This window comes from Rhodococcus sp. C26F (assembly GCF_053345925.1).
On the sequence record NZ_JBKFBA010000011.1, the window covers coordinates 6,744 to 52,593 of the forward strand.

Sequence of the window (45,850 nt, forward strand, 5' to 3'; positions counted from 1 at the left end):
CGCCGGCACCGGGCGCTCGGATCAGACGGTCGGTCTGATGATGTTCGGGTTCAGGTATTTCGTCGCGACGCGGTCGGGTCCGAGTTCGGTGCCCCACGTGCTCGGATCGGTTGCGACGCGGTAGCGGTCGTCGCACTTGAAGGTGCCGGCCTCCGCGGGGAACGCCTGGGTGTATTCGGCGCCGGTGAGCCTCACGACGAGCCCGCAGGTTGCCGGCATGTTGTTCCCGGGATCGGTGACGGCGTGCAGTCCGCCTCCGTCCCACTCGTTGATTCGGGACAGTTCGTCGATGACGCACTGACGGGACAGGTCCGATCCGCAGGCGTCCGCAGCGGTCGCCCACAGCAGGAACGAAGAGGTGGCCTGCATGCCGAGCAGCGCGGTCTTGCCGTCCTGCTCGGTGACTAGCTCGACGTACTTCTTCACGGCCGGTACGGCATCAGCGTTCTCGATCATCTGGAAGGTCATGCCGGCGTGGAGGTTGTCGAGCAGACCACTCTCCCCGTTCCACGCCTGGGCGGCGTTGCCGTACCAGGTGGCCTCACCGAGCAGGATCGGGTCGATGCCGGCCTGGTCGAGTGCCTTCACGAAGTTGAATTCGGCCGGCACCGGAGAACGGGACGTCCACAGGCCCTTGACGCCGCACTGCTTGAACTTCTCGGCGAAGGGCGCGTAACTCGACTCGCCCTCGTAGTTGAGCGTGACACCGCAGTTCTTCAGCGTGAAGCCGGCGGCCTCGGCGACGGACCGGATCTTGGTGCTCGCCGAGATGATCGTGGGCATCGTGCTGTCGATGACGTCGAACTCGCCGACCAGGTCCGGGTACATCTCGGCGATCTGGAACCACTGCGAGCCGTTCGCGTAGTCGACCGGGAACGGGACGCCCTGGTAGGTCATCGGGCCGTTGGCCGCGTCGGGGGACACGGTGAAGGCGGGGACAGCGGCGAGATTGCACGCGACCCGAGTCTGCTCGGACGTCTGGTCCATGGCGAAGCCGTGACCGACCATCATGAACTCGCTCGCACACGCGTTCTGCATCACCGCGTTGGCCTGCGTCATCGCAGCGTCGTAGTGGGTACCGACGATCGTGCGACCGTTGATGCCACCCTGGGCGTTGCACCAGTCGATCATCGCGGAGACGGCGTCACCGATCTCCTTGTTGAGTCCGGGACTCTTCGAGTAGCCCCGGTCGTCGCCGTATCCGATGCGGATCTCGGTATCCGACACTCCCTGGTCGGTGCTTCCTGCCGCATCACCCGGCCCGCACGGAGACGCGAGGGTTCCGAACGATTCCTCGGCCGTGGGGGCCGCCGCTGCGGCGGCTGCCGCCGGAGCGAGGGCGCCCGCCGACGGGTCGGCGCCGCGGTCCGACGCACAAGCGGACGTCGCCACTACGACGGCGAACAGACCCGCCATCGATTTCGAGGCAGCACTGAGTTTCACGACGATGGACTCCTTGGTCTCGGTCTGGGCCGAAGCGCAATTCCGGGGCGCCGGACGGTAGGCCGGGTGTCGCGAAGGTAGCCACCCCGCAGAGTGAGACCTGGGCCACTCTCACTCACCGGGACAAATTTGTGACAGTGGACACAGCACCTAGGATTCGATGCACCACGTCACCCGAAACAGTTCTCCGATCCCCCTGTGTACGCCCTGCTGCGCGACGAAACCGTGCGGGACCGAGAAAGGCGAATCCTTGACAGCACAAGCAGATCTGCAGCAGATGTTGCAGCAGGTCGTTTCCCAGCTCACCGGCCCCGGTGGCCGATTCGAAATCGTCGAAGAGGACGTGCGCGGCAACCGGATGCAGGTCATGCGCAACCGCGACCGCCGCATCGGCGACCTCGTCGCCGCGTCCCGGAAATGGGGCGACCGCGACTACCTCGTGACAGCCGATCGCCGCCTTTCGTTCAGCGCGCACGCCGACGCCGTGGCAGCCCTGGCGACCGTCCTGCGCGACGAGCACGGCGTGAAGAAGGGCGACCGCGTCGCGCTTCTCGCGGCCAACTCCCCCGAATGGATCATCACCTTCTGGGCCGCTCAGTGCCTGGGTGCAATCGCAGTGGGCCTGAACTCGTGGTGGACCCCACCCGAGATCGCGTACGGCGTGAACCTGGTGCGGCCCAAGGTGATCGTCGCCGACGCCAAGCGCGCCGAGTTGCTGGCGAGAGCAGAGGTCTCCGATTTCGATCTGCTCACCACCGAACAGGACGTGCCTCGGATCGTGACCGCCGCGTCCGGCGCCGAACTGCCGTCGGCCGACGTGGAGGAGGACGATCCCGCGGTCATCCTGTTCACGAGCGGTACCAGTGGGCGTCCCAAGGGGGCACTGCACTCCCACCGCAACGTGCTCGCCGTCGTCGACTATCACCGATACTCCGACGCGCTGGTTGCCGCGATGCAGCAGCGCCCCTATGACGACTCGGTGCCCAACGACAACCGGTATCTCCTGACCTCACCGTTGTTCCACATCGCGAGCCTGCACAACCTTGCGGTGCCGCGACTCGCAACGGGAAGCGCCGCTGTCATGACGGAAGGCGGGTTCGACGTCGACAAGGTCTTCACGCTCATCGAGCGCGAGAGGGTGACCAACTGGGGTGCGGTGCCGACGATGGCTTCGCGCATGCTCGAGCACGAGAACACCGACAAGTACGACCTCGGCTCGCTCACTGCGTTCGCGCTGGCTTCTGCTCCGTCCTCCCCCGAGTTCAAGCAACGCCTGCAGGCGAAGTTCCCCTTCGCGCGACAGGCTCTGGTGGACAGCTACGGGCTGACCGAGTGCAGCACCGCGATCGCCATGGCGACGGCCCCGGAAATCGAGGCCTTCCCCGGAACCCTCGGCTCCCCCATCATCACGGTGAGCATGGAGATCCGCGATCCGTTCGGCGAACGGGTGCCCGACGGCACCGAGGGCGAGATCTGCGTCCGCAGTCCCTACGTAATGCTCGGCTACTGGGAGGATCCGGCCGCAACGGACGCGGCCATCACCCCGGAGGGATGGTTGCGTACCGGCGACTACGGCACGATCGAGAACGGACGTCTGCGGCTCACGGGCCGACGGTCCGATCTCATCCTGCGCGGCGGCGAGAACGTCTATCCCACGGAGATCGAACAGCGCCTCGACGAGCACCCCGACGTCGTCGAGAGCGCCGTGATCGGCGTGGACCACGAGGATCTGGGACAGGAGGTCGCCGCCGTCGTCGTGCTGCGACCCGGCAGCACGATCACCGAGGACGAGTTGCGAGCCTTCTGCGCCGAGCGACTGGCCTACTACAAGGTCCCCACCGTCTGGCGGATCACGCAGGATCTGCTTCCCCGCAACGCGACCGGCAAGATCATCCGACGCTCGATCACCGCCTGATCGGCGAGCACACCGGTCACTCGCCGAGCCCGAACAGCGACGTGGCGTTGTCGCGGCACACCGCGCGGATCCATTCGCTGTCGGGCGCGACGCGTTCGAGCACCTCGAGCTGGTGGAGATAGCCGTACGGGATGTTCGGAAAATCCGTGCCGAGCAGGATCTTCCGGCGCAGCGTGTCGAGGCGCGGCAACTGATCCTTCGGGAAGGGTGTGTCCTCCTCGACGAAATCGGTGAACGCCATAGTCGTGTCGAGATACACCCGCTCGTACTGCTCCGCGAGGTCGAGGAACTCGCGGTACTCGGGCAGACCCATGTGCGCGACGATCACCGTCAGCTGCGGGTACCGGCGCATGAGCTCCTGCATCGGGGCGGGACCGGTGTACGTGCCGGGCGCCGGGCCCGACCCGCAGTGCACGACGATGGGCACGCCCGAGTCCTCGAGCAGGCCCCACACGTCGTCGAGGAGCGGATCGAGCGGCGAGTAATCGCCGACCTGGATGTGGGATTTGAACACGCGCGCGCCCGCCTCGATCGCCGACGCGACGTACTCCTTCGCCTCGGCCTCCGGGTAGAAGGTGGCGGTGTGGAGACAGTCGGGGGTCCGGGACGCGAAGTCGGCGGCCCACGAATTGAGCCACGCCGCCATCTCCGGCTTGTGCGGGTACAGCATGGCGGTGAATCGGTGCACCCCGAAGTCGCGGAGACGCGCGACGCGTTCCTCCTCGTCGTGCCGGTAGGTGATCGGCCAGGGCCGTCCGACGAGCGGACCTGCGGAGTCGAAGTACGCCCAGACCTTGTCCATGACCTGGCGGGGCATGAAGTGCGTGTGGACGTCGATCAGGTGATCGAGGCCGTGGGTGCTCCGGAAGCGTGCGACCGACTCGACTTCGTTCATGCCGCGACCCTATCCGGCGACCCTCAGCAGGGGTGACGTGAGTAGTTGATATTCGCTCCGGGAGATCGTTGTCACATACCCCCAGTAGGACAAAGGTTTGCCTTACCAATACTATGTGAAACTTGAATTACCGATCCGCGAGCGTCTTGGCACATGTCAGCACGCCGTCCGACCCTTCCTCGGAGTCACCCGTGAAAATGAATCTCAAGCGCCTGCTCCTCGCACCGGCCCTCGCCGGGGCGCTCGTCCTGACCGCCTGCGGTGACAGCGGTACCGACAGCGCCGACGCCGAGAACGGCGCGACCGTCACCATCGAGACCAACAACGGTGAGATGGAAGTTCCGGCGGACCCCGAGCGGGTGGTGGCCCTCGACAACAAGTCGTTCGAGATGCTGCGCGATTGGGGCATCACGCCCGTCGCCCTGCCGAAGACCCTCCTCCCCAACACGGGCTTCGACGAGTGGCGTGAGGACGACTCCATCCTCGATGTCGGCACGCACCGCGAGCCGAAGCTCGAACTGGTCAGCGAGGCCGAGCCGGATCTGATCATCGGCGGTTCGCGCTTCACCGAGTTCACCGGAGAACTGTCGAAGATCGCGCCGGTCGTCGACGTCTCCGCGCTGGACGATTCCGAGGGCGGCTACATCCAGGGACTGAAGGATCAGACCCTCGCGCTCGGGCAGATCTTCGAGAAGGAAGCCGAGGCCGAGGAGATCGTCGCCGAGCTCGAGGCCGCCACCGAGGCTGCCCAGGACGCCACGAACGGTGAGAGCGTCTTCCTCGCGGTCGTCGCGGGCGGCAAGATCGACAACGGTGCAGGCCGTATCGGTCGCCTCCTCGAGGGCGTGAACCTGAAGGACGTCTTCGCCGGCGACGCCGGTGATGTCCACGGCGATTCCGGTCTCGCTCCCGAGACCATCGCGCAGGCGAACCCCGACTGGATGATCGTCCTGGACCGCGACTCCGCCACCGCCGTGCCGGGCGAGGAGGCCCCGCAGCCGGCCGCCGCGGTGATCGACGCGCAGGAGGCGTTCGCCAACACCACCTTCGCCACGAAGGACCAGATCATCTACCTGGACGGCGACTTCTACAAGCGTGAGGGCATCGAGTCCTACACCGAAGCGTTCCAGCAGATCGCCGACGCGTTCGAAGCTGCGAACCAGTCGGCACAGTAAGTCCCTGTTGTTCGACGCTCCACAGCAGCCTGCCCCGACCCGGATCACGGGCCGGGGCAGGCTGCGTGTGTGAGCGCACCTTCTCCGGATCCGAGCCCCCATGACGAAGAACAAAGTGCTGCTGCCGGTGATCTCGGTGGTCGTTCTGGCACTGACCGTGGCGTCCCTGATGGTCGGCGGCTACGACATCACCCTCGAGTCGCTGATCCACGACCCGGCGGCCCGCGAGATGTTCTTCATCTCCCGCGTGCCGCGAACCCTCGCCCTGATCTTCGCGGCCGTCGCGATGAGCATCTCGGGCGTGATCATGCAGTTGATCACCCAGAACAAGTTCGTCGAACCGACCACCGCGGGCACCGCGCAGTGGGCCGGTCTCGGCCTGCTGGCCACATTGATCGTCGTTCCCGACGCGTCGCCGATGGTCAAGATGGTGATCTCGGTGATCTTCGCGTTCGCGGGAACGATGGTGTTCATCGTCGTCCTGCGCCGGATCGCGCTGAAGTCGTCGATCATCGTGCCGCTCGTCGGCATCATGCTCGGTGCCGTGGTCGGCTCGATCACCACTTTCCTCGCCGGCAACTTCGACCTGCTGCAGTCGATGTCGGCGTGGCGTTCGGGTGGCTTCAGCAGCGTGGTGCGCGGCTTCTACGAACCGCTGTGGGCGGTGCTCGCCGTCGCCGTCCTCGCCTATCTCCTCGCCGACCGGTTCACCATCGCCGGTCTCGGTAAGGACCTCGCCACCAACGTGGGGTTGAAGTACGAGCAGGTCGTCTTCCTCGGCGTCATGCTCGTCGCGATCGCCACCGGCGTCACCACCGTGGTGGTGGGCTTCATCCCGTTCCTCGGCCTGATCGTCCCGAATCTCGTGTCGATGATGCTCGGCGACGACATGCACAAGAACCTGCCCTGGGTCGCCGTCATCGGCGCCGGACTACTTCTCGCGTGCGATCTCGTCGGCCGCACGATCGTCGCCCCCATGGAGATTCCCGCGTCCGTCGTCCTCGGCGTCGTCGGCGCCGTCGTCTTCATCACTCTCGTTCTGAGGCAGCGTCGTCATGTCAGTGCTTGATTCCGTACGCGCCCGGGCCGTCCCGTCCGGCAAGGGTGAGCGCCGTCGCCTGTCGCCGGGAGTGCGCCTGGCCATCGTCGCCGTGATCGCCGCCGTGGCGGTCGCCTGCTATCTGTTCCTGTTCATCCGCGGCTCGTTCGACTTCACCTTCCCGCGCCGGCTCACCGTCCTGGGAGCCATGCTGGTCGCGGCGTTCGCGCACGGCATGGGGACCGTCGTGTTCCACACGGTCACCGACAACCGCATCCTCACGCCGTCCATCATCGGGTTCGATTCCCTGTACACGCTGATGCAGACGCTGACGGTCTTCTTCTTCGGAGCCACCGCGATCGCGACGTCCGAAGGCATCCCGAAGCTCGTCCTCCAGACCGCGCTCATGGTGGCACTGGCGACGCTGCTCTATCGCTGGTTGTTCTCCGGCCGTTTCGGCAGCCTGTTCCTGATGCTGCTCGTCGGCGTCGTACTCGGAATGGCGTTCGACAGTCTCTCGACGTTCATCCAGCGGGTGCTCTCCCCCACCGAGTACGACATGCTCTCGGTCGAGCTGATGGGCCGCCTGTCGTCCGTACCCGGCGACTATCTGCCCCTCGCATTCGGCATCTGCATCGTCGTCGGGGTGATCCTGTGGCGCCGTCGCCACCGTCTCGATGCGCTGCTGCTCGGCCGCGACACCGCGACCAACATCGGTGTCGCCTACAAACGCGAGTTGACGCTGATGCTCGTCCTCATCGCGTTGCTCGTGGCGTTCGCGACCGCATTGGCCGGGCCCATGACCTTCTTCGGCTTCCTCGTCGCCACCCTCGCCTACCAGATCGCCGGTTCGTACAAGCACCAGTACGTCATGCCCATGGCGTTCCTGCTCGGCGTCATCACCCTCGCCTTCGGCCAGTTCTTCATGCAGCACATCTTCTACGCGGGCGGATTCCTGACGGTGATCATCGAGTTCGTCGGCGGCATCCTGTTCCTGTTCATGCTCCTGAGAAAGGGAACGCTGTGATCGAGTTCCACGACGTCTCGATGTCGTACCAGGGCAAGCGGGTCCTCGGACCCGTCTCCGGCACGATCCGCGAGGGCGGCATCACCTCCCTGATCGGACCGAACGGTGCCGGCAAGTCGACGCTCATGACGATCATCGGCCGACTGCTGCAACCCACCAGCGGTACCGTCACCGTCGGCGGACTCGACGTTCGGTCCACGAAGACACAGGAACTGGCCAAGCACTTGTCGATCCTGCGGCAGGAGAACCACATCACCGCACGCCTGACGGTCCGCGAACTGGTCGGTTTCGGTCGATTCCCGCACTGCCAGGGCAGACTCACCGCGGAAGACGTGCGGCACGTCGACGAGGCGATGGAATTCCTCAACCTCACCGACCTCGCAGACCGCTTCCTCGACCAGCTCTCCGGCGGTCAGCGGCAGCGCACCTTCGTGGCGATGGTGCTGGCACAGGACACCAAGTACGTGCTGCTCGACGAGCCGCTCAACAACCTCGACATGAAGCACGCCGTGCTGATGATGCGTCAGCTGCGGCGGGCAGCGGACGAACTGGGCAAGACGATCGTGCTCGTCATCCACGACGTGAACATCGCCGCCGCGTACTCCGATCACATCATCGCGTTGCGCGACGGCCTGATCGTCACCAGCGGAACGTCCGACGAGATCATGCGGGACGAGATCCTCACCGACGTGTTCGATACCCCCGTGACCGTCCACGCGATCAACGGGCAACCCACCGCGGTATACGCGCGCTGAGCGGAACTTCGCTCAGAACAAGGTCAATTCGGCGTCGTCGGCGCGCTTCGGCGGCTTGTGCGCGACCACGGGCGTACTGGGCACCTCGATCGGTCCGGGCTTCGCCGCGATCTCGCGGGCGGCCTGGCCGGCGAGCGTGTCGGCCATCTCGTTGAAGTGGTTGCCGACGTGGCCGCGCACCCAGCGGAACCGCACCGGACCGGTGCGGTCGGTGAGCTCGCGGTCGATGGCGCGCACGAGTTCGAGGTTCTTCACCGGCGCGCCGGTGGCCGTCTTCCAACCCTTGCGCTTCCATCCGGGCAGCCATTCGGAGGCGCACTTGATCGCGTACTGCGAATCGGATTCGATGATCATCGGCTCGGCGCCGGGATGCGCGCGCAGTGCCTCGAGCACCGCCCGGAGCTCGGCGATCTGATTCGTGCCCGAACGCTCACCGCCCGACGCGCTGGGCCCCTCGTGATTGACCCACGCCCACCCGATGGCGCCACCGGGATTGCGAAGGCAGGATCCGTCGGTGCTCACGATGATCATGCGCCCGACCATAGCCGCACCCTCCGACACCACGAAAGTCGGCTCGAGCGCACAGAGTCGCGAAAGTCGGCTCCAGCGCCCGGAGTACGGTAGGACGGTGACCGTGTCCGACGAGCGAGGCCGTCGCATCGCGAGCGTGGCGGACGGCGCATCCCTCGACACCCGCGTGCGCGTGCCGTGGCCCGTCGACGTGGTGCGCACCCTGCGCCCGCTGCAGCGTGGGCCGTGGGATCCGTGTCATCGCGTCGTCGCAGGCGCCGTCTGGCGCACCTCCCGGATGAACACCGGTGCCGTGACGTACCGACTCACCCAGGACGGTCCGCACGGCGCGCGGTGTCTGGCGTGGGGTCCGGGCGCATCCGAGCTGGTCGATCGGCTTCCGGCGCTGCTCGGCGCCGACGACGACCCGTCCGGCTTCGTACCCGAGCATCCCCTGCTCGTCGAGGCGCACCGACGCATGCCCGCCCTGCGTATCACCCGCACGGGCCGGGTGCTCGAATCCCTGGTGCCGACCATCCTGGAACAGCGGGTGCACGGGGTGGCGGCGTTCGCGTCCTGGCGTCGTCTCGTCACGTGGTTCGGCGATCCGGCGCCCGGTCCGGCCCCGGAGGGCATGCGCGTGCCGCCCTCCGCGGCGACCTGGCGGACCGTACCGTCCTGGGAGTTCCATCGGGCGAACGTCGACCCCGGCCGCGCACGCACCGTGGTGCGGTGCGCCCAGGTCGCCGACTCTCTCGAGCGCCTCGTCCACGAACCGGCCGCCGACGCCCGGCGGAAACTGCGGGTCGTGCCGGGGGTGGGCGTGTGGACGGCCGCGGAGGTCGCCCAGCGCGCGTTCGGCGACACCGATGCGCTCTCCGTCGGCGACTACCATCTCGCGAAGGTGGTCGGATGGGCGCTGCTCGGTAAGCCCCTCGACGATCCCGGCATGATCGAGTATCTCGAACCCCTACGCCCGCAGCGTTATCGGGCAGTGCGACTGATCGTGGAGTCCGGTGGGTACGCGCAGGTTCCGAAACGCGGGCCTCGCACCCCGATCACCGACCACCGTCGGCGGTGACGGGGTCTCGATCCGGCGCGCCCGTACTCGTAGACTCGGTCACATGTCCGCCACCCACGACGCGGCCGGCCCCGATCGGCTCGGACACCTCCCGAGCTATCTGATGACCCAGGCGGCGCGACACGTGCATCGCGTCGTGTTCGACCGCCTCGATTCCGCCGATGCCCGAGGTCACCACTACCGGATCCTGGCCGCCCTCGAGGAATACGGTCCGTCCAGTCAGATCGACCTCGCCCGTCGCTGCGGACTCGATCGCAGCGACGTCGCCGCCGCCGTCGACGCACTCGTCGACCGTCGTTTCGTCGTACGCGCCGCCGACCCCACCGATCGGCGACGCAACATCATCACCCTCCCCCAGCGCGGGCGCCGGCGACTGTTCGATCTCGACCGGATGCTCACCGCGGCGCAGGACGAGGCGTTCGCTCCCCTCGACGCGGCCGAACGAGCACAGCTCACCGCCATGCTGACGAGGATTGTCGAGTATCACACCAGGCCTGCGCCGATTTCCGCGCAGCAGCCGTAGGCTTGTAGAGGTGCATCCGGCGGAGATCCCGCCGCGAGCACGATCTACGAAAGGACCTTCGGCGTGCAGGCCAAACCTTGCCGAGAATCGCGAGTCATCAAGACCAGCAGGGTGTTTCCCAACGACGTCAACGACCACAACACGTTGTTCGGCGGGAAGCTGATGAGCGACATCGACATGACCGCGTCGATCTCGGCGACCCGTCACAGTCGCGCCTCCGTTGTGACGGCGTCCACCGACTCCGTGGCCTTCCTCGAACCCGTCCGCCCGTCCGATTCGGTGTGCCTCGAGTCGTTCGTGACCTGGACCGGACGCAGCTCGATGGAGGTCTTCGTCAAGGTCACCGCCGAAGATCTGCGCAGCGGTGAGCGACGCATCGCCGCCACCGCCTTCCTCACCTTCGTCGCGGTCGACGACGGCGGTCGCCCCATGCAGGTGCCGCCGGTGCTGCCCGAGTCCGACGAGGAGCGCAAGCTCAACGAGTCCGGCGACGAGCGAGCGGAGCACCGCCGCATACACCGCGCGCAGAGCCAGGAGATGGCGAAGTACCTCACCACCAGCCGCCCGTGGTGAGGTAGGGCCGAACGCACCCACCGTCGAGTCGTGGTCAACCGGCAGCGCTCGAAAAGTGCTCTGCCACGAAATCATTCAGGTTGGCTGCTGCCGAAGGACGGCGACTGCTGTACAGGTACGGCCGGGGTCTCCGCGGGAACTGTGACGACCGTGGATCCCTGCTCGACCGCGAAGGACGTGAGCGGGAACAGCGCGAGGATTTCTTCGATACCGGGATAGTCCGAGGCCCACATCGCGGTGGAATCAGCGTTCCCGCACGATGCCAACGCGACGTAGGAGCCGGCAGGTACATCCGCGATGACCTGCGTGCTGGTTCCCGGCGCCACCGGCCCCTGCTCGTAGAGGGACTGTCCGGCTCCGACGACCCCCCAGACCGGGGGCAGCACCCCGTCCGGTGCGTTGCCCAGAGAGGTCGAGCAGATCAACTCCTCGCCGGTGTTGTTGACGATCGTGTTGGTCACGCTCGTGCCGTCGACGGAGAACGAATAGCGGACGTCCTCGGCCTCCGCTGCTCCTGCTACTCCTGGGATCACTACAGCCGCAGGGACAACAAAGGTGGTGATCACTGCAGCACGGGCGCGATGTCGCATCGGATGTCCTTACTGTCGTCAGATAACGGAATTCATGTGATCTTGACGCACCCCCGGTTTCTGCGGGCGGATTTCACCGAAAGCGATCCCGCGTGCACATGGGCTTGCTCGGCACGAAATTCGGACGGCGAGGACCCGGAACCTACACCTTGTCGGCCGAAGACCAACCCGAGAAGCTCACCGCGGCGATCCGAGAGTTCCTGACCACCACGGCCGGTTGAGACATCCCACATCCGGAGACGACTCGGCGCCCGGTGCAGCCGAGTGTCGACTGGACCGGACGCCGGGTAGTTCCGAACCGAGTGCTTACAGCGCCCGCGCGATGATCTGCTTCATGACCTCGTTCGCACCGGCGTAGATCCGCTGGACGCGCGCGTCCTCGTACATCCGCGCGATGAGGTACTCGCGCATGTAGCCGTAGCCGCCGTGCAGCTGAACGCATCGGTCGATGACCTCGCACTGCTTGTCGGTCAGCCAGTACTTGACCATCGCGGCGTCCGACGGGTCGAGTTGGCCCTTCAGGTGCTGCTCGATGCAGTGGTCGAGGAAGATGCGGCAGGTGCGGGCGATGGTCTGGCACTCGGCGAGTTCGAAGGCCGTGTTCTGGAACTCGAACAGGCTGTGCCCGAAGGCCTGTCGCGCCTTGGTGTAGCGGACGGTCTCCTCGACGGCCCGGTCCATCGCGCCGGCGGCCTGCGCACCGATGATCAGTCGCTCCTGTACGAGTTGTGCCATGAGCTGACCGAAACCGAGTCCTTCGGTATCGCCGAGCAGGTTCGTCACGGGCACACGCACGTCGACGAACGACAGTTCGGAGGTGTCGGCGGCGTGCTGGCCGACCTTGTCGAGCACACGACCCACCGAGAAGCCCGGGGTGTCACGGAGATCCACGATGAGCAGCGACACGCCCTTGGCGCCGGCCTTCGGGTCGGTCTTGACGGCGAGGACGATGACGTCGGCCGAGGAACCGTTGGTGATGAAGGTCTTCGAGCCGTTGACGACGTAATGGTCGCCGTCGCGCACCGCGGTGGTCTTGATGGCCTTGAGGTCCGAGCCCGCGCCGGGTTCGGTCATGCCGATGGCGCCGAGGATCTCGCCGGTGGCCATGCCCGGCAGCCACGCCTTCTTCTGTTCTTCGTTGCCGTACTCGAGGATGTAGTGCGCGACGATGCCGCTGTGCACGGAATTGCCGAACGCGAGATCGCCGGAATAGCCCTGCGCGTCGAACATCGCGAGGTCGTGCGCGAAGGTGCCGCCACCCCCGCCGTACTCCTCGGGGATCGAGCAGCACAGCAGACCGAGCTTGCCGGCCTCGAGCCACACCTCACGATCGATACGACGCTGCGAATCCCACTTTTCGGCCTTGCCCATGACCTCGCGATCGAAGAACTCGCGCGCGAGATCGTAGACGGCAGAGACCTCGTCGTCGTACCAGGAGGCGACGTGCTTCTTCGGCATCGGGTTCAGTTTTCCTTTTCGCAGTGTTCGGAGAGTGTGGTCAGGATCCGCGTAGTTCGCGCTTGAGGAGCTTGCCGCTCTGGTTACGCGGCAGGACGTCGACGAAGCGAACGGCCTTGGGCACCTTGAACGGTGCGAGACGCTGCTTGACGTGGTCGATCAGGGTGGGCTCGTCGAGTTCGTGACCGTCCTTGAGGACGACCACCGCGGTCACCGCTTCGATCCACTTCTCGTCCGGAGTACCGATCACCGCGACCTCGGCGACAGCCGGGTGCGTGTAGATCGCGTCCTCGACCTCACGCGAGGCGACGAGGATGCCGCCGGTGTTGATGACGTCCTTGATGCGGTCGACGACGGTGATGAAGCCTTCGGCGTCGCGGGTGACGAGGTCGCCGGAGTGGAACCAGCCGTCGCGGAAGGCCTCCTCGGTCGCGGTGGGGTTCTCCCAGTAGCCGAGGCACAGTTGCGGCGAGCGGTACAGGATCTCGCCGGGTTCTCCGTCGGGGACGTCGTTGCCGTCGGCGTCGACGACGCGGGTCTCGACGAACAGGACCGCCCGGCCACACGAGGCGGGACGCGCGTCGTGCTCCTCGGGACGGAGGACGGTGGCGAGCGGACCGATCTCGGACTGCCCGAAGCAGTTGTAGAAGCCGAGCTCGGGGTAGCGGCCGCGGAGGCGCTCGAGGACGGTGACCGGCATGATCGACGCGCCGTACTGAGCCTTGCGCAGCGACGACAGGTCACGCTTGTCGAGGTCGGGATGGTTGGTCAGCGGCACCCACACGGTCGGGGCGAGGAACAGCGATCCGATGCGCTCCTCCTCCACCAGCCGGAGGATCTCGGCGACGTCGGGTGCCGGGAGCAGCCGCACGGTCGCGCCGACCGCGAAGTACGGGATGAGGAAGACGTGCATCGCGGCGGAGTGGTAGAGCGGCATGCACACGAGCGGGTCGTCGCCGGCCGACAGGTCGAGCGCCTCGATCGACGACATGTATTCGAAGGTGAGCGCCCGGTGGGTCATCATGGCGCCCTTGGGCTTCGACGTGGTGCCCGAGGTGTAGAGGAGCTGGACGAGGTCGGTGTCGGCCACCGCCACGTCGAGCGTCGGCACGTCGCCGCTCTGCGTGACCGTCACCAGGGAATCGTCGGCGTCGCGGAGCAGGACGACGGTCTCGGCCGGCACGTCGGCCAGGACGGCGTCGAGGTTGTCCCGCAGCGCCGGGTCGACGAGCACGGCCTTCGCCCCCGACTGGCCGAGCAGGTACGACAGTTCCTCGCCGCGCAGTGCGTAGTTGATCGGCACGTGCACCAGGCCGGCGCGGGCAGCGGCGAGATATCCGATCGCGTAGCCGTCGGAGTTGGTGCCGTAGGCGGCCACGCGGTCGCCCTTGGACAGGCCCAACGAGAGCAGATGTGCGGCGGCGCGGGTGACGGCGTCGTCGAGTTCCCGGTAGGTGAACTGCCGGTCGCCGAAGCGGAGCGCGACGCGGGCGGGATAGCGTGCGGCGGTGCGGTGGAGGATGCCGTCGACGGTGCTCTGACGCGGATCGGGGGTCATGCAGCGAACTTTATAGGACGTCCAACCAACTAGTCCAGACTTAGCGATCGCTCGGGATCAACGGCCCTTCCAGACCGGGGCCCGCTTCTCGAGGAAGGCCGTCATCCCCTCCTGCGCGTCGTCGATCATCGCGTTCGACGCCATCGTCTCCGCCATCGCGGCATAGGCCGTCTCCTGCGGCAGATCGATCTGCCGGTAGAACGCCTCCTTGCCGATCCGCATCGTCGCGGGGGACGACGTGGCGATCTTCAGGGCGAGCTCGGTGGTCGCGGTCTCCAGTGTCTCCGGTTCGACGACGTAGTTCACCAGCCCCCAGTCGGCGGCGGTCTCCGCATCGATGGTGTCGCCGGTCAGCAGCATCTGCAGCGCCCGCTTGCGTCCGATCGCGCGGCTGACCGCGACCATCGGCGTGGAGCAGAACAACCCGATCCGCACACCCGGGGTGCCGAAGCGGGCGTCGCCGGCAGCGACGGCGAGATCGCACGCAGCGACGAGCTGGCATCCCGCCGCGAGCGCCGTGCCCTGCACCGACGCGATCACCGGTTGAGGGATCGACTGCACCGTCCGCATCATCTCGTTGCACGTCTCGAAGATCGCACGTTCCTCGTCGAGCGTGCGTCCGATCATCTGCCGCAGGTCGTGCCCGGCCGAGAACACCGGGCCTTCCGCGCGGACCACGATCACCTTCGAGTCGGCCGCGAGCGCCGTCAGACCGGCGATGACCTCGCGCATCGTCTCCACCGACAGCGGGTTGCGCTGCTTCGGGCGGTCGAGGGTGAGCACCCCGATACCGCTGGCCTCGTCGACAGCGATGAGCACGGGCGGGGGCAGGGTGTCGACGGCGTCGGGGCCGTCCGCAGAGCGATCCGTCACGTTCCCTTTCCTACACCACCGACGGGTTACCGGCGCGGCATCGACGAGACGAGATCCGCGACGCGGGCAGGCTCCCGGCCGAGCAGCGCCGCCGTGACGGCGCTCCCTGCGACGAAGCCTTGATCGTCGTAGAAGCCGAACATCGCCGCGAGACGCTCGCGGGCATCTGCGGGCAGGTCGCGGCCGTGGCGCTCCATCCACACAGGGACGGACACCTGCTCGATCTCCACCGACCGCCCGGCGACCGCGCACAGCTGCCGCACACTCACCGCGTCCGGTCCCCCGAGCTCGTAGGTGGCGCCATGATGGACGTCCGCGCCCTCGATGAGGACACGGGCCGCCACCGCCGCGACGTCCGACAGGGCGACGAACGAGAACGGCGCGTCGGGGTCGTAGGGGACGTCGAGTGCGTCGACCGATCCGTCGAGCACGGACGCGAAGTTCTCCGTGTACGCGCAGGGCTGCAGCACGGTCCACCGCACACCCGAGGCGTGCAGGATGTCCTCACACCGGGCCTTGTCGAGGTGGTGCGGCATCGCCGGCGTGTACGGCCAGGCGACGGAGTGGTAGACGACGTGATCCACTCCGGCCTCGGCCACCGCCTCGAGGAACCGTTCGAACAGCGCCGGCTCGTCGGGGTGCATGTTCGGGGCGATGAAGTAGACGCCGCGGCAGCCCGACAGCGCGTCGACGAGCCCGGCACCCGTCTCGAGGTCGACAGCACGATCCCCCGCCCGTCGAGCGGTGTGCACCACTCGGCGGACGGGGGTCGTGTCTGCTGTCTCCAGCGCCGCGACGACAGCCGTTCCGGTCTTCCCCGCGGCACCGATCACTGCGAGATCGGTGCCGCGGGAGCGATGGGTCGTCGTCGACATCAGTTGCCGATGAAGTCGTACTCGGCGAACTCGGCACCACCCGACAGGCGGGCGTAACCGGGACCGCGGTCGAAGAAGGGCTCCTCCTCGCCGCGCTCGGCGCGCATCTGCGCACGCAGCGCCTCGGTGGCCTCGACGTCGGCGACGGGCTCGTCGGCCGAGGTGTCCTTCAGGATCACACCGTAGTCGTCGCGGGCGCCCTCGACGGACACCTTGCGCCACAGCACGTCCCGGACCACCTCGTCGATCGGACGATCGAGCGGGTCGCCCCAGCCACCGCCGCCGGTGGTGCGGATGCGCACGACCTCGCCGGCCTTGATCGGCTCGGCGTCCGTGAGAGCGTCGAACTCACGCTCGTTCGGGCCGCCGGGATCGAGGGTGACGGAGAACGGCTTGCCGGCCTTGCCGCCCTTGACGCCCCAGCACGCAAGGATCGAACGGTCCGCGATGGACATGAAGTTCGCGTCCTTGAGCATGCGGATGTGCTTCTCGTAGCCGAGACCACCGCGGTAGCGACCGGCTCCACCGGAATCGATTGCCAGACCCAGCTTCTCGACGATGAACGGGAAACGGCTCTCGGTGAACTCCGTGGGCAGGTTCCGCGAGTCGGGCACCACGTGGATGGTGTCCTCACCGTCGGCGTAGTGCCGGCCGCCGGAGCCGCCACCGAGCACCTCACGCATGAGGTACGAGTGGCCGTCGAAGTCCTCGCCGTACACACCGGTGTAGCGAATGGTCTCCTGGTCGGCGGGCATGTTGCCGTCGACCGCCTTGGCGACCACACCGGAGAGCACACCGAGCAGACGCAGGATCACGAACGTGCGAGCGTTGGTGGGGGCGGGGAAGATCGGCGTGATGAGCGTGCCCGGCTCCGGGAACTTCATCTCGATCAGCGGCACGACACCTTCGTTGACGTCCAGTTCCGCCATGCGGTCCGGGGTGTCGGCCAGGTTGCGGAGGATCGGCGCCAGCCACTTGATGAGGAAGTTGCCGTCGGCGTAGTCACCGCAGTGGTTGATCGGCCCCTTCGCCTGCGGACCGGTGCCGTTGAAGTCCAGGATCAGACGCTCGCCGCCCTCGTCCTCCGGGGAGGTCTTGGTGAGGGTGATGCGCTGCACGTGCAGCATGGGCTCGTCCACACCGTCGTGCTCGGCGTAGTCCTCCCAGGTGTACGTGCCCACCGGGATCTTGCTGAGGATCTCGCGGCGGTACGTCTCCGTGGTGGCGTCGAGGATCGCGTCGAAGCAGGCCTCGACGGTCTCGACACCGTAGCGCTCGAACAGCTCCGACAGCCGGCGCGCGCCCATGAGGCACGCCGAGCACTCGGCGTCGAGGTCCGCGGCGAGCGAGTCGGGCATGCGGGAGTTGCGGGTCATGATCCGCAGCGCCGCCTCGTTCGGAACGCCCTGGTCCCACAGCTTGATCGGCGGGACCATCAGTCCCTCCTCGTACACCGTGGTCGCACCCGACGGCATGGAGCCGGGGCAGCAACCGCCGATGTCGTCGTGGTGGCCGAAGGCCTGCACGAACGCGACCACCGAGGGCTCGGTGTCGCCGGGGCGGGTCGCGAAGACCGGCACGGTGACGCACAGGTCGGGGAGGTGGCCGATGCCGCCTTCGGAGAGGTAGACGTCGTTGTGGAAGAAGACGTCGCCGGGCTTCATCGTCTCGAGCGGGAAGTCCCGCGCCACCGGATGCACGAGCGCCGAGTACGAACGACCGGTGAGCTTGCGCAGGTTGCGATCGTGGATGCCGGCACGGAAGTCGTGGGCGTCGCGGATCATCGGCGAGCGCGAGGTTCGGGAGATGGAGGTCTCCACCTCCATCTCGACGCTGGCGAGGTAACCGGCGACGATCTCGACGAGCACCGGATCGGGAGCGGTGCCCGAAGCGTCGGTCAGCCGGAAGGGCTTGCGCGTCGTGGCCACGGCGGGTTCGAGAGTCGCAGTCATCGGGTGGCTCCGTTCGAGTCGGATGTCTTGGTGAGGCGGATGTTGCCGAAAGAGTCGATGCGAGCGCGGAATCCGGGGTGGACCGGGATGGTCGAGCTGAATTCCTCGATCACGGCGGGACCTTCGAGTTCGTCGCCGGCACCGAGGCGGGCGCGGTCGTACACGCGGGTGGTGACCCACTCGTCGAAGTACGCCTCGCGGGTGCCGGTGAGGGCGGCGTCCGCACCCGTGCCCGGGGCGATCTCGGCGAGTTCCGGTCGCTTGATGGGTCCGATGCCGCTGACGCGGAGGTTGACCCATTCCACGTGCTGGTGGGGATCGTTGCGGAAGTCGTAGCCGTAGAGCTCGCGATGGGCCTGGTGGAAGCGTTCGGCCGCCTCGTCCATCAGTTCCTGGGTGATGGGGCCGTCGCCGACCGGCACACGCACCTCGAAGGCCTGGCCGAAGTAGCGCAGGTCCGCCGAGCGGGCGTACTGCCGCTGGTCGGGTCCGAATCCCTCGTCCTCGAGGGCACGTTCGGCCTCGGCCGCGAGGGCGTCGAGTCCGGCCTGCAGCTCCTCGATCTCCAACCGGTCGTGGCGGCTGACGTGCGTCTGCACGTAGTCGTTGCGGACGTCGACGGTGAGCAGCCCGAAGGCCGAGACGTTGCCGGGCTCGAGCGGCACGAGGACGTCCTTGAGACCGAGGATGTCGACGAGGCGGCAGGCCAGCAGCGAACCGGATCCGCCGAAGGTCACCAGGGTGAAGTCGCGGACGTCGAGACCGCGCTTGACGGTGATCTGCCGCAGCGCGTTGGCCTGGTTCCAGGCCGACACCTCGAGGATGCCCGTGGCGCACGCCTCGAACTCGAGGCCGAGACGGTGCGCGAGCTCCTCGACGCCCTTGCGGGCGAGTTCGGTGTCGAGCGGGATCTCACCGCCGAGCAGGTGGGGAGGGATGCGGCCGAGCAGGACGTGGGCGTCGGTGATGGTCGGCTCGTTACCGCCCTTGCCGTAGCACAGGGGTCCGGGATCGGCGCCGGCCGACTGCGGGCCGACACGCAGGGTGCCCTCGGGGGTCATCCATGCGATGGAGCCGCCACCGGCACCGACGGTCACCACGTCGATCATCGGGATCTTGGACGGGTAGACACCCACGCGACCTTCCGTGGTGAGGGCCGGCTCGCCGCCGACGACCACGGTGACGTCCGTCGAGGTGCCGCCACCGTCGCAGGTCAGCACCTGGTCGACACCGGCGACACCGGCGATCAGGGCCGCGCCCAGGGCGCCGGCTGCGGGGCCGGAGAGCACGGTGGTGATCGGCTGGTGCACGACCTCCTTGGCCGAGAGCACGCCGCCGTTGGACTTCATCACGTAGAACGGGATGTCGCGCTGCTCGCCCTCGGCGGAGGAGAACTCGCGCAGACGGTTCGCGATGTTGTTGACGTAGTTCCGAATGTTGGGCTTGACCGCGGCGTCGACGAGGGTCGTGATGGACCGCTCGTACTCGCGGTACTCGCGCAGCACCTCGCTGGAGATGCTCACGGTCGCCTCCGGGTACTCCTCCATGAGGATGTCGCGGACGCGGCGCTCGTGCTCGGGGTTGGCGTAGGAGTGCATGAGGCACACGCCGACGGTGAGGATCTCGCGGTCCTTGAAGAAGCGGGCGGCGGCGCGGACATCGTCCTCGTTCAGGGGACGGATCTCGCTGCCGTCGTAGGCGAGACGGCCACGGATGGTGCGGACACGGTCGGCCGGCACGATGCGGTCGGGCTTGACCCAGAAGTAGGAGTTGCCGTAGCCGTCGGGGACCGACTGGCGGGCGATCTCGAGGACGTGTTCGTAGCCCTCGGTGGTGATGAATCCGAGGGTGCCGACCTTGCCCTCGAGGAGCTTGTTGGTCGCGACGGTGGTGCCGTGGCTGACGGCGTCGATCGCGTCGCCGGTCTCGCCGAGCTGCGCGAGGACCTTCTCGATGCCGGCGAGGAAGCCGATGGCCGGATCCTGCGGTGTCGACGGGGTCTTCGTGGTGACGATGGCGCCGGACTCGTCGTCCACCGCGACCACGTCCGTGAATGTTCCACCGGTATCGATGCCGACCCGAATCTTCCTGGATCCCATGTTTCCTCCTGGGTTCTTCTCGCCGGTGTCCCACCTGACGTCTGATGACATTCCACCCGCTCAGCGGCGGTGTTTCTTTGTCACATCTCGCCGAACTCGTCGCCTGGAGTTCGGGGTTCGTGCACCTGCCACCTGCAGACGACGGNNNCCCCGGGCCGTGGTGGCCCGGGGGTGCCGTAGGTGTTCGACGAGAAGGTCAGCGTCGGGCGAGGATCGCTCCCAGGGCGACGCCCGCCAGGGCGATGCCGGCGCCCACTCCCGCGGACAGCAGAACCGTTGCTGCCGAAGGCGATCCGGCCGGTGCCGGTGCAGTTGCCGCGGCAGCCACGGGCAGCGCGGTGGTCCTCACACCCGCACCCTCGGCGACCTCGGCCACCTCGGCTCCGTTCACGGCCGTGACGGCTGCGGCTTCGGGCGCACTCGGTGCCGTCGGCAGACCGTTGGCGATCACACCGTCGATGCCGTTGAAGAACACGCCGGCCATCTTCTTCGCGACACCGGTGATCATCCGCTGTCCGACGCCCCCGACCATGCCGCCGACGACCGCGTCCGCGTCGTAGGTGAGCACGGTGCCGCCGTCACGCTCTTCGAGACGCACCGCCACATCGGCCTTGACCGTTCCCGGAGCACCGGAACCCGATGCCGTCATGACGAACGATTCGGGGCGATTCTGCTGCGACAGAACCACTTCCCCGTCGTAGGTGCCCTTGATGGAGGCCACCCCGGCGGTGATGGAGAGCTTGTAGTGGTTGTCGCTGATCTGCTCGAGCGACTGCACGCCCGGGATCGTCGCCGCGAGAACACGGCCGTCCTGCAGGCTGTCGTACACCACGTCGGGGGGTGCCTGCAGTTGCGCGGTACCGGCGATTCTCATTCGTTCTCCTTGTTTCGGGATGCCGCGTGGGTCAGACGCAGCTCGAACAACTCCGAGGGGGAAATCGGCATGCTGGTGATCGGGATGCCCTCCGCGTCCTCGACGGCCGCGGCGATCACTGCCGAGGTCGGGATGACACCGGCCTCGCCGGCGCCCTTCATTCCGAGGGGATTGAGTGCGGACGGGGTGACGGTGTGGTCCATCTCGAGCGAGTCGGGCATCTCCGTCACGAAGGGCATGAGGAAGTCCATGTACGACGCGTTGAGCATCTGCCCGTGCTCGTCGTAGACGATCTTCTCGTAGAGCGCGCCGCCGATGCCCTGCGCGACCGCGCCCTGCACCTGGCCCTCGACGATGCGCGGGTTGATGACGTTGCCGCAGTCGTGCACCACCGCGTACCGGAGCACGCGGATCTCTGCGGTGACGGGATCGGTCTCGACGATCGCCGCGTGGATTCCCGACGCGAACGTCGACGTGGGCGGCGAGTAGTAGCCGGTCGCCTCCAGGCCGGGCTGCTCACCCTCGAGGACGGGCGGCACCGACATGTCGGTCTCGGCGTTCGCGAAACCCGTTGCGCGACGGGAGGCGTCGTCGAAGGCGTAGCGGAGCGGGTTCGACAGTACGGCCACGACACCGAGCGGGATCGAGGTGCCCTCCGCGCCGGGTTCGGTGCCCACCACGCACACGTGCCCCTCGCGCAGTTCGAGATCGGCGACGTTGGCGTGGAGGTGTTCCGCGGCGATTTTCTTCGCCTTCTCCGCCACCATCTGCGCGGCGACGTGGAAGGCGGATCCGGACATCACGGCACCGCGCGAGGCGAACGTGCCGACCGCATAACCGAATCGGCGGGTGTCGCCGGTGACGATCTCGACGTCGGAGACCGGCACACCGAGATCGTCCGCGACGATCTGCGCGAAGGAGGTCTGATGTCCCTGGCCCTGGGTGGTCAGGCCCGTGGCGGCCTTGACCTTGCCCGAGGTCTCGATGAGCACGTGCGCACCCTCGTACGGGCCCGGTCCCGTGCCCTCGACGTACGCTCCCACACCGATGCCGACGCGGCGACCCTCGGCGCGGGCACGTTCCTTGTACTCCGCGAACTCGTCCCAGCCGATGAGCTTCTTGAGCTTGTCCATTCCGGCCTGGTAGTCGCCGGTGTCGTAGATGAGCGGGCGACCGTCCTGGAAGATCAGGTGGAAGTCGTAGGGCATCTCCTCGGGGCGGATGAAGTTGGTCTCGCGGACCTCGAGGACATCCTTGCCGAGATGCTTGGCGATGGCGTCCATCGCCCGCTCCATCGCGAACACTCCCTGGGGTCGTCCAGCGCCGCGGTAGGGCGTGACGATGACCGTGTTGGTGTACAGCGAGTAGGCGTCCACCCGGAAGGCGCGCGGTTTGTAGGGGCCGAGCACCTGGGTGGAGGTGTTGAGCAGCACGATGATGCCGTACGGCAGGTACGCGCCGTTGTCGTGCCAGATCGAGAAGTCGAAGGCCAGCAGCCGGCCGTCGTCGTCGAACCCGACGGTGACCTCGTGGATCTGCCCGCGCTCGTGGGCGCTGGAGACGAAGTGCTCGCGCCGGTCCTCGACCCACTTGACCTCGTTGGAGATCCCCGCCTGCCCCAGCTTGCGCGCAGCCCAGGTGACCATGACCTCCTCGGGCCACGGGTGGACGATCTTCACACCGAAACCACCACCGACGTCGGGGGCGATGCAGTGAACCTTGTTGTGTGCCATGCCCAGTCGCGCTGCGATCGCGGCACGGGCGGACGTCGAGGTCTGGGTGGACGTCCAGAAGGTCAGCGCCTTCTCGTCGTCGTCCCAGCGCGCGTAGACGCCCTTGCCCTCCATCGGCATCGACGCCGAACGTTCGATCTCGAGGTCGAGGGTCAGCGTGTGCGGTGCCGCGGCGAGTTCGGCCTCGATGTCGCCGAAACCGTGCTGGAGATGCGCCGCGACGTTGTCGGGCACATCCGGGTGGACGACGTGCGCGGCGTTGCGTGCGGTGTCGACACCGACCACGGCCGGAAGGGCCTCGTAGGTGATGTCGATCAGCGCGCAGGCGTCCTCGGCGATGTACCGGTTGTCCGCCACGACCATCACGATCGCCTCGCCGACATGGTTCACCTCGTCCTTCGCGAGCGGATATCCGTTGCGCGGAGCGGTGATCGCGGGGTGCGGGATGAGCAGCGGGAGGTTCTCGGCCATCTCGGGCGAGTCGGCCTCGAGATCGTCGTAGGTGTAGATGGCGTGCACGCCCGGCAGTTCGAGAGCCGCGTCGACGGCGATGTCGAGGATGCGGGCGTGGGCGTGCGGCGACCGGACGAAGGCCGCGGCGAGCGCGCCGTGCCCGAGATCGTCGAGATAGCGACCGTTGCCGCTGACGAGCCGGTTGTCCTCCACGCGCGGGATGGGCTTGCCGAACGACTTGCCCGACTCGGTGGCACCGCCGATGTCGGCGGGAGCGAGGTCGGTCGTCGTGCTCGTCGAGACCGAGCTGGAGACCGGCGAATCGGAGACACTGGTCATGCTCGTCCTGCCTTTCCTCCGACCGGAGCGGTGGTGCCGCGAACCTTGGCATCGAGCGAGGCACGGGCCGCCTCGCTGTCGGGGCCGAGCGGTGAGCCTCCGGACCGTTCACGCTTGATCTCGGCGGCGCGCAACACGGCCGCCCGGATGTTCTGATAGCCCGTGCACCGGCACAGATTGCCCGCGATCGCCTCGGTCGCCTCCTCGTGGGTGGGCGATGGGTTCTCCTCGAGGAAGGCGGCGATCGTGGTGACGAATCCCGGTGTGCAGAAACCGCATTGCAGACCGTGACAGTCGACGAACGCCTCCTGCACGGGATGCAGGGTGCCGTCCGGTTCGACGAGCCCCTCGACCGTCGTCACCGAGCGGCCCTCGAGGCTCGCGGCGAGCACGAGGCACGACCGCACCGGCTTGCCGTCGAGCAGCACCGTGCACGCGCCGCACACACCGTGCTCGCATCCCACGTGGGTGCCGGTCTGGCGGAGGTGATGACGGATCGCGTCCGATGCCAGCGTGCGCGAGGGCAGCACCACCGTCTGCGTCACGCCGTTGAGGGTGAAGGTCACGGCGACGTGGTGCTCGCCGGTCTCCGCCTGCAGCTCGTCGACCTGTTCGGCGACGGTCCGCCGCGAGGCGTCGCGACCACCCTTGTGGATCGAACTCGTCATCGACTTCCTCCCGTGTGCATCGGTACCCGTGTGTCGTCGCGGATCGCGTCCTGCGCGGCCGCGAAGCCGACACGGCCGGTCAGTGCCGCCACCAGCTGTGACCGGTAACGGTCGGTGGCGTGGATGTCCGCCTCCGTCTCGACGGTCTCGCGTGCCTTCTCCGCGACCTGCTGCCAGAGCGGGTCGCGCTCGTCGTGCGCCGAGGCCCCGCGCAGGATGTCGGTGTAGTCGACGACCTGCCCGAGCTCTCCCGCGGAGACGTAGGTCATCCGGGCGGACGTCACCGCGCCGTCCTCGACCTCCACCTGCGCGACCACGCCGACGAGGGCGTAGTCGCCGTGGCGTCGTGCGATCTCGTCGATGGCGGTGCCGGTACCCGGACGCGCCGCCGGCACCGTCACGCTGGTCGCGATCTCGTCGGCTTCGAGGGTCGATTCGAGCGGCCCGGCGAACAGCTCCGAGGCGGGGATCTGCCGGACTCCGCGCACGGAGCGGACGGTGAGCGTTCCGCCGAGCAGCGACAGCACGGCCGGCATCTCCGCAGACGGATCGGCGTGGACGATCGAGCCGACGGTCGTTCCGCGATTGCGGATGGTCGGGTGCGCCACCAGGCGGAGCGCGCGGCCCAGCAGGGGTTGGACCCGCGCGACCGTCGGATCGGATTCGAGCGCTGCGTGGGTGGTGAGCGCGTCGAAGGTGACGCCGAGTTCCGACGAAGCGGAGATCGCGTCGAGGCGCGGGATCGAGCCGATGTCGACGAGGTGAGCCGGTGCCGCCAGGCGCATCGACAGCAGCGGAATCAGTGACTGGCCGCCGGCGAGCACTTTGCCCTCGTGCGCGACCCCTGCAAGGATCTCGCAGGCTTCATCGATCGACCGCGGTCGGTGATAGGTGAGTGGCGACGGTTTCATTGAACAGATCCTGCCCGCATAGTGCGATCGACGTTTCGTGGAGAAGTGACAAAGCTCACCGGTCGACAATGTCAGATGTAATAGAGGTCACGCGAACTCCTTCACCCTCCCCGCGCCGCTCTCGCCGTCGGGATCGGGCTCCGTCCGGACAGGTTCTCCCTGATCGGAGGGGGTATCGGGATCCTCGGGTGCGATGTCCTTGGGGGCGATGACCCGGCAGAGGTGGTAGAGACCGATCACGACGATGGTGCCCAGCGCGATGCCGCTCAGCGAGAACGTATCGGTGAACTGGAGGCTGGTATCGCCGATCGCGATGATCAGGCCGGCCGCGACGGGCATGAGGTTGCGCGGGTCGCCGAAGTCGACGCCGTTCTCCTTCCAGATCTTGGCGCCGAGCAGGCCGATGATGCCGTAGAGGACCACGGTGATGCCGCCGAGCACGCCACCCGGAGTCGCGGAGATGACCGCACCGAACTTCGGGGAGAAGCCGAGGAGCATGGCGATGACGCCGGCTGCCGCGTAGGCCGCCGTCGAGTACACGCGGGTCGCGGCCATGACGCCGATGTTCTCCGCGTAGGTCGTCGTCGGGGAACCGCCGACACCGGTGGCGAGGGCCGTGGCGAGACCGTCACCGGCCAGTGCGCGTCCCATCATGGGGTCGAGGTCGGTCTTGGTGATCTCGGCGACCGCCTTGACGTGTCCGGCGTTCTCGGCGATCAGGGCGATGACACCGGGCAGGACGAGCACGATGAAGGTGAGGCTGAACGACGGGGCGTGGATGCCGACGACACCGGCGGCTTCGTCCGTGAACGGCGGCAGACCGAACCACGGAGCGGACGCAACGCCTTCCCAGTTCACGCGGAAGTGTTCGGTGACGGCGTCGGCGCCGGCGTCGTAGGAGGTGATCGGTCCGCTGATGCGGTCGAGAACCCAGGACAGTGCGTAGCCGAACAGCAGTGCCAGGAAGATGGCGACGCGACCGAGGAATCCGCGCAGCACGACGCTGCCCACGATCAGCGCGATCATCACCGTCAGCGCGACCCACTGATCCTGCGGCCAGTAGGTGCCGGCCACCACCGGTGCCAGGTTGAAGCCGATGAGCATGACCACCGCACCGGTGACGACCGGCGGCAGGATCTTGAAGACCAGCGAGCCGCCGAGGAAGTGGATCACCACACCGATCGCGGCGAGCACGAGTCCGGAGACCATGATCGCGCCGGTGACCTCCGACGGCGAGCCGCCCTGGGCGTAGATCGCGGCGATGCCGCCGACGAAGGCCGCGGAGGTACCCAGGTAGCTGGGGATCCGGCCCTTGACGACGGCGAGGAAGAACAGGGTGCAGAAGCCCGAGAGCATCACTGCCAGTTGCGGGTTGAGACCCATGATGATCGGGAAGACGAAGGTGGCGCCGAACATCGACACCACGTGCTGGCCGCCCAGACCGATCGTGCGGCCCCAACTCAGGCGCTCCATCGGCGCCACGACCTGACCCGGTTCTATGTTCTTGCCGTCTCCGTGCACTGTCCAGATGGGCATATCGGACCTTTCAGCAGAGTGTGGGTGCCGATAGAGTTCACGCGGATTGTTACGTCTGTGTTGCCGATCACACGTGTACTTCGGTAGCCGCAAACGCTAACGGAGCAGCTGCGGCCCGGCGTGGGAGGAATCTGCCATGAGCGACCCTCCGAAATTGGCAAGATCGGTGGTTGATCGTCAGGAATCGATTCCGCGCATCGCGATGATCTTGAGCGCGAGCGAAAGGTCCAACCGCAGTTCGGGCTGTTCAGTGAAGGGACCGAGGATCTTTTCGAGTTTCGCCACACGATAGCGCAGGGTGTTGTAATGAAAATGTAACTGGCGCGCGGCTTCTGCGATGTTGATGTTGGTGGCGAGGAGCACCTCGAGGGTACGGCACATGTCCTGCGCCTCGGCCGTGCCGTCGGTCAGTTCCTTGAGCGTCTCGCGCGCGAACGATTCGAGTTCCTCGGTGTCCTCGACGAGGCTCAGCAACCGGTACACACCCAGATCGTCGAAATGGGTCACCGCCCACGGACCGGAGATCTTGCGTCCCACTTCGAGTGCCGTGCGCGCCTGGGCGTAGAGCGCCGGCAGATCGTCGGTGGACGACGACGCACGCGAGACCCCCACACCGAACGGGCGACGCCCTCCCCCGCCGGCTCCGCGCACCTGGGCGACGAGTTCGTGCACGAGAGTCATCGTGTCGCTGCCCTCACCCATGAGTACGACGGTCTCGGTCGCCAGAGCTGTGACGGACGCTCCGGAATCGCGGCCGGCCAGCGCACCCGCGAACGCGCGGGCCTGCCGTTCCACGACGGGCAGTCGCGCCGGTGCCGCCGAGGAATCGTCGTCCACGCGATCGGGTTCGACGGCGACCACCACCACCGGGCGGTCGAGATTCCAGCCGAACATCTGCGCGTGCACGATCACCTGTTCGGGTTCACCGGCGCGGCCGCGCAACAGGTCCCGGACGAAGTTGGCCCGGTGCTTCTCCTCGACCGCGGACACCGCGAGTTCGCGGCTGACGACGAGCGCACACACCGTCGCCGCCTGCTCCACGAGATACAGATCAGGGGCGGAGAGATCGCGTGCGGGACAGAAGAATACAAGCCGACCGTGGTCGATACCGTTGGCGGAGATCGCGGCGATCGCCACGTACTCGTCGCCGAAGCGGTGCAGACCGAGACCGCCCTCGATCGAATCGGTGCGCACCCGGCCAGTCGGGTCGACCGCCGCTGTCGAGGACAGCCAGGCGAAGTCGGATTCCCTCCCGGCCCTGTAGGTCTGGCGTCCGTCCGGGGTGGTGATGAGGACCGCCCCGCCGAGCCGGCGCGAAATGCCTTCGGCAAGCGCCCTGTGCCCACCGCCCGCCATGACGATCTCGAGCAGCCCGCGACGGAGGTGATCCGCCTCGAAGACCGCTTCCACCTGAGCGACGGCCATGTCGCGGAGACCCCGCGCGAGACGGTGATCCGCAACGACCTCCTCCGGCGTCGTCAGCACCGGGAGAGGAACGTCGTCCGTGAGACCCTGCGGCAGCGGATGTCCGGTGTCGAGCCGGACCACAAGTGCCGAGACCTCGCTCCGGTCCAGCCGCGCCAGGAAGTCGGCGACCGGCACGGCGAGTCGCGCGAGCACGGTGGTGGAGGTGACGAGCAGCAGCCCCGGACGCAACCAGGGACCGATCTCGGGGAGCATCATCACCGCGATCCCGGTGACGGGTCGCGCCGTGGAGACGTCACCGGCGAGCACCGTCGGTGCGACGAGGAGACCCGAGGAGACGACGTCTGCGAGCAGGCAGGGTTCGAATACGACCGCTGCGCTGTCCTCCGGATCGGCTGCGCTGCGTCCCGGTTCGGATGCGCTGGGCCCCGGTTTCTCAGCCTTGCGCACCGTCACAGCAATACCCGTCCACCTGCCAGTCGTTCACCCCCGCATGGGAGACACGTGACATTAGAGGGCTGCCGCAACACCGTCAATCGCAGGCGGACAATCCGCAGGTCGGGCAGCGCGTCCCGCCGGCACCCGGTGGATGGGTCCGCGCAGTGTCGCGAGGCTGCGCCCGGTGGCACCGCGCGTGCTCACGAGGATCTCGGCGAGGATCGACACGGCCGTCTCCTCCGGGGTGCGCGCCCCGAGATCGAGTCCGATCGGCGAGTGCAGTCGTCCCAGTTCGTCGGCGGACAGACCGACCTCGCGCAACAGGGCGACGCGGCGCTCGTGCGTGGAGCGGCTGCCCATCGCCCCGATGTATCCGGCCTCGCAGCGGAGGGCGCGTTCGAGCAGCGGGATGTCGAACTTCTCGTCGTGGGTGAGCACCGCGACGACCGTGGTGGGGTCGATCGGCGCCGACTCGAGGAAGACGTGCGGCCACGCCACCACGACCTCGTCGGCGTCGGGGAACCGGGCGGGCGTCGCGAAGACGGGCCGGGCGTCGATCACCGTCACGCGGTAACCGGCGAACTTCCCCAGCGTGCACAGGGCGGACGCGAAGTCGATGGCACCGAAGACGTACATCCGCGGTCGCGGCGCGAAGATCTCCACGATCTGCCCGCGCACCTCGTCGACGTAGACCTCCGAATCGCCGTAGGACAGGCGCAGGCGCACCTCGGCTTCGGGATCGGTGCCGTCGTCCCCGTCGAGGGTGACCACACGATGGCCGGCGGACTCGCGGTCAGTGACGACGGCGACCGGCTCTCCCGCCCCGATCCGCCGTGCCACCTCGGTGAACTCTGGATAAATGGCGGCATCGACCCGCTGCACGAACACCTCGATGGTGCCGCCGCAGGTCAGACCTACTCCGAAGGCATCGTCGTCGGTGACGCGGAAGACCTCGGTCCGTGCGCGCCCGTCGGCGAGCACGTCACCCGCGATGTCGTACAGGGCGCCTTCGATGCAGCCTCCCGACACACTGCCCACCACTTCGCCCGACTGCGAGACGGCCATCGCGGCGCCGGGTTCGCGCGGCGACGACTTCCAGGTGCGCACGACGGTCGCGAGCGCGAACGTCTCACCGTCGTCGAACCATCGCGACAGCTCGTCGAGAATGTCCCGCACAGCGGCCTCCTTACCGGTGTGTCACAGACGCGCGGCGACGGCCAGCGCGACGTGGTCGTGGAAGGGGCGCGCGACGATCTGCACGCCGAGGGGCAGGCCGTCGCTCGTTTGCCCGACAGGGACGACGACGGACGGGAAACCGGTGACGCTGATCGTGCGGCAGCTCGCCAGCGCCTCTTGCCAGGTGAGCAGCCGGTCGCCGACAGCGAAACGATCGTCGCCGAGCGGAGGCGCCCCGATGGACGCGACCGGCAGCACCAGCACGTCGCCCATCTCGCCGAGCAACCGATGGACCAGCGCGGTGCGCCACGCCCAGAAGCCCTCCACCTCCCGATGCTCGGCGCGACCGGCCGTGGACAGCAAGTCGCGGATGACGGCACCGAAGCGGTCGGAGCTTGCCAGCGCATCGATGTCGGCGTGGGTCTGGGTGGCCCGCAATCGCCCGAACAGCTCGTTCCCCTCGACCAGAGCCGACCCGCGGTATTCACGGGCACCGAGGCGCCGCGCGCTCTCCCGGACGACGTCCACGATCTCGTCGACGACGGGGACCGTGCCGTCCCCGTCCGCCCAGGTGATCGTCAGAGCGTCGACGTCGACGGTCGCCGGATCGGTCCACGCGACGTGCGGTTCGGAGATCACGCGCAGGGCGAGGACGAGGTCGTCGAGGTTCCGCGCCATGGGTCCGACGGTCTGCAGCGCGCCGTGCACCGTCGTGGGATTGGCCCGCACGTGGTCGCCGACGAGCACCCCCGGGTACTGGCCGTCCGCGGACACCCGGCCGACGGTGGGGCGGATCGAGCACAGGCCGGTGCAGTGCGCGGGCCAGCGCACGGACCCGCCGAAGTCGGTGCCCAGTCCGAGGACGCTCATGCCCGACGCGATCGACGCGGCTTCGCCCCCGCTGGATCCGCCGGGCGAGCGCGGCGACTCGGGGCTGCCGAGCGGGTTCACGGCCGGTCCGAACATCTCGTTGTCGGTAAGCCCGGAGGTCCCGAATTCGGGCGTGTTGGTCTTGCCGACGAGGATCGCGCCGGCCGCCTTCATCGCGGCGACGGCCAGTGCATCGACGACGGGGACATTGTCGGCCAGCGCCCTCGAGGCGGCCGTCGTGCGCACGCCCGCGGTGGCGATGAGGTCCTTGACGGTGAACGGCACCCCGGCGAGCGGACCGGCCACCTCGCCGCGGTCGAGGCGCTGGTCGAGAGCGTCGGCCTCGGCGAGGGCACTCTCCGCCGCGACGGTGACGATCGCGTTGAGGCGCGGGTTCTGCTCGGCGATCAGGGCGAGGTGGTCCTCGACGACCCGACGGGCGGTGACCTCGCGGCCGCGAACCATGGCGGCGATCGACCGCGCGTCGGCGCCGGTCCACGTGCCGGTGCGCTCGGTGTCGAGCGTCGGGGATCGACCGTCTACCGTCACTGGCCCTCCTTGGTCTGCGTTCGACGAGAACGCTATGGCCGACTCCGGGCCCTCTCCTACGTCCACACTCCACAGGAATCCGGTCGCCGCGGTGTGAAGAGTTGATACTTTCCCGCCGGAACGGGCCTGAGAGGATCGGGGAATGATTCCGTCCTGGGCTCGTCTCGCGTTCGCCGTGTTCGCGGTGAGCTGGGGCGCCAATCAGTTCGCTCCGATGCAGCTCGTCTACCGCGACCACCTGGGACTCGGCAGTGACTCGTTCACTGCCATGCTCGGCTCGTACATCGTCGGGTTGATCCCCGCCCTGCTCTACTTCGGGCGCGTGGCCGACCGGATCGGGCGTCGTCCGGTGATCCGGGCGATGATCCCGGTGAGCATCGTGTCGTCGATCGTTCTGCTGCTGGGTGCCGACATCCCCGCGCTGCTGTATCTCGGCCGGGTCCTCGCCGGATTGGCGTCCGGGATGGCGTTCGGAGCCGGCACCGCCTGGATGAAGGAACTGAGTGAGGGGCCGGGGGTGGGAGCACGCCGGGCCGCCGTCTCACTGTCGGCGGGATTCGGCAGTGGCGCCCTGTTCGCCGGTCTCATCGCGCAGTGGCTACCCGCCCCCGACCGTCTGCCCTATCTCGTGCACATCGCTCTGATGGTGGTCGCGATGGTGCTGGTGTGGGCCGTCCCCGACGCGCACCGGCCCCGCACCGTGCAGGGCTCGTGGCGTCTGTCCACCCTGTCGTCCCCGCGCTTCCGGTGGGGTGTCGTGCCGTGGGCCCCGTGGGTCTTCGGATGCGCGACCGTCTCGTTCGCGACGATGCCGCCGATCGTCTCGGATCGGGTGGACAGCGTGGCCGTCGCGTTCACCGGTGTGGTCGCCGCCCTGACCCTGCTCACCGGTGCGTTGATCCAGCCCGTGGCCCGGCGCATCACCCGGCACGGTGAGGATCGTGGCGTCTGGACGGGGGTGGGCCTCGGTGTGCTGGGCTTCGTGACCGCCGGCCTCGCGGTGCTCGTCGACGGCCCGGTATCGGTGCTTGCCGTCCTCGTCACCGCCGTCCTCCTCGGCGGGGGTTACGGCATGCTGCTCGTCTCCGGTCTCGTCACCGTCGAGCACATCGCTCCGCCGGACGAGCTGGCACAGACCGTCGCGGTCTTCTACTGCCTGATCTATCTGGGTTTCGCGGTGCCCTTCGTCATCTCGCTCGCCGCACCCCACGTCGGGTTCGTCGCGTGTTTCGCGGTCGCCGTGGCACTGCTCCTGCTCGCGCTCGTCCCTCGGAAACTGCTCGCCGATCAGGAAGCGACCCTCGTCGGCTCGCGCTGAGCGAGGCCGACGGGGCCCAGGCCGACGGGGTCCAGGGCGCGCATCTGCTCGAGCAGATCCGACAGCGCGCGAGCGACCTCCTCGGGACGGTCGGCGAGCACGCGGTGACCGGCACCGACGAACCGCACGAGGTTCGCGTGCGGCAGTCGCGCCGCCATCGCCTCCGACAACGACAAGGGCACGAAGACGTCCTCCGTGCCCGCCGCGACGACCACCGGCACTCTCCCGAGCACGTCGAGGGCGGCGGACTCGTCGAGCACCGCGAAGTCGGCCAGCAACCGCGACCACGTGACGACGGACGTCTCGTTCGACAACGCCGATCCGACCACCCGCAGCCATGATTCCTCGGTGCGTCTGCGGGCGGCGACGATGCACACACGACCCCCGGCGCGCTTCGACAGCTCCATGACGCGCGGTGCACGTGACACCGCCCGGTGCACGATGGAGGCGGCCGGATGCCGCAGATAGCGTCCGATACCGCCGTCCGCGAGTCCCGATGCTGCGGTGGCGATCAGGCCGACACCCACGATGCGGTCGCCGACGGCGTCAGGGTGACGACGGGCGTAGGACAGTGCGACCATGCCGCCCATCGAATATCCCGCCAGCACCACCGGTCCGTCCGGCGCGAGGGTCCGGAGCACCGCGTCGAGGTCGTCGGACATCCCGGAGACCGTGCACGCGGTGGCGTCGCCGGTCCCGGAACGACCGTGTCCTCGCTGGTCGTAGCGGACGATGCGCAGACCCGGCAGGTCCACCGATTCGCAGACGGCATCCCAGCTCGCGGCGTCCTGGCAGTGGCCGTGCAGGCACACCAGCGTCAGATCCGCGTCCCGCGGTCCGGTCACCGTGGCGGCCAACGGCACTCCGTCGTCGGCAACCACGGTCACACGAGCGATCGTGTTCGGGTCCGTACTCGACGTCGGCTCGGCCATGTCGCCTCCTGCACAGCGCATCTGCAGGAGTTGTCGCGTCACCCTCGGGTGCCGTTAACCGCCGACATCGAATCGTGACGTCCGGTCGTCAGCGCGGGGCGAGCGCCCGGATCATCGGTGCGGGATCGCCCGAGGGCACCAGGGCGATGGCCGGGGTGGTCACGCCCGCCTCGACGTAGCGCTCCACGTGCTCGCGGCACGCCTCGGGTTCGCCGTGGATCACGAGGGCGTCCACGACGTGGTCCGGGATCGCTTCGAGGGCAGCCTTGCGGTCGCCTTCCGCCCATGCCTTCCACATGCCGGCGAAATCGTCCGAACGGCCGAGGAATTCGTGGAAGGCCCGGTAGACGGGGACGTTCATGTAGGCGGCGATCATGCGTCGGCCGATGGCGCGGGCGGTCTCGGTGTCGAAGCCGGGGAGCACGAAGATCCGCGCGACGATCTCCTTGTTCTCGCCGCCCTCGTGGACGTAGGGCGCCACGGTGCGGACGTCGTCGGCGGACAGCCAGTTGATGATGGCGCCGTCGGCCTCACGCCCGGCCAGACGCAGCATGCCCGGGCGCAGTGCCGCCAGCAGCACCGGCGGCGCCGGGTCGGGTACGACGCCGGCCCGGAAGCCGTCGACGGCGAAGGTGTCGTACTTCTCGGAGACCTTCTCCCCCGCCAGCGCCGCACGCAGGAACCGCAGGGTGTCACGGGCACGCTTGAACGGTTCCTCGAAGGGGATGCCGTTCCACTTCTCCACGATGACGTCGGAGGAGGTGCCCACCCCGAGCACGAAGCGGCCGGGTGCGGCGGCGGCGAGGCTCGCGGCCGACATGGCCAGCGTCGCGGGGCCGCGGGTGTAGACGGGGACGATCGCGGTACCCAGGCGCAGGCTGGGAGCCCACACGCTCGCGAGGGTCAGCGGGGTGAACGCATCGGCGGCGCCGGCCTCGGACGACCACACGTCCGTGTACCCGAGGTCGGGGAGTTCTTCGATGATGCGTCGCTGGTCGGGCAGGGGGATGCCGTCGAGCGGGACGGTCAGGCCCCATCGTCGTGTCGTGTTCTCCGTCATGACCGTCACCCTAGCCACACTGTGGTTCAGGTCATACCCGGGCGTGTTTCGGACCGGCGGAGCGGGCCCGCCCCGCGGTCGCTCCGGTCCCCGTATGCTGGCGAGTCGTGCGTATCGATCAGTTGTGGCGTTATCCGGTGAAGTCGTTCGGGGGTGAACGGATCGACGCCGCAGCGATCGAAGCGGACGGCCTGCGCGGCGATCACCTGTGGGCGCTGGTCGACGCCGAATCCGGAAACATCGCGAGTGCGAAACGTTTCCGCCGCTACGGACTGCTGTTGACCTGCTCCGCTCGACTTCTGAGCGACGACGATCCCCGCGATCCGGCGGCACTCGAACTGACGCTGGCCGACGGCACGGTGGTGCGCGGCGACGATCCCGAGGTCGACGACCTGCTGTCGAAAATGGTCGGTCACGACGTGCGGCTCGAACCGTGCGACCGCACCTACGACGAGGCGCCGCTGCATCTCGTCTCCCGATCCGCGGTGGAGGCGCTCGGCACCGGCGACCCCACCGATGTGGCATTGCGACGGTTCCGGCCGCAGCTGGTCGTCGACACTCCGGACACGACCGGTTTCGTGGAGGACGAATGGATCGACCGGCGGGTGTCGGTGGGCTCGGTGGTCCTCGAACCGCACAAGCGCACCGCGCGGTGCGTCATGGTGACGCTCCCCCATCAGGAGGTTCCCGCGCGGCGCGACATGCTGCGTGAGGTGATGACCGCTCATCAGGTGCCCAATGTGCCGGAGGGCAAGCCGATGCCGTGCATCGGTGTCTACGCGACCGTCACGACTCCCGGCGACATCACCATCGGCGACGAAGTCGGGATCGGGTAGACCGGGTCACTTCCCGGCGAGGTGGTCCTCCACGAGGACCTTCTTCTGTACCTTGCCCATCGCGTTGCGCGGAAGTGCGTCGACGGCGCGGATCTCGCGGGGACGCTTGTGGATCGACAGGGTCTGCGCGACGAAGTCCGAGAGTTCGCTCGGGTCACGGAGATCCCCGACGACGTAGGCGACGATCCGCTGTCCGAGATCGTCGTCCGGCACACCCACCACCGCGGCCTCCTGCACGCCGGGATGGTTCAGCAGCGCGTGTTCCACCTCGCCGGCGCCGATCCGGTAACCACCGGACTTGATCATGTCGACCGATTCGCGGCCGACGATGCGGTGGAAGCCCTGATCGTCGATCACGGCGATGTCGCCGGTCCTGAACCAGCCGTCCTCGGTCATCGACTCGGCGGTCTTCTCGGGGTTGTTCAGGTAGCCGTCGAACAGGGTCGCGCCGGAAACCTCCAGCCGGCCGAGGGTTTCGCCGTCGTGCGCCTCGAGGTTGCCGGCCTGGTCGCGCAAGCGGGTGGAGACCCCGTCGATCGGCAGACCCACCCAGCCGGGCCGGCGCTCACCGTCGTGGCGGGTGCTGATCGTGATGATCGTTTCGCTCATTCCGTACCGCTCGATCGGCGCGGAACCGGTGAGGGCGAGCATGCGCTCGAAAACCGGCACGGGCAGGGGTGCACTGCCCGACACCAGGAGACGCGCGGACGACAGTGCGCGAGCGGACGATTCGTCGGCGACGACCCGCGACCACACGGTGGGAACACCGAAGTACAGCGAACCGCCCGCTGCCGCATAGGCTTCGGGCTTGGGCCGCACGGTGTGCACGAGCGGTGAACCCTGCCGGAGCGCGCCGACGACACCGAGGATGAGTCCGTGGACGTGGAACAGCGGAAGTCCGTGGACGAGAGTGTCGTCGGACGTCCAGTTCCACGCCTCGGCGAGGCCGTCGAGACCGGCCGCCACGGCGGACCGCGAGAGCACGACTCCCTTGGGGGCACCGGTGGTTCCCGAGGTGTACATGATCATCGCGGCGCTGCCCGGGTCCGCTTCGGCGTGCGAGGACGACGAACGCGCGCTCGCGTCGACCGGGATCGCGGGCAGGGTGACGTCGTCGGGGGCAGCGCCGAGCCACACCTGCGCACCCGAGTCCTTCAGGATGTGGGCGCGCTCGGCCGGGCCGGAATCCGGCGGCACGGGCACCGCGGCCACACCGGCCATGAGGCATCCGGTCGTGGCGATCACCGTCTCGATGCTCGCGGTGGCGTCGATGGCGACTCGCGAGGAACCGGCGACCTCGTCGGCCACCGCGGCGGCGGCCGCGATCAGTTCGGATCGGGTGAGCGAGATGTCTCCGACGCGGACGGCGCTGCGGTCGTCACCTGCTCCGGATCCGGTGAGCGAGGTCAGCAACGGCACGGGCGTGGTGGTGGTCATCGGTGGGTCCCTTCTCGACGTCCTGCCGGACGGTGTCGCGCAGCGTCTGGTCCATATTGTGGACCGCCGTGCTACGATGCGGTCCGGCTCAACCTATAACCCGTGACGCCTGCCGTCAACGACGCGCGAAAGGTTCCGATGAACAGCGTTCTCACCGCACTCCGCGTGTTCGAGGAGGTCGCGACCACGCAACCGGTCGGGCTCTCGGAGTTGAGCAAGCGCCTCGACGTCCCCAAGAGCACCGTGCAGCGGTGCCTCAGGACCCTCGCCGAAGCCGGCTGGTTGCGCCCCTCGACGGCGAACGCCGGGCAGTGGGTCATCACCGGCCGCGCGTTCAGCCTGGGCAGTGCGATGTCGTCCGGCGACGACCTGCGCGAGGTCGCACTCCCGGAACTGAACCGCCTGCAGGCCGAGACGGGCGAGACCGTCCATCTCGCCGTGCCGGACGGCAACGAACTGGTCCTGATCGAGCGACTCGACAGCGCCCATCAACTCCGCGCCTTCCTTGCCCTCGGCACGCGCCTGCCCCTGCACGCCGCGTCCACCGGCAAGGCCTATCTCGCGTCGCTGCCCGACGAACGGATCGAGGACTTCCTCGCGACCGAGCTCCCGTCACTGACCGAGCACACCGTCACCGACCCAGCGGTGCTGCGCGAGGAGATCGCCGAGATCCGCGCCCGCGGGTATGCCGTGACCGAACAGGGCCTGCACGACGGCATCGCCGCGGTCGCCGTCGCGCTGCGTGGGCGCGGTGGCGCCGTGCGCGGTTGCTTCAGCATCTCGGGCCCGGCCTCGCGGCTGACGCCCGACCTCTTCCCCGACTACGGCGCGAAGGCGCTGGCAGCGCGGGACGCGATCGAGCGTCGCCTGCCCTGATCCGCTCCGAACGGCACCGGCGGAAACCCGCCGCCTCTGGACATATCGTTTGTCGATAGGTATAACGATTATCGATGGTATCGACAATCGATAAGTCCGCCGTCCGGCGAGTTCGGAGACGACCATGAATTCCACCCACGACACCGACCGCCCCCAGGGCCCGGGCGCCGAACCCGACACGCTCTCCCCCACCGAGACGTCGAAGAAGGACCGCACCGATCTGTGGGCGTCCCTCACCGTCTTCGCGCTGACCTCACTGATCGTGCTCTTCACCTACGTCCGCGACCTCGCGAGCTCCCTCGGCGACGGCATCGTGACCGCGCGGGTCCGGTTCGACGACGCGGCAGCGGCGCCGGTGCTGTCCACCCCGAACGGCGTCGACCTCCAGACCACCTCGACGACGGTGATCGACGTTCCGACCGACACCCTCTCACCCGTCAGCGTCGGCCTCATCCGCGCCGGGGAGGCGGTACAGACGCTCGGTTACCTGACAGCCCTGGCCCTGCTGAGCTGGATCGTCGTGCGCTTCGTCCGGGGCCGACTGTTCGACCGGGGTGCCATCCGGCTCGTGTGGATCACCTCCATCGTGGCGATCGCGACCATCATCGTCCCGATGATCCCCCGCACGCTGGGCACCAACATGCTGATCCGTGACGTGGACATGAATTACGTCCTCTCGAACGCGCCTCTCGGACCGGAGTTCTGGTACGCCTACGTCTTCTGCATGGTGATCTCGGCCGTGGGCGTGGTGCTGCGGATCGGCAGCCGCATGGCGCGCGACAACGAAGGACTCGTCTGATGCCTCCGGAAACCGAGCATGCCGTCCGGTGTCATCTCGACGAGCTGCTGGCCGACCGGGGCATGACGCTCACCGAGTTGGCCGAGAAGGTCGGCGTCAGCGTGGTGAACCTGTCGGTACTCAAGAACGGACGCGCCCGCGCGATCCGCTTCTCGACCCTCACCGCCCTGTGCCGCGTACTGGATTGCTCTGTGGGCGACATTCTTTCGGTCGACTGACCGACCCCGGAAAACGGCGATGNNNGCATCGCCGATCGGTCCGGCCGGTGGCGCTCCGGCTGACGCACGGACCTGTTTCCTCTATTCCCCGATCGCGGGAAGAATGCGGGTGCGGACCTCACCGAAGCCGATGCGGGTCCCGTTCGGGCCGGGCGCGGTGGCAGAGATGGCGATCTCGTCGCCGTCCTCGATGAAGGTGCGCGTCTCGTCGCCGACCTGCACGGGTTCTGCTCCGCCCCAGGTGAGTTCGATGAAGGCGCCGCGCTGGTCCTTCTCCGGGCCCGAGATGGTGCCGGAGCCGAACAGATCACCGGTGCGGGTCGCGGCACCGTTGACCGAGGTGTGGGCGAGCATCTGCGCCGGCGACCAGTACATCTGCGCGTACGGCGGGCGCGACACGACGTGCCCGTTCCATTCGACCTCGAGATCGATGTCCAGGCCCCACTTCTCGGCGCCCTTCAGGTACGGCAGCGGTTCCGGGTCCTGCACCGGGGTGTCGATGCGGGCGGCCTCGAGCGCGGCGAGCGGGACGACCCACGGCGAGATCGACGTCGCGAAGGACTTGCCGAGGTTCGGGCCCAGCGGCACGTACTCCCACGCCTGGATGTCGCGGGCCGACCAGTCGTTGAGGATGACGGCACCGAAGCAGTGATCGGCGAACTCGTCGGGGGTGATCTGCGAACCCATCGGGGAACCGACACCGACGATGAAGCCCATCTCGGCCTCGATGTCGAGGCGGATCGACGGACCGAAGACCGGCGCAGGATCGTTGGGGCCCTTGCGCTGTCCGCACGGTCGCACGATGTCGACACCCGAGGTCACGACGGTGCTCGACCGGCCGTGGTAGCCGACGGGCAGGTGCTTCCAGTTCGGCATCAGCGGGTCGGGATTCTGCGGGCGGAACAGCCGGCCGAGGTTCGACGCGTGGTTCTCCGACGCGTAGAAGTCGACGTAGTCGGCCACCTCGATCGGCAGGTGCATCGTCACGTCGGCGACGGCGAAGACGGCCTCGTCGGCGACGTCACCGGCGACGAGTTCCTTGATCGCAGCGCGGACTTCGTCCCACCGGGCGCGGCCCTGGGCCATGAACGCGTTGAGCGACGGCTCGGCGAAGACGACGTCGTCCTCGAAGACACGGCTCAGGTCGAGGACCGAATCTCCGACGCGGACACCGACGCGGGGTTCGCTGTCGGCCGTGGAGAAGATGCCGTACGGCAGGTTGTCGAGACCGAAGAGCGAACCCTCCGGAATGGCGATGGTGGTCATGCGTTCGTTCCTTCGGTGATCGGGGAAACGGTCGAGGGCACCAGACCGAGGCCGAGCAGATCCTCGAGCGGTTCGGCGATGCTGCAGGTGCCGTACGACAGGAAACGGCGCCGGACCTCTGCGGCCCGGTCGTCGGACAGGGCGCCGAGGCGGGCGGAGAGCACTGCCCCGTCGCGTTGGGCGAGCACGGAGGCGACCTCATCGGTGTCTGCTCCGGACAGCACCGCGTCCACCGCGGCCAGCAGGTTCACGAACCCGTGCTGCTCGAAGCCCGTCTTCGGGTCGGTGTTGCGCACCGCGTGGTGCAGACCGGCGGTCGCCTTGAACGGAACACCCGTGGTGACGACCGTGCCGACCGCCGCGGCGAGTTCGGCTTCGTCGGGATAGGCCTCCGCGACGATGCCGCCGGTGCGGAACTTGGCCGCGTAGGGCGTGCCGACCATGCGGGCGAGGATCTCGGCGCGACGCTCGTCGCGCGGAACCTCCACGAAGATATCGACATCCGGGCGGTCCGCGGAGATCTCGCCGAGTGCTGCGAACAGCTCGTCGACGGATTGTTCTGCGGGGACCGCGATCTCGAGTGCCACCACGGACACCGAGTCCATCGCATCGACCTGTTCGAGTGCGGACCGGACGGCTGCGGTGCCGGTCGGTGCGGTCAGGCTCAGGGCCAGCTCACCGGGATACGGGTGCTGCGCGAGGTGATCCGCGAGCTCACCGAGGCGACCGGCCGGGAAGACGAACGCTCCGACGAGCGGCGCGTGCGCGGACGAGCGGTGCCCGGCGTGGGCGGGGACGGCGACGGGCAGCGGGGCGTTGCCCGGAGGGAACAGCGCGGCGTCGTCGCACAGTCCGGTCAGAAGAGGTCCGAAAGTCACTTGGCCGCTCCTGCATTGCGGTTCCAGCTGCCGGCGTAGGCGGCGTCCTCGCACGCGAGCGCACCCTCACCGAGTTCGAGCGGGCGGAAGGTGTCGACCATGACGGCGAGTTCGTCGAAGAACTCCACACCGATGCTGCGCTCGTAGGCACCCGGCTGCGGGCCGTGCGCGTGACCACCGGGGTGCACCGAGATCGACCCCTGGCCGATGCCCGATCCCTTGCGGGCCTCGTAGTCGCCGCCGCAATAGAACATGACCTCGTCGGAGTCGACGTTCGAGTGGTAGTACGGCACCGGCACGGCCAGCGGGTGGTAGTCCACCTTGCGGGGCACGAAGTTGCAGATGACGAAGTTGTTGCCCTCGAACGCCTGGTGCGCCGGCGGCGGCTGGTGGACACGGCCGGTGATGGGCTCGTAGTCGTGGATCGAGAAGGTGTACGGGTACAGGCAGCCGTCCCAGCCGACCACGTCGAAGGGGTGGTGCGGCATCAGGTAGCGGGTGCCGACGACGCCGTGCGAGGTGCGGTGCTTGACGAGCACCTCGACGTTCTCCTCCTCGACCTGCATCAGTTCGGTCGGGCCGTGGAGGTCGCGCTCGCAGAACGGCGCGTGCTCGAGGAACTGCCCGAACTTCGACAGGTAACGCTTGGGCGGGACGATGTGGCTGTTGGCCTCGATCGTGTAGGCGCGCAGCGGTGCATCGCCCTTGGGCACCCAACGGTGGGTGGTGGCCATCGGCAGCAGGACGTAGTCGCCGGGCTTCGCCTCGAGGGGGCCGAAGACCGTCTCGACGGTGGCCTCACCGGACTCGACGTAGACCATCTCGTCGCCGACGACGTTGCGGTACAGCGGCGAGGGCTTGGACGACACGACGTACGAGATGCGGACGTCGGCGTTGCCCAGGACCAGACGACGACCGGTCACGACGTCCGTCTCGGTCCAGATCGTCTCGGGGAACAGATCGTGCAGCTTCAGGTGCCGCGGCTTGAGCGGATGGTTGGGCGTGGTGGTCTGATCGGGCAGCTTCCACTCGGTGGCGTCGACGATCGCCGACGGGATGTACCGGTGGTAGAGCAGCGCCGAGTCGGACGAGAAGCCCTCCTCGCCCATCAGCTCTTCGTAGTACAGGTTGCCGTTCTCGTCACGGTGCTGGGTGTGACGCTTCGGCGGGATGACGCCGAGCTGTCGGTAGAACGCCATGATCTGACTCCTCGCGGATCTCGGGCGTGCGAGGGAAGGTCGCTCGCCTGGAATTAGTAAACACGTTAACTAACCGGAGGGCGTGAGCGCAACCACAGAGAGGTCACGAGGCTGTGTCAGTTGCGTCCGCGCACGTCGAACTGGCTGCGGTTGGTGATCAGCTTGTTCAGGAGCATCACGAGAATCTGCTGCTCGGTGGGGGTGAGCACCTCCACCCAGGCCTCCTCACGCTCGTTCTGCGCGCGGAAACTGTCGCGGATCTCCTTCTCCCCCGCTTCGGTGAGTGACAACTGCACCGAACGCGCGTCGTGACTGACCGGCGTCTTCTCCAGGATCCCCGCTTCGACCAGCGGTTTCGCAAGGTTCGAGACGGCGGCGCGACTCATGCCGGTGAGTCGCGCGGCGACGTTCGGCTCGATCGGGCCGGCAAGCCAGATGACGAACATGAGCCGATAGGCCGACCACGACCTGCCGCGGGGGCGGTGAACCGCAGCTTCGAGGTCGTAGGTGACGATGTCCGAGGCCCGGTTGAGCGTGAGCAGGACTTCGGTCGCGCTGCGGTGATGTTCGCCGAACTTGCTGTTCAGACGCTCCTGCGCGAGTTCGACGAAGGACCAGTAGTCGAGGTCGCGGGGTCCGGACATGCGGTCACAGTACCGCAGATCCGGGATAATTCATCCATTTACTATCCGGTGGATCACCCGGAGATCGGCGGGACTGCGGAAAACCGCACCCCGAATGCCGTGAAGTCGGCGGAAAACCGCAGTGACCTGCGCGTTCGTTGCTCCTAGCGTTCCGGGCATGAACTTCGCACAGACCCTCCCGCAGTCACCTACCGATGAACTCGACGGCCTCGCAGGCCTCTCGTTGCAGCTGATGGAGATGCTCGGAGCACCCGGTGCCGGTCTCGCGGTCGCCGCGGAGAACCTCTTCCCGCCGATCCCGAGCGAGGTGATCCTTCCCCTCGCCGGCTTCGCGGCCTCCCGCGGGGAGATCTCCCTCGTCTCGGCCGTCGTGTGGACCACCCTCGGATCCCTCGTCGGCGCACTGCTGCTCTACCTCGCCGGGCGCGCCTTCGGCCGTCGGCGGATGTATGCCGTGGTCGAGCGACTCCCACTGGTGAACACCTCCGATCTGCGGCGCGGCGAAGAATGGTTCACCCGGCACGGTGAGAAGTCGGTGCTCCTCGGCCGGATGGTGCCGCTCGTGCGGAGCGTGATCTCGGTCCCCGCAGGGGTGGAGGCCATGCCCGTCGGCCGCTTCGTCGTCCTGACCGCCCTCGGTAGCGCCCTGTGGAACTCGATCTTCGTACTCGCCGGATACCTCCTCGGTGAGAACTGGGGAGTCGTCGAACCGTATGCCGATGTGCTGCAGAAACTCGTGATCGTCGCGGTGGTCGCAGCAGTGGCGGTGTTCGTCGTCCGCCGTGTCCGATCGATTCGCGCCCGTTAGGGTCGGTCCGTGATCGATCACCTTCGGCGCTCACTCGGGACCTCGGTCCGCGCCGTCGTCGGGCTCCTGCTCGGGATCGTCACCGCGGTGACGGGTGCGGCGGCATCGGCTCGCCGTACCACCGACGGACCGGGCCGCGCGGCCGAACGCGACCGCACTCGTCTCGTGCGATGGTTCGACGCCGAGGCGGCCCGGGATCTTCCGGATCGCGAGCCGACCGGATACTTCCTCGTCCGACTGGCCTACGGTCCGCTCGTCGGCCTCGTCGTCCTGCTCGTCCTGATCGCCGCGACCGGCTACGGGGGCTGGGCGATCGTCCTGCTGGCCGGCGGTCGCATCTCCGTCGCCGACGGGCTCGTCTCGCTCCTCGTCGCCGCCGTGATGATCTATCTCTCCGTCCGGATGGCGATGATCGTGGGCCAGTGGGACGTCCGCACAGCCCTGCGGCTGCTCGGCGACGATGCCACGCAGCATCGCCTCCGCGACCTGCAGCGCACCCGCGCCGACGTCGTCACCGCCATCGACGACGAACGCCGGCGGATCGAACGCGCCCTGCACGACGACGTCCAGCAGCGGGCCGTCGCGCTCGCACTCGACGTCGGTCGCGCGCGTCGCACCGCCGAACGCGGCAGTGGGAACCTCGTCGCCGACCTCGACAACGCCGTCGCCCAGGCGCAGGCGTTGCTCACCGAACTGCGCGACGTGGCGTGGCGGATATACCCGGCCGCGCTCGACGAACACGGGCTCGCCGCGGCACTGGAAGGGTTGTCCGCGCACACCTTCCTCCCCGTCGACCTGGATCTGTCGATCGACCCGGAACCACCGCACGATGTCGCGGCAGCCGCGTACTACGTTGCCGCGGAAGGGGTCACGAACTCGACGAAGCACTCCGGCGCCGACAACGTGTCGGTGACCGTCGCGGCGGACGGTCACGTCGTCACGGTCACGGTCGTCGACGACGGATGTGGCGGGGCCGAGATGACGGGCTCCGGGCTGACAGGTCTCGCGCGCCGTGTCGCTGCGCTGGACGGGCAGTTCTCCGTACACAGCCCCCGCGGAGGGCCGACCGTCGTGGAAGCGAGGATCCCGTGCGCATCGTGATAGCCGAGGACTCGACCCTTCTTCGCGAGGGCCTGTCCCGGTTGCTCGCGGACGAAGGCCACGAGGTGGTTGCCGGTGTGGGCAACGCCGTCGAGTTGCACCACGTCGTCGAGCGCGAGGTGCCCGACCTCGTGTTGCTCGACGTGCGTATGCCCCCGACCTACTCGACGGAGGGCATCGACGCGGCGCGGCGCATCAAGGAGGAACACCCGCAGGTCGCTGTGCTCGTGCTGTCGCAGTACGTCGAGCACCGGAACGCGACCGGCCTGCTCACGAACGGCTGGGGTGGCGTGGGCTATCTGCTCAAGGATCGCGTGTCGGACGTGGGGGCGTTCCTCACCGACCTGGAACGTGTGGCCGCGGGCGGGACGGCCTTCGATCCCGAGGTGGTGCGGCAACTGTTCGCGAACACCCGCCGCACCGACCCCATCGCCGCCCTCACCGAACGCGAGCGCGAGGTACTCGAGGCCCTCGCGCAGGGTTTGACGAACACCGGCATCGCCGATCGTCTGACCATGTCGGTCAGCGCCGTCGAGAAGCACGTCAATTCGATCTTCGTAAAGCTCGACCTGCCGCGCGAGGCCGACCGTAGTCGGCGGGTACGGGCGGTGCTCCTCTATCTCGAAAGCACGGGCACCCCGAGCTCTCGGGACGACCGCTGACGCCCCGTGCGGATCAGAAGAGCGGATACACGAAGTGCCCGACGCCTCCGCCGGGTGCGCTCGACCCCGTCACGTTGGGCAGGTTCGCGGGCAGACGCTGAAGCTTGTGTGGACGGCCTTCGAGGTCGGCCTGCCAGCAATCGGTCGTCACGCCGTGGAAGCCCTGACACACGATGCGGGTGTTCGTGCCGAAGGGCGAGGTCAGCCGCGGCTCGTTCGCCAGCGGATTCCAGTAGGCAAGCTCGTCCGGCGTGAGCCAGTTGGCGGGGTCCACATCCGACACGGAGATCGGGCTGTTCGGTTGCTGGACCGGCCACTCGTCCTGCGCCGCCGCGATGCCGGCGCCGCCGAGGACGATCCCTCCTGTCACTGCGGCGACCGATCCGGCTCGCAGTACCCGTCGAAATCCGTTCGCCATCGTTCCCCTCCACCCCGTGTCTCGAGGACCCGTGCCTCCCGGACATCGAAACACGGACCACGCGGTCCGGATACGGGAATGCCGG

At 67.9% G+C, this 45,850-nt stretch carries 42 protein-coding genes; 16 read left to right on the forward strand and 26 right to left on the reverse strand.

From position 1 onward, the window contains the following. Nucleotides 1–21: 21 nt before the first annotated feature. Nucleotides 22–1,416, reverse strand: coding sequence for an ABC transporter substrate-binding protein (locus tag ACLBYD_RS14115; protein WP_447817044.1), 1,395 nt, complete (start codon nt 1,414–1,416; stop codon nt 22–24). 304 nt (nt 1,417–1,720) lie between these two features. On the opposite strand from ACLBYD_RS14115, the gene ACLBYD_RS14120 reads away from it, so the two are divergent. Beyond that, nucleotides 1,721–3,358 carry a class I adenylate-forming enzyme family protein gene (locus ACLBYD_RS14120; RefSeq protein WP_447817045.1) on the forward strand — a complete coding sequence of 546 codons (1,638 nt, stop codon included), beginning with the start codon at nt 1,721–1,723 and terminating at the stop codon, nt 3,356–3,358. A gap of 16 nt (nt 3,359–3,374) precedes the next feature. On the opposite strand, the gene ACLBYD_RS14125 is transcribed toward ACLBYD_RS14120, so the two are convergent. After that, complete coding sequence (locus ACLBYD_RS14125; RefSeq protein ID WP_447816937.1) at nt 3,375–4,253, reverse strand: amidohydrolase family protein; 879 nt, start codon at nt 4,251–4,253, stop codon at nt 3,375–3,377. Nucleotides 4,254–4,450: 197 nt separating this feature from the next. Between ACLBYD_RS14125 and ACLBYD_RS14130 the strand changes: the two genes are divergently transcribed. The 4 genes from ACLBYD_RS14130 (at nt 4,451) to ACLBYD_RS14145 (ending at nt 8,249) form a co-directional block, all read left to right on the forward strand. Then, complete coding sequence (locus tag ACLBYD_RS14130) at nt 4,451–5,428, forward strand: ABC transporter substrate-binding protein (protein ID WP_447817046.1); 978 nt, start codon at nt 4,451–4,453, stop codon at nt 5,426–5,428. Nucleotides 5,429–5,528: 100 nt separating this feature from the next. After that, nucleotides 5,529–6,497, forward strand: a complete 969-nt coding sequence (locus ACLBYD_RS14135; RefSeq protein WP_159417350.1) for an ABC transporter permease — start codon at nt 5,529–5,531, stop codon at nt 6,495–6,497. Next, nucleotides 6,484–7,494, forward strand: a complete 1,011-nt coding sequence (locus ACLBYD_RS14140) for an iron chelate uptake ABC transporter family permease subunit (RefSeq protein ID WP_447816938.1) — start codon at nt 6,484–6,486, stop codon at nt 7,492–7,494. Before ACLBYD_RS14135 ends, ACLBYD_RS14140 begins: the two co-directional genes overlap by 14 nt. Next, the gene (locus tag ACLBYD_RS14145) at nt 7,491–8,249 is read left to right on the forward strand and encodes an iron ABC transporter ATP-binding protein (protein ID WP_447816939.1); all 759 of its coding nucleotides are present in this window, start codon (nt 7,491–7,493) and stop codon (nt 8,247–8,249) included. The genes ACLBYD_RS14140 and ACLBYD_RS14145 overlap by 4 nt, the downstream gene beginning before the upstream one ends. Before the next feature lie 12 nt (nt 8,250–8,261). Here ACLBYD_RS14145 and ACLBYD_RS14150 read toward each other — a convergent pair whose 3' ends face one another. Next, nucleotides 8,262–8,780, reverse strand: coding sequence for a ribonuclease H family protein (locus tag ACLBYD_RS14150; RefSeq protein WP_026061190.1), 519 nt, complete (start codon nt 8,778–8,780; stop codon nt 8,262–8,264). A 97-nt stretch (nt 8,781–8,877) separates the two neighbouring features. Here ACLBYD_RS14150 and ACLBYD_RS14155 point away from each other — a divergent pair, with 97 nt between their 5' ends. The 3 genes from ACLBYD_RS14155 to ACLBYD_RS14165 all read left to right on the forward strand — a co-directional run bounded on the left by ACLBYD_RS14155 (nt 8,878) and on the right by ACLBYD_RS14165 (nt 10,936). Further along, nucleotides 8,878–9,840: a DNA-3-methyladenine glycosylase family protein gene (locus ACLBYD_RS14155; RefSeq protein WP_447816940.1), complete on the forward strand. Its 963-nt coding sequence runs from the start codon at nt 8,878–8,880 to the stop codon at nt 9,838–9,840. 43 nt (nt 9,841–9,883) lie between these two features. Then, a complete protein-coding gene (locus ACLBYD_RS14160; protein ID WP_447816941.1) occupies nt 9,884–10,363 on the forward strand; it encodes a MarR family winged helix-turn-helix transcriptional regulator in 480 nt (159 codons plus the stop codon). Nucleotides 10,364–10,474: 111 nt separating this feature from the next. Beyond that, nucleotides 10,475–10,936, forward strand: coding sequence for an acyl-CoA thioesterase (locus ACLBYD_RS14165; RefSeq protein WP_447816942.1), 462 nt, complete (start codon nt 10,475–10,477; stop codon nt 10,934–10,936). 71 nt (nt 10,937–11,007) lie between these two features. Here ACLBYD_RS14165 and ACLBYD_RS14170 read toward each other — a convergent pair whose 3' ends face one another. The 15 genes from ACLBYD_RS14170 to ACLBYD_RS14240 form a co-directional block, all read right to left on the reverse strand. Next, nucleotides 11,008–11,526: a hypothetical protein gene (locus ACLBYD_RS14170; RefSeq protein WP_447816943.1), complete on the reverse strand. Its 519-nt coding sequence runs from the start codon at nt 11,524–11,526 to the stop codon at nt 11,008–11,010. A gap of 306 nt (nt 11,527–11,832) precedes the next feature. Beyond that, nucleotides 11,833–12,984: an acyl-CoA dehydrogenase family protein gene (locus tag ACLBYD_RS14175; RefSeq protein ID WP_447816944.1), complete on the reverse strand. Its 1,152-nt coding sequence runs from the start codon at nt 12,982–12,984 to the stop codon at nt 11,833–11,835. A gap of 40 nt (nt 12,985–13,024) precedes the next feature. Continuing rightward, nucleotides 13,025–14,542: an acyl-CoA synthetase gene (locus ACLBYD_RS14180; protein ID WP_024102173.1), complete on the reverse strand. Its 1,518-nt coding sequence runs from the start codon at nt 14,540–14,542 to the stop codon at nt 13,025–13,027. A gap of 57 nt (nt 14,543–14,599) precedes the next feature. Next, nucleotides 14,600–15,415, reverse strand: coding sequence for an enoyl-CoA hydratase (locus tag ACLBYD_RS14185; protein ID WP_447816945.1), 816 nt, complete (start codon nt 15,413–15,415; stop codon nt 14,600–14,602). A 26-nt stretch (nt 15,416–15,441) separates the two neighbouring features. Next, nucleotides 15,442–16,290 carry an SDR family oxidoreductase gene (locus tag ACLBYD_RS14190; protein WP_447816946.1) on the reverse strand — a complete coding sequence of 283 codons (849 nt, stop codon included), beginning with the start codon at nt 16,288–16,290 and terminating at the stop codon, nt 15,442–15,444. Beyond that, nucleotides 16,290–18,242 carry a hydantoinase B/oxoprolinase family protein gene (locus ACLBYD_RS14195; protein WP_447816947.1) on the reverse strand — a complete coding sequence of 651 codons (1,953 nt, stop codon included), beginning with the start codon at nt 18,240–18,242 and terminating at the stop codon, nt 16,290–16,292. The genes ACLBYD_RS14190 and ACLBYD_RS14195 overlap by 1 nt, the downstream gene beginning before the upstream one ends. Further along, nucleotides 18,239–20,341, reverse strand: a complete 2,103-nt coding sequence (locus ACLBYD_RS14200; RefSeq protein WP_447816948.1) for a hydantoinase/oxoprolinase family protein — start codon at nt 20,339–20,341, stop codon at nt 18,239–18,241. The genes ACLBYD_RS14195 and ACLBYD_RS14200 overlap by 4 nt, the downstream gene beginning before the upstream one ends. Nucleotides 20,342–20,537: 196 nt before the next feature. Further along, a complete protein-coding gene (locus ACLBYD_RS14205) occupies nt 20,538–21,215 on the reverse strand; it encodes an SRPBCC family protein (protein ID WP_447816949.1) in 678 nt (225 codons plus the stop codon). Then, nucleotides 21,212–23,740, reverse strand: coding sequence for an aerobic carbon-monoxide dehydrogenase large subunit (gene cutA, locus ACLBYD_RS14210; RefSeq protein WP_447816950.1), 2,529 nt, complete (start codon nt 23,738–23,740; stop codon nt 21,212–21,214). Before cutA ends, ACLBYD_RS14205 begins: the two co-directional genes overlap by 4 nt. After that, nucleotides 23,737–24,408: a (2Fe-2S)-binding protein gene (locus ACLBYD_RS14215; RefSeq protein ID WP_016692494.1), complete on the reverse strand. Its 672-nt coding sequence runs from the start codon at nt 24,406–24,408 to the stop codon at nt 23,737–23,739. Before ACLBYD_RS14215 ends, cutA begins: the two co-directional genes overlap by 4 nt. Then, nucleotides 24,405–25,319 (reverse strand): FAD binding domain-containing protein, encoded by a 915-nt coding sequence (locus ACLBYD_RS14220; RefSeq protein ID WP_447816951.1) that lies wholly within the window; start codon nt 25,317–25,319, stop codon nt 24,405–24,407. Before ACLBYD_RS14220 ends, ACLBYD_RS14215 begins: the two co-directional genes overlap by 4 nt. Nucleotides 25,320–25,406: 87 nt before the next feature. Continuing rightward, nucleotides 25,407–26,855 carry a uracil-xanthine permease family protein gene (locus tag ACLBYD_RS14225; RefSeq protein WP_026061196.1) on the reverse strand — a complete coding sequence of 483 codons (1,449 nt, stop codon included), beginning with the start codon at nt 26,853–26,855 and terminating at the stop codon, nt 25,407–25,409. A gap of 177 nt (nt 26,856–27,032) precedes the next feature. Further along, entirely contained in the window at nt 27,033–28,736 is a 1,704-nt protein-coding gene (locus ACLBYD_RS14230; protein ID WP_447816952.1) for a helix-turn-helix domain-containing protein, read from the reverse strand. Between the two features lie 54 nt (nt 28,737–28,790). Continuing rightward, entirely contained in the window at nt 28,791–29,894 is a 1,104-nt protein-coding gene (locus ACLBYD_RS14235; protein WP_447816953.1) for an XdhC family protein, read from the reverse strand. 21 nt (nt 29,895–29,915) lie between these two features. Beyond that, the gene (locus tag ACLBYD_RS14240) at nt 29,916–31,313 is read right to left on the reverse strand and encodes an amidase (protein WP_447816954.1); all 1,398 of its coding nucleotides are present in this window, start codon (nt 31,311–31,313) and stop codon (nt 29,916–29,918) included. Nucleotides 31,314–31,455: 142 nt separating this feature from the next. On the opposite strand from ACLBYD_RS14240, the gene ACLBYD_RS14245 reads away from it, so the two are divergent. Then, nucleotides 31,456–32,631: an MFS transporter gene (locus tag ACLBYD_RS14245; protein ID WP_447816955.1), complete on the forward strand. Its 1,176-nt coding sequence runs from the start codon at nt 31,456–31,458 to the stop codon at nt 32,629–32,631. Here ACLBYD_RS14245 and ACLBYD_RS14250 read toward each other — a convergent pair. Beyond that, entirely contained in the window at nt 32,601–33,563 is a 963-nt protein-coding gene (locus ACLBYD_RS14250) for an alpha/beta fold hydrolase (protein WP_447816956.1), read from the reverse strand. The genes ACLBYD_RS14245 and ACLBYD_RS14250 overlap by 31 nt on opposite strands. Before the next feature lie 88 nt (nt 33,564–33,651). After that, nucleotides 33,652–34,623 (reverse strand): LLM class F420-dependent oxidoreductase, encoded by a 972-nt coding sequence (locus ACLBYD_RS14255; protein ID WP_447816957.1) that lies wholly within the window; start codon nt 34,621–34,623, stop codon nt 33,652–33,654. Between the two features lie 107 nt (nt 34,624–34,730). Between ACLBYD_RS14255 and ACLBYD_RS14260 the strand changes: the two genes are divergently transcribed. Beyond that, a complete protein-coding gene (locus tag ACLBYD_RS14260) occupies nt 34,731–35,459 on the forward strand; it encodes an MOSC domain-containing protein (RefSeq protein WP_447816958.1) in 729 nt (242 codons plus the stop codon). Between the two features lie 6 nt (nt 35,460–35,465). Here the strand turns inward: ACLBYD_RS14260 and ACLBYD_RS14265 are convergent, their stop codons facing one another. Next, nucleotides 35,466–36,896, reverse strand: a complete 1,431-nt coding sequence (locus tag ACLBYD_RS14265) for an acyl-CoA synthetase (RefSeq protein ID WP_447816959.1) — start codon at nt 36,894–36,896, stop codon at nt 35,466–35,468. A gap of 138 nt (nt 36,897–37,034) precedes the next feature. On the opposite strand from ACLBYD_RS14265, the gene ACLBYD_RS14270 reads away from it, so the two are divergent. The 3 genes from ACLBYD_RS14270 (at nt 37,035) to ACLBYD_RS14280 (ending at nt 38,789) form a co-directional block, all read left to right on the forward strand. Beyond that, the gene (locus ACLBYD_RS14270) at nt 37,035–37,772 is read left to right on the forward strand and encodes an IclR family transcriptional regulator (RefSeq protein ID WP_277370443.1); all 738 of its coding nucleotides are present in this window, start codon (nt 37,035–37,037) and stop codon (nt 37,770–37,772) included. Nucleotides 37,773–37,896: 124 nt separating this feature from the next. Further along, nucleotides 37,897–38,571 (forward strand): hypothetical protein, encoded by a 675-nt coding sequence (locus tag ACLBYD_RS14275; protein WP_447816960.1) that lies wholly within the window; start codon nt 37,897–37,899, stop codon nt 38,569–38,571. Beyond that, nucleotides 38,571–38,789: a helix-turn-helix domain-containing protein gene (locus ACLBYD_RS14280; protein WP_016932798.1), complete on the forward strand. Its 219-nt coding sequence runs from the start codon at nt 38,571–38,573 to the stop codon at nt 38,787–38,789. The genes ACLBYD_RS14275 and ACLBYD_RS14280 overlap by 1 nt, the downstream gene beginning before the upstream one ends. Nucleotides 38,790–38,870: 81 nt before the next feature. Here the strand turns inward: ACLBYD_RS14280 and fahA are convergent, their stop codons facing one another. From fahA to ACLBYD_RS14300, 4 genes are all read right to left on the reverse strand, one after another. Next, nucleotides 38,871–40,055, reverse strand: coding sequence for a fumarylacetoacetase (fahA, locus tag ACLBYD_RS14285; protein ID WP_447816961.1), 1,185 nt, complete (start codon nt 40,053–40,055; stop codon nt 38,871–38,873). Further along, entirely contained in the window at nt 40,052–40,933 is an 882-nt protein-coding gene (locus ACLBYD_RS14290; RefSeq protein ID WP_447816962.1) for a hypothetical protein, read from the reverse strand. The genes fahA and ACLBYD_RS14290 overlap by 4 nt, the downstream gene beginning before the upstream one ends. Then, entirely contained in the window at nt 40,930–42,132 is a 1,203-nt protein-coding gene (locus ACLBYD_RS14295) for a homogentisate 1,2-dioxygenase domain-containing protein (RefSeq protein WP_447816963.1), read from the reverse strand. The genes ACLBYD_RS14290 and ACLBYD_RS14295 overlap by 4 nt, the downstream gene beginning before the upstream one ends. Nucleotides 42,133–42,248: 116 nt before the next feature. Next, complete coding sequence (locus ACLBYD_RS14300) at nt 42,249–42,776, reverse strand: MarR family winged helix-turn-helix transcriptional regulator (RefSeq protein WP_016692512.1); 528 nt, start codon at nt 42,774–42,776, stop codon at nt 42,249–42,251. Between the two features lie 157 nt (nt 42,777–42,933). Between ACLBYD_RS14300 and ACLBYD_RS14305 the strand changes: the two genes are divergently transcribed. The 3 genes from ACLBYD_RS14305 to ACLBYD_RS14315 are packed head-to-tail and all read left to right on the forward strand — an operon-like array spanning nt 42,934 to nt 45,347. Continuing rightward, nucleotides 42,934–43,584 carry a DedA family protein gene (locus tag ACLBYD_RS14305; protein ID WP_277370448.1) on the forward strand — a complete coding sequence of 217 codons (651 nt, stop codon included), beginning with the start codon at nt 42,934–42,936 and terminating at the stop codon, nt 43,582–43,584. Between the two features lie 9 nt (nt 43,585–43,593). Next, nucleotides 43,594–44,685, forward strand: a complete 1,092-nt coding sequence (locus tag ACLBYD_RS14310; RefSeq protein WP_106201108.1) for a sensor histidine kinase — start codon at nt 43,594–43,596, stop codon at nt 44,683–44,685. Continuing rightward, complete coding sequence (locus tag ACLBYD_RS14315) at nt 44,673–45,347, forward strand: response regulator transcription factor (protein ID WP_230790138.1); 675 nt, start codon at nt 44,673–44,675, stop codon at nt 45,345–45,347. Before ACLBYD_RS14310 ends, ACLBYD_RS14315 begins: the two co-directional genes overlap by 13 nt. Before the next feature lie 13 nt (nt 45,348–45,360). Here ACLBYD_RS14315 and ACLBYD_RS14320 read toward each other — a convergent pair whose 3' ends face one another. Next, nucleotides 45,361–45,765 carry a hypothetical protein gene (locus tag ACLBYD_RS14320; protein ID WP_277370449.1) on the reverse strand — a complete coding sequence of 135 codons (405 nt, stop codon included), beginning with the start codon at nt 45,763–45,765 and terminating at the stop codon, nt 45,361–45,363. Nucleotides 45,766–45,850 lie beyond the last annotated feature (85 nt).

Excerpts from the sequence above, each read along its gene's own strand:
- ACLBYD_RS14190 (WP_447816946.1), bottom strand. The coding sequence starts at position 16,290 with ATGTCGACGACGACCCATCGCTCCCGCGGCACCGATCTCGCAGTGATC.
- ACLBYD_RS14265 (WP_447816959.1), bottom strand. The coding sequence starts at position 36,896 with ATGACCACCACCACGCCCGTGCCGTTGCTGACCTCGCTCACCGGATCC.
- ACLBYD_RS14280 (WP_016932798.1), top strand. The coding sequence starts at position 38,571 with ATGCCTCCGGAAACCGAGCATGCCGTCCGGTGTCATCTCGACGAGCTG.
- ACLBYD_RS14300 (WP_016692512.1), bottom strand. The coding sequence starts at position 42,776 with ATGTCCGGACCCCGCGACCTCGACTACTGGTCCTTCGTCGAACTCGCG.
- ACLBYD_RS14220 (WP_447816951.1), bottom strand. The coding sequence starts at position 25,319 with ATGAAACCGTCGCCACTCACCTATCACCGACCGCGGTCGATCGATGAA.
- ACLBYD_RS14275 (WP_447816960.1), top strand. The coding sequence starts at position 37,897 with ATGAATTCCACCCACGACACCGACCGCCCCCAGGGCCCGGGCGCCGAA.
- ACLBYD_RS14200 (WP_447816948.1), bottom strand. The coding sequence starts at position 20,341 with ATGGGATCCAGGAAGATTCGGGTCGGCATCGATACCGGTGGAACATTC.
- ACLBYD_RS14120 (WP_447817045.1), top strand. The coding sequence starts at position 1,721 with ATGTTGCAGCAGGTCGTTTCCCAGCTCACCGGCCCCGGTGGCCGATTC.
- ACLBYD_RS14140 (WP_447816938.1), top strand. The coding sequence starts at position 6,484 with ATGTCAGTGCTTGATTCCGTACGCGCCCGGGCCGTCCCGTCCGGCAAG.
- ACLBYD_RS14115 (WP_447817044.1), bottom strand. The coding sequence starts at position 1,416 with ATGGCGGGTCTGTTCGCCGTCGTAGTGGCGACGTCCGCTTGTGCGTCG.
- ACLBYD_RS14320 (WP_277370449.1), bottom strand. The coding sequence starts at position 45,765 with ATGGCGAACGGATTTCGACGGGTACTGCGAGCCGGATCGGTCGCCGCA.
- ACLBYD_RS14295 (WP_447816963.1), bottom strand. The coding sequence starts at position 42,132 with ATGGCGTTCTACCGACAGCTCGGCGTCATCCCGCCGAAGCGTCACACC.
- ACLBYD_RS14225 (WP_026061196.1), bottom strand. The coding sequence starts at position 26,855 with ATGCCCATCTGGACAGTGCACGGAGACGGCAAGAACATAGAACCGGGT.
- ACLBYD_RS14125 (WP_447816937.1), bottom strand. The coding sequence starts at position 4,253 with ATGAACGAAGTCGAGTCGGTCGCACGCTTCCGGAGCACCCACGGCCTC.
- ACLBYD_RS14245 (WP_447816955.1), top strand. The coding sequence starts at position 31,456 with ATGATTCCGTCCTGGGCTCGTCTCGCGTTCGCCGTGTTCGCGGTGAGC.
- ACLBYD_RS14175 (WP_447816944.1), bottom strand. The coding sequence starts at position 12,984 with ATGCCGAAGAAGCACGTCGCCTCCTGGTACGACGACGAGGTCTCTGCC.
- ACLBYD_RS14250 (WP_447816956.1), bottom strand. The coding sequence starts at position 33,563 with ATGGCCGAGCCGACGTCGAGTACGGACCCGAACACGATCGCTCGTGTG.
- fahA (WP_447816961.1), bottom strand. The coding sequence starts at position 40,055 with ATGACCACCATCGCCATTCCGGAGGGTTCGCTCTTCGGTCTCGACAAC.
- ACLBYD_RS14135 (WP_159417350.1), top strand. The coding sequence starts at position 5,529 with ATGACGAAGAACAAAGTGCTGCTGCCGGTGATCTCGGTGGTCGTTCTG.
- ACLBYD_RS14160 (WP_447816941.1), top strand. The coding sequence starts at position 9,884 with ATGTCCGCCACCCACGACGCGGCCGGCCCCGATCGGCTCGGACACCTC.
- ACLBYD_RS14305 (WP_277370448.1), top strand. The coding sequence starts at position 42,934 with ATGAACTTCGCACAGACCCTCCCGCAGTCACCTACCGATGAACTCGAC.
- ACLBYD_RS14130 (WP_447817046.1), top strand. The coding sequence starts at position 4,451 with ATGAATCTCAAGCGCCTGCTCCTCGCACCGGCCCTCGCCGGGGCGCTC.
- ACLBYD_RS14180 (WP_024102173.1), bottom strand. The coding sequence starts at position 14,542 with ATGACCCCCGATCCGCGTCAGAGCACCGTCGACGGCATCCTCCACCGC.
- ACLBYD_RS14150 (WP_026061190.1), bottom strand. The coding sequence starts at position 8,780 with ATGATCATCGTGAGCACCGACGGATCCTGCCTTCGCAATCCCGGTGGC.
- ACLBYD_RS14195 (WP_447816947.1), bottom strand. The coding sequence starts at position 18,242 with ATGACTGCGACTCTCGAACCCGCCGTGGCCACGACGCGCAAGCCCTTC.
- ACLBYD_RS14215 (WP_016692494.1), bottom strand. The coding sequence starts at position 24,408 with ATGACGAGTTCGATCCACAAGGGTGGTCGCGACGCCTCGCGGCGGACC.
- cutA (WP_447816950.1), bottom strand. The coding sequence starts at position 23,740 with ATGACCAGTGTCTCCGATTCGCCGGTCTCCAGCTCGGTCTCGACGAGC.
- ACLBYD_RS14205 (WP_447816949.1), bottom strand. The coding sequence starts at position 21,215 with ATGAGAATCGCCGGTACCGCGCAACTGCAGGCACCCCCCGACGTGGTG.
- ACLBYD_RS14270 (WP_277370443.1), top strand. The coding sequence starts at position 37,035 with ATGAACAGCGTTCTCACCGCACTCCGCGTGTTCGAGGAGGTCGCGACC.
- ACLBYD_RS14255 (WP_447816957.1), bottom strand. The coding sequence starts at position 34,623 with ATGACGGAGAACACGACACGACGATGGGGCCTGACCGTCCCGCTCGAC.
- ACLBYD_RS14170 (WP_447816943.1), bottom strand. The coding sequence starts at position 11,526 with ATGCGACATCGCGCCCGTGCTGCAGTGATCACCACCTTTGTTGTCCCT.